This window comes from Enterococcus cecorum (assembly GCF_052119425.1).
GTDB lineage: Bacteria > Bacillota > Bacilli > Lactobacillales > Enterococcaceae > Enterococcus_E > Enterococcus_E cecorum_C.
On record NZ_JBQKFH010000019.1, the window covers coordinates 1 to 45,664 of the forward strand.

The 45,664-nt window shown below is 34.3% G+C and carries 52 protein-coding genes and 1 pseudogene; 3 read left to right on the forward strand and 50 right to left on the reverse strand.

Annotated elements, in window-relative coordinates:
* Positions 1-116 precede the first annotated feature (116 nt).
* The 9 genes from ACTQZM_RS06200 to ACTQZM_RS06240 form a co-directional block, all read right to left on the reverse strand.
* Positions 117-509, reverse strand: coding sequence for an arsenate reductase ArsC (locus ACTQZM_RS06200; RefSeq protein WP_441653221.1), 393 nt, complete (start codon positions 507-509; stop codon positions 117-119).
* Positions 506-1,552, reverse strand: a complete 1,047-nt coding sequence (gene arsB / locus ACTQZM_RS06205) for an ACR3 family arsenite efflux transporter (protein ID WP_441653222.1) — start codon at positions 1,550-1,552, stop codon at positions 506-508. Before arsB ends, ACTQZM_RS06200 begins: the two co-directional genes overlap by 4 nt.
* Entirely contained in the window at positions 1,552-1,947 is a 396-nt protein-coding gene (locus ACTQZM_RS06210; protein ID WP_441653223.1) for a thioredoxin family protein, read from the reverse strand. The genes arsB and ACTQZM_RS06210 overlap by 1 nt, the downstream gene beginning before the upstream one ends.
* A 14-nt stretch (positions 1,948-1,961) precedes the next feature.
* On the reverse strand, positions 1,962-2,975 hold the full coding sequence (locus ACTQZM_RS06215; protein ID WP_441653224.1) for a permease: 1,014 nt from the start codon (positions 2,973-2,975) through the stop codon (positions 1,962-1,964).
* An 88-nt stretch (positions 2,976-3,063) separates the two neighbouring features.
* Entirely contained in the window at positions 3,064-3,375 is a 312-nt protein-coding gene (locus tag ACTQZM_RS06220; protein WP_040344333.1) for an ArsR/SmtB family transcription factor, read from the reverse strand.
* 181 nt (positions 3,376-3,556) lie between these two features.
* Complete coding sequence (locus tag ACTQZM_RS06225; protein ID WP_441653225.1) at positions 3,557-5,059, reverse strand: tetratricopeptide repeat protein; 1,503 nt, start codon at positions 5,057-5,059, stop codon at positions 3,557-3,559.
* 92 nt (positions 5,060-5,151) lie between these two features.
* Positions 5,152-7,140, reverse strand: a complete 1,989-nt coding sequence (locus ACTQZM_RS06230) for a hypothetical protein (protein ID WP_441653226.1) — start codon at positions 7,138-7,140, stop codon at positions 5,152-5,154.
* Between the two features lies 1 nt (position 7,141).
* Positions 7,142-10,462 (reverse strand): hypothetical protein, encoded by a 3,321-nt coding sequence (locus tag ACTQZM_RS06235; protein WP_441653227.1) that lies wholly within the window; start codon positions 10,460-10,462, stop codon positions 7,142-7,144.
* 99 nt (positions 10,463-10,561) lie between these two features.
* Positions 10,562-10,873, reverse strand: coding sequence for a hypothetical protein (locus tag ACTQZM_RS06240; protein WP_441653228.1), 312 nt, complete (start codon positions 10,871-10,873; stop codon positions 10,562-10,564).
* A 118-nt stretch (positions 10,874-10,991) separates the two neighbouring features.
* On the opposite strand from ACTQZM_RS06240, the gene ACTQZM_RS06245 reads away from it, so the two are divergent.
* Positions 10,992-12,212 (forward strand): hypothetical protein, encoded by a 1,221-nt coding sequence (locus ACTQZM_RS06245; protein ID WP_441653229.1) that lies wholly within the window; start codon positions 10,992-10,994, stop codon positions 12,210-12,212.
* Between the two features lie 70 nt (positions 12,213-12,282).
* Here ACTQZM_RS06245 and ACTQZM_RS06250 read toward each other — a convergent pair whose 3' ends face one another.
* From ACTQZM_RS06250 to ACTQZM_RS06295, 10 genes are all read right to left on the reverse strand, one after another.
* A complete protein-coding gene (locus tag ACTQZM_RS06250; protein WP_087213783.1) occupies positions 12,283-12,738 on the reverse strand; it encodes an 8-oxo-dGTP diphosphatase in 456 nt (151 codons plus the stop codon).
* A complete protein-coding gene (locus tag ACTQZM_RS06255) occupies positions 12,731-12,943 on the reverse strand; it encodes a hypothetical protein (RefSeq protein WP_441653230.1) in 213 nt (70 codons plus the stop codon). Before ACTQZM_RS06255 ends, ACTQZM_RS06250 begins: the two co-directional genes overlap by 8 nt.
* A gap of 1 nt (position 12,944) precedes the next feature.
* Positions 12,945-13,571, reverse strand: coding sequence for a DUF3267 domain-containing protein (locus ACTQZM_RS06260; protein ID WP_441653231.1), 627 nt, complete (start codon positions 13,569-13,571; stop codon positions 12,945-12,947).
* Positions 13,572-13,667: 96 nt separating this feature from the next.
* A complete protein-coding gene (locus tag ACTQZM_RS06265; protein ID WP_441653232.1) occupies positions 13,668-14,408 on the reverse strand; it encodes an arginase family protein in 741 nt (246 codons plus the stop codon).
* 60 nt (positions 14,409-14,468) lie between these two features.
* Complete coding sequence (mmuM, locus tag ACTQZM_RS06270; protein ID WP_441653233.1) at positions 14,469-15,428, reverse strand: homocysteine S-methyltransferase; 960 nt, start codon at positions 15,426-15,428, stop codon at positions 14,469-14,471.
* A gap of 11 nt (positions 15,429-15,439) precedes the next feature.
* The gene (locus ACTQZM_RS06275; protein WP_441653234.1) at positions 15,440-16,816 is read right to left on the reverse strand and encodes an amino acid permease; all 1,377 of its coding nucleotides are present in this window, start codon (positions 16,814-16,816) and stop codon (positions 15,440-15,442) included.
* 111 nt (positions 16,817-16,927) lie between these two features.
* Positions 16,928-17,554, reverse strand: coding sequence for a hypothetical protein (locus ACTQZM_RS06280; RefSeq protein WP_441653235.1), 627 nt, complete (start codon positions 17,552-17,554; stop codon positions 16,928-16,930).
* A complete protein-coding gene (locus ACTQZM_RS06285) occupies positions 17,547-17,900 on the reverse strand; it encodes an HIRAN domain-containing protein (protein WP_441653236.1) in 354 nt (117 codons plus the stop codon). The genes ACTQZM_RS06280 and ACTQZM_RS06285 overlap by 8 nt, the downstream gene beginning before the upstream one ends.
* A 10-nt stretch (positions 17,901-17,910) precedes the next feature.
* Positions 17,911-18,039 carry a hypothetical protein gene (locus ACTQZM_RS06290; protein WP_441653237.1) on the reverse strand — a complete coding sequence of 43 codons (129 nt, stop codon included), beginning with the start codon at positions 18,037-18,039 and terminating at the stop codon, positions 17,911-17,913.
* An 8-nt stretch (positions 18,040-18,047) separates the two neighbouring features.
* Positions 18,048-18,203, reverse strand: a complete 156-nt coding sequence (locus ACTQZM_RS06295; RefSeq protein ID WP_441653238.1) for a hypothetical protein — start codon at positions 18,201-18,203, stop codon at positions 18,048-18,050.
* 179 nt (positions 18,204-18,382) lie between these two features.
* Between ACTQZM_RS06295 and ACTQZM_RS06300 the strand changes: the two genes are divergently transcribed.
* Complete coding sequence (locus ACTQZM_RS06300) at positions 18,383-18,778, forward strand: MerR family transcriptional regulator (RefSeq protein WP_060470376.1); 396 nt, start codon at positions 18,383-18,385, stop codon at positions 18,776-18,778.
* A gap of 64 nt (positions 18,779-18,842) precedes the next feature.
* On the opposite strand, the gene arr is transcribed toward ACTQZM_RS06300, so the two are convergent.
* The 9 genes from arr to ACTQZM_RS06345 all read right to left on the reverse strand — a co-directional run bounded on the left by arr (position 18,843) and on the right by ACTQZM_RS06345 (position 26,000).
* Entirely contained in the window at positions 18,843-19,586 is a 744-nt protein-coding gene (gene arr, locus ACTQZM_RS06305; RefSeq protein WP_441653239.1) for an NAD(+)--rifampin ADP-ribosyltransferase, read from the reverse strand.
* Between the two features lie 511 nt (positions 19,587-20,097).
* Positions 20,098-20,901 carry a Cof-type HAD-IIB family hydrolase gene (locus ACTQZM_RS06310; protein ID WP_441653240.1) on the reverse strand — a complete coding sequence of 268 codons (804 nt, stop codon included), beginning with the start codon at positions 20,899-20,901 and terminating at the stop codon, positions 20,098-20,100.
* Positions 20,902-20,915: 14 nt separating this feature from the next.
* On the reverse strand, positions 20,916-21,695 hold the full coding sequence (locus tag ACTQZM_RS06315; protein WP_441653241.1) for a Cof-type HAD-IIB family hydrolase: 780 nt from the start codon (positions 21,693-21,695) through the stop codon (positions 20,916-20,918).
* A gap of 123 nt (positions 21,696-21,818) precedes the next feature.
* A complete protein-coding gene (locus ACTQZM_RS06320) occupies positions 21,819-22,397 on the reverse strand; it encodes a DUF4230 domain-containing protein (protein WP_087401315.1) in 579 nt (192 codons plus the stop codon).
* A 289-nt stretch (positions 22,398-22,686) separates the two neighbouring features.
* On the reverse strand, positions 22,687-23,055 hold the full coding sequence (locus ACTQZM_RS06325) for a YkvA family protein (RefSeq protein ID WP_441653242.1): 369 nt from the start codon (positions 23,053-23,055) through the stop codon (positions 22,687-22,689).
* 7 nt (positions 23,056-23,062) lie between these two features.
* Complete coding sequence (locus ACTQZM_RS06330) at positions 23,063-23,698, reverse strand: GyrI-like domain-containing protein (protein ID WP_441653243.1); 636 nt, start codon at positions 23,696-23,698, stop codon at positions 23,063-23,065.
* Between the two features lie 6 nt (positions 23,699-23,704).
* Positions 23,705-23,956: a hypothetical protein gene (locus ACTQZM_RS06335; RefSeq protein ID WP_322391075.1), complete on the reverse strand. Its 252-nt coding sequence runs from the start codon at positions 23,954-23,956 to the stop codon at positions 23,705-23,707.
* Between the two features lie 217 nt (positions 23,957-24,173).
* Positions 24,174-24,524, reverse strand: coding sequence for a hypothetical protein (locus ACTQZM_RS06340; RefSeq protein ID WP_441653244.1), 351 nt, complete (start codon positions 24,522-24,524; stop codon positions 24,174-24,176).
* A gap of 12 nt (positions 24,525-24,536) precedes the next feature.
* Positions 24,537-26,000: a hypothetical protein gene (locus ACTQZM_RS06345; RefSeq protein WP_441653245.1), complete on the reverse strand. Its 1,464-nt coding sequence runs from the start codon at positions 25,998-26,000 to the stop codon at positions 24,537-24,539.
* 195 nt (positions 26,001-26,195) lie between these two features.
* On the opposite strand from ACTQZM_RS06345, the gene ACTQZM_RS06350 reads away from it, so the two are divergent.
* The gene (locus ACTQZM_RS06350) at positions 26,196-26,822 is read left to right on the forward strand and encodes a ribonuclease H1 domain-containing protein (RefSeq protein WP_441653246.1); all 627 of its coding nucleotides are present in this window, start codon (positions 26,196-26,198) and stop codon (positions 26,820-26,822) included.
* 50 nt (positions 26,823-26,872) lie between these two features.
* On the opposite strand, the gene ACTQZM_RS06355 is transcribed toward ACTQZM_RS06350, so the two are convergent.
* The 22 genes and pseudogenes from ACTQZM_RS06355 to ACTQZM_RS06460 all read right to left on the reverse strand — a co-directional run bounded on the left by ACTQZM_RS06355 (position 26,873) and on the right by ACTQZM_RS06460 (position 45,622).
* Positions 26,873-27,313, reverse strand: coding sequence for an OsmC family protein (locus tag ACTQZM_RS06355; protein WP_171309614.1), 441 nt, complete (start codon positions 27,311-27,313; stop codon positions 26,873-26,875).
* 367 nt (positions 27,314-27,680) lie between these two features.
* Positions 27,681-28,127, reverse strand: coding sequence for a GNAT family N-acetyltransferase (locus tag ACTQZM_RS06360; RefSeq protein WP_441653247.1), 447 nt, complete (start codon positions 28,125-28,127; stop codon positions 27,681-27,683).
* Positions 28,128-28,161: 34 nt separating this feature from the next.
* Entirely contained in the window at positions 28,162-28,575 is a 414-nt protein-coding gene (locus tag ACTQZM_RS06365; RefSeq protein WP_047241993.1) for an acyl-CoA thioesterase, read from the reverse strand.
* Complete coding sequence (locus ACTQZM_RS06370) at positions 28,572-29,480, reverse strand: YunG family protein (RefSeq protein ID WP_441653248.1); 909 nt, start codon at positions 29,478-29,480, stop codon at positions 28,572-28,574. The genes ACTQZM_RS06365 and ACTQZM_RS06370 overlap by 4 nt, the downstream gene beginning before the upstream one ends.
* An 8-nt stretch (positions 29,481-29,488) precedes the next feature.
* A complete protein-coding gene (locus ACTQZM_RS06375; protein ID WP_441653249.1) occupies positions 29,489-29,992 on the reverse strand; it encodes a kinase in 504 nt (167 codons plus the stop codon).
* Between the two features lie 102 nt (positions 29,993-30,094).
* Complete coding sequence (locus ACTQZM_RS06380; protein WP_441653250.1) at positions 30,095-30,319, reverse strand: VOC family protein; 225 nt, start codon at positions 30,317-30,319, stop codon at positions 30,095-30,097.
* 24 nt (positions 30,320-30,343) lie between these two features.
* A complete protein-coding gene (locus tag ACTQZM_RS06385; RefSeq protein WP_289537955.1) occupies positions 30,344-30,466 on the reverse strand; it encodes a hypothetical protein in 123 nt (40 codons plus the stop codon).
* Between the two features lie 416 nt (positions 30,467-30,882).
* Positions 30,883-31,726, reverse strand: a pseudogene (locus ACTQZM_RS06390) (nucleotidyl transferase AbiEii/AbiGii toxin family protein).
* On the reverse strand, positions 31,726-32,334 hold the full coding sequence (locus ACTQZM_RS06395) for a type IV toxin-antitoxin system AbiEi family antitoxin domain-containing protein (protein ID WP_423740848.1): 609 nt from the start codon (positions 32,332-32,334) through the stop codon (positions 31,726-31,728). The pseudogene ACTQZM_RS06390 and the gene ACTQZM_RS06395 overlap by 1 nt, the downstream one beginning before the upstream one ends.
* 133 nt (positions 32,335-32,467) lie before the next feature.
* A complete protein-coding gene (locus ACTQZM_RS06400; RefSeq protein ID WP_441653251.1) occupies positions 32,468-32,953 on the reverse strand; it encodes an NUDIX hydrolase in 486 nt (161 codons plus the stop codon).
* A gap of 22 nt (positions 32,954-32,975) precedes the next feature.
* The gene (locus ACTQZM_RS06405) at positions 32,976-33,638 is read right to left on the reverse strand and encodes a DNA alkylation repair protein (protein WP_441653252.1); all 663 of its coding nucleotides are present in this window, start codon (positions 33,636-33,638) and stop codon (positions 32,976-32,978) included.
* Entirely contained in the window at positions 33,638-34,099 is a 462-nt protein-coding gene (locus ACTQZM_RS06410; RefSeq protein ID WP_441653253.1) for a GNAT family N-acetyltransferase, read from the reverse strand. Before ACTQZM_RS06410 ends, ACTQZM_RS06405 begins: the two co-directional genes overlap by 1 nt.
* Before the next feature lie 237 nt (positions 34,100-34,336).
* Positions 34,337-34,723: a hypothetical protein gene (locus ACTQZM_RS06415; protein WP_441653254.1), complete on the reverse strand. Its 387-nt coding sequence runs from the start codon at positions 34,721-34,723 to the stop codon at positions 34,337-34,339.
* Positions 34,724-34,812: 89 nt separating this feature from the next.
* Positions 34,813-35,604 carry a nucleotidyltransferase domain-containing protein gene (locus ACTQZM_RS06420; RefSeq protein WP_441653255.1) on the reverse strand — a complete coding sequence of 264 codons (792 nt, stop codon included), beginning with the start codon at positions 35,602-35,604 and terminating at the stop codon, positions 34,813-34,815.
* Between the two features lie 82 nt (positions 35,605-35,686).
* Positions 35,687-36,295, reverse strand: coding sequence for a DUF1349 domain-containing protein (locus ACTQZM_RS06425; protein ID WP_441653256.1), 609 nt, complete (start codon positions 36,293-36,295; stop codon positions 35,687-35,689).
* Positions 36,296-36,333: 38 nt separating this feature from the next.
* The gene (locus tag ACTQZM_RS06430) at positions 36,334-36,519 is read right to left on the reverse strand and encodes a hypothetical protein (protein WP_441653257.1); all 186 of its coding nucleotides are present in this window, start codon (positions 36,517-36,519) and stop codon (positions 36,334-36,336) included.
* 462 nt (positions 36,520-36,981) lie between these two features.
* The gene (locus ACTQZM_RS06435; RefSeq protein ID WP_441653258.1) at positions 36,982-37,761 is read right to left on the reverse strand and encodes a nucleotidyltransferase domain-containing protein; all 780 of its coding nucleotides are present in this window, start codon (positions 37,759-37,761) and stop codon (positions 36,982-36,984) included.
* Positions 37,762-38,192: 431 nt separating this feature from the next.
* Complete coding sequence (locus ACTQZM_RS06440) at positions 38,193-41,846, reverse strand: YobI family P-loop NTPase (RefSeq protein ID WP_441653259.1); 3,654 nt, start codon at positions 41,844-41,846, stop codon at positions 38,193-38,195.
* Between the two features lie 741 nt (positions 41,847-42,587).
* A complete protein-coding gene (locus ACTQZM_RS06445) occupies positions 42,588-43,772 on the reverse strand; it encodes a hypothetical protein (protein ID WP_243188183.1) in 1,185 nt (394 codons plus the stop codon).
* Positions 43,773-43,812: 40 nt separating this feature from the next.
* The gene (locus ACTQZM_RS06450) at positions 43,813-44,655 is read right to left on the reverse strand and encodes a hypothetical protein (protein WP_441653260.1); all 843 of its coding nucleotides are present in this window, start codon (positions 44,653-44,655) and stop codon (positions 43,813-43,815) included.
* Positions 44,656-44,920: 265 nt separating this feature from the next.
* Positions 44,921-45,106: a hypothetical protein gene (locus ACTQZM_RS06455; protein WP_441653261.1), complete on the reverse strand. Its 186-nt coding sequence runs from the start codon at positions 45,104-45,106 to the stop codon at positions 44,921-44,923.
* A 183-nt stretch (positions 45,107-45,289) separates the two neighbouring features.
* Positions 45,290-45,622 (reverse strand): LEM-3-like GIY-YIG domain-containing protein, encoded by a 333-nt coding sequence (locus ACTQZM_RS06460; RefSeq protein ID WP_441653262.1) that lies wholly within the window; start codon positions 45,620-45,622, stop codon positions 45,290-45,292.
* Positions 45,623-45,664 lie beyond the last annotated feature (42 nt).

Here is a 45,664-nt window from a genome sequence, read left to right on the forward strand (position 1 = left end):
TGTGCTTTATTTTTGTATTCACTTTCAAAAGATAAATAGAGATCTTTCCACTACTATCTAAATGGAAAGACCTCTATTTTTTCACATAGGGGCTACTTTTGGGTCAGCCCCACTATTTATAGACTATTCTTCAATTGAATGATTTTATCCTCTATTTCTTTGATTACTGCTATGAAATCTTCGTCAGATTTTCCTGTCGGATCCATGAGTCCCCAGTCATCATCAAACGGTCTGCCGATAAAAGGACATCCAACATCGCATCCCATTGAAATGGCAATATCAGGATCAGGTATTTCATCAATAAGCTTGCTATGATGACCCTTTGCATTCATATCTATTCCATATAGTTCTTTTACAATTCTGACTGCATGCTGGTTAATTTGATCCTTTAATTCTGTTCCAGCTGAATAGCACTCTAGATAATCACCGTACAAATGATTCCCTATAGCCTCTGCCATCTGACTTCTGCATGAGTTATGAACACAAATAAATGCCACCTTCTTTTTCATGACTTAAACCATCCTTTCGTGTTGTTTGCTACTTTCACAAGTGCAAGCATAACAGGGACTTCTGTCAGCACTCCTACTGTTGTTGCAAGGGCTGCCGGACTGGTGGTTCCAAACAGTGCAATTGCTACCGCAACAGCAAGTTCAAAGAAGTTTGATGCACCTATCATTCCTGCCGGAGCTGCTATATCATGTGACATTCCAAATATCTTTGAAGCTATATAAGCAACGAAGAATATAAATACAGTCTGAATTGTAAGAGGTACTGCTATCAGCACTATGTGTAATGGGTTTGATAAGATGACCTCCGTTTGGGATGCAAATATCAAAACCAAAGTAAGGAGCAAACCAACTGTGGTTGCGTTATCAAACTTATGAACAAAAGTGTTTTCAAAATACTCTATTCCTTTATTTTTAACTACAACTATTCTTGTTAATACACCCCCAACAAGTGGAATCACCACAAACAGAATCACACTGAAAAACAATGTTCCGTAGGGTACTGATACATTTGATACTCCAAGTAAAAACTTTACAATTGGCACAAATGCAATCAGTATGATTAAGTCGTTTGTTGCCACCTGTACCACAGTATATGCAGGATTTCCTTTTGTAAGAGTACTCCATACAAATACCATTGCTGTACATGGCGCTGCTCCAAGAAGCACTGCTCCTGCAAGATACTGAGTAGCAAGTTCTGGTGCAATAAAACCTTTAAATACTGTAAACAAGAACAACGATGCAATTCCATACATGGTAAATGGCTTGATAAGCCAATTCGTAATCCATGTAATGAAAAGCCCTTTAGGATTCCTTCCCACTTGTTTAATACTCTGAAAATCCACTTTAAGCATCATAGGATAAATCATAATCCAGATAAGTATTGCAATTGGAATCGAAATCCCAGATATTTCAAGATTACCAAGTGCGTTTGGTATGGCCGGTAATAACTTACCAATGATTACTCCGACTACCATACATATAAATACCCAGATTGTCAGATACTTTTGGAAAAAATTAATTCCTTCATTCTTTTTCTCTGCCATTAAAATCCCAGCTTTCCAAGCAGCTTAATTACTTCAGTGCTCTTTAATACTTTACCCATTGATACAACATTCTCATTGACTACAATTGCAGGCATACTCATAACACCATAAGACATTACCTTTTCCATATCCGTGATATATTCTACTTCTACAGAAAGACCAAGCTCCTCTACTGCTTTCTTTGCATATTCAAACTGTTCACGACAACTTTTACAGCCTACGCCTAAAACCTTAATGCTTGTCACTGTATTTCCGCCACAGCAATTTTCTGTTTGAGTATTACTTCCTCCACAGCAACATGAACTTTCTGCCTCATACTCATAAGTAGGTAGATCTCCATTGCAAGCGCACATTGGCTTTTCATTAACTTCTTTTTTCTTTCCAAATAAGCTCATACTTTTAATCTCCTTTACACTAATAAATATTGAATTGCGTTAAATAAGTATCCAACAACAATAATTCCGATTGTACAGATACCTATAAATACACCGAGTAGTTTTGGTTTTATAGCCTTTTTTAACATAATAATGGATGGAAGAGATAATGTGGTTACTCCCATCATGAATGACAACACAACACCCAACCTTGCACCTTTAGCAAGCAGCGCTTCTGCAATAGGAATGCATCCAAAGATATCTGCATACATCGGAACCCCTGCAATTGTGGCAATAATAACGCCAAATGGATTACCAGTCCCAAGGAATTTCACTATAAGATCTTCCGGTATCCAGTTATGAATAAACGCTCCAATTCCAACACCAACAAGGATATATGGAAAAACCTTTTTTAATGTTTCGACAACTTGTTCCCACGCATATTTAATTCTGTCTTTTACTGTTAGTTCTTCCTGTGGAATATCTATTTGTTTTGCTTTTCTTATAAACTCTTCTACCTGATTTTCAAGGTGTAGCTTTTCAATAAGTGTGCCTCCAGCAACTGCAATCACTAAACCAAGCACCACATAAATCACTGCTACTTTTGCTCCAAAGATACTCATCAATAAGACTAATGACCCAAGGTCAACCATTGGAGAAGAAATCAAGAAACTGAATGTAACACCTAATGGTAATCCGGCACTCGTAAATCCAATGAATAGAGGGATGGATGAACAAGAGCAAAACGGTGTAACGGTTCCTAATAATGCAGCTATGATGTTTGCACCGATTCCATGAAATCTTCCAAGTATCTTCTTAGTTCTTTCTGGCGGAAAGAAGCTCTGGATGTAACTGATGATAAAAATCAGTACACAAAGCAAAAAAACAATTTTTATCACATCATAGATGAAAAACTGAACACTCCCACCAATCTTCCCAGATGTATCAAAGCCAAAAGAGTTTAAGAACTGTCCAATCAATGTACTAAGCCACTTCATTCCTAGAACTTGATCTTGAATAAACATCCAAAACTTACTTAAGAATTGCATATCTGACCTCCTTATAGTTTTATGGATTTACATATATCAATGTATTATTTTAAGAGAAAGGCAATCTTAAATGATTGCCTAATATGTATTATTCACACTTATCGCAGCTGCATCCACCATCTGAATCAGTGGTTTCAAGATAATGAGAAAACATATCCTTAAAACGTTTTTTCCCTTCCTCTGAAATTGAGTAGTGCATCCATCGTCCATCTTTTCTAGAATCGACAAGCCCGCAGTCGCACAGCAATTTCATATGATGAGAAAGAGTCGATTGGGTAATGGATAACTCTTCAAGTATAACGCAAGCGCATTTTTCTCCATGATGTAGACATTCCAAAATACGAAGTCTATTTTCATCAGCAAGTGCTTTAATCATTCTCACGTCTTCTTTATAACTCATAGTTTCCACTCCTTCCTGTAAATCTACACTAATTCTATCAGATACATTCATACTTGTAAATATATCAAACTAATTATTGATGTAAATTTTCTATGGAGGTAGTTTAATATCTCTTGATTTAATTGGTCTTCTTGATTCATAAATAATTCGGTACGCACCGACCCCCTCATTTCGCAACATGTTAATAACTGTCCCAAAAACGCTCAAGCAAACAATAATAGTGTACATCTTTTCGGTCATCCACAAAGGGCAATTTTTCAGAAGGCTCTAGTTTAAAACCGTTTTTACGTAAAAATTCAAGCCTCGTTTTATCATCCTTTAAAGTACCCATCCAAACCTTTTTCGCATCTAATCGATAAAAGGCATAACTCAGCATTTTCTCAAAGATTTCTTCAGTGTAACTTCGAGCAATCTCTTCATTTTCAAAATAATAATGTAGACGGTATTCTTTATTTTTCGTTTTCATCAAGGGTTCAAAATGCACAAAACCAATCGTATTGAGAACATCGGACGTAAACTCGCGATTTTTTATATAGTGAGTGATTTTATTTTCATCAAAAACTAAAGGTACTTCAACAAACGGGAATTGGCGCATATCGTCATCTTTTGGAGAATTGAACTGTCTATCTCTCACACGAATCGCAAATATATTTTGGTCAAGCAGTTTGGTTTGAATCAAATTTAATGCTTCCCACTGATTGCTTGGGCATTGAAATGGCACTGCTTTTTGGAAGTATTCACTCTTGGATAGTCGCAATAAATCTTCAATATCGCCTTCGTGCCACAGACTGGCTTCTAATTCATGTAGCGAAGTGTGCACATAGATCCCTCGTGAGCCAGAAATTCCTCTTCTTTGCTTGATGGCTTGTTTCACAATGGCTAATTCTTGATTGATTTCCTCTTCTAGACTTTCATCGATGCCGGCTGTTTGTTGCCCTAACTCGAAATATATTTGCTCAGCCTTGTGCAACAATCTAATATTATCCAAAAATCTTTCCTCAGCCTCTGCCACCATCCGCTTATACTGAGAAAGGCGAATCATCGCACGCACCTTTGCTTCACTATCCTCTATTTGCTTTTGGACTTCTTGATAAAGTTTATTAGCCAAAAATAAATCTTGTTTTACCCCTTCACCACGCCAATAGAGTTCAGCTAATTGATATTTTGCCTCAGAATCACCTAGCATACTAGCCTTCAACAAAAATGGATAAGCCTTTTTTAAGCGATGTTGTCGATAGTATAGGATACCTAAACGCGCCATCGCATTTGATAGTCCTTCTTTTGCTGCAACGGTGTAGTACTTAATGGCTTTTTTCTCATTCATATGTCGAAATCTTGGCAAATAGAATAAATCCCCGAGAAAATCCGCCGCTAACGGATCTGAAAGCAAATAGAGTTGATCACGAAATGCTTTTTCCATGAATATAAATATTTCTTTAGGACAATACTGATTTTCATCCGCCCAGTACAAACGGCACGCTACCTCATACGGATTGGGATAATATAAGGTGTCATTGTCGTGATCTAGTGCGTTTTGTAATATCTGATAGGTTTTGGGATAATCCTTTTCATTCACAAAGCAACGAAACAACCACTGATAGGCCAATTCATTATCCATCCGTTCTCGATATTTTAGCTTAGGCATTCGATTGATTTCTTCTGCAGTCATATCTTCAATGTACATTACGTTTACCTGACTTCCGTTTTTTCTTTATTTTATCAAGTTTATAGCGGTTACACAATGTAAAATATCCTTGTTTTTTAGGTGGAGATGGTTTATTTATATTTCTTTGCATATTCACGTAAATATTTGAATGGAAACGGCAGCACGGTTAATGAACCTAAACGCACAAAATCCACATCCATTAAAGGTAAGAGTTCATCGAAAAAGACTGGAGCATCACCTATTGCTTGTACTTCACGAATAATCACACCTTTGTCCATCTTCTGCTTAGGATTTTTACTTTTTTCCCCTACACAGTATTGGGCCCGCTTCTCATCAATCTGCCAATAATGAATATCTAAGCTGCCTCTATATATTTCTGATTTGATTTGCTGATTTCTAAAATAAGGAAACAGGTGCTTTTGATAATTCATCACAAAATAATCATTCACTTTCTGTTTCAATGTTTTGTGGTGTAATTTTTGGATAAAATATTGTTGGCTAATTTCCGGTGTATTAAGATTCCGTAAATAGTCCTCTACACTCAATATTTCTGTTATCAGTGCCTCAGTTTTTGCTGTTTTTTTCACCTTGGTTAGAATCTCAAGCAAGTCATTAATCGGATATTTGGGGTTTGATTCAATCTCTTTATAAATTTTGCGTATTTTCGGAAATGCTTGTAACGAATATTGATCCGTCTTCTTTATCACATTAATTTGATCATACTGATTTATAATTAAGCCCTCAACATCATTTGGACTTAAAATTTCAGCATATTGATGATACTCCTGATAAACAAGCAAATCATAAGTAAATTCAGACATTTCAAACGACCCATTTGGCCAAATTTTCATTACAAAATACTTTTCACTGTTCTTAGATTCCTTGATAAAAAATATCCAGGGATTAGCATACGCAAGCTGTTGCCAATTAAATAATGAAAGCCTTTGATTTTCGATATCTTTTTTAATTAACAATTCCTTTACTATATTTTTTAATATCACTTCTTTACTTTCATCAAAATCTTCTACCGTCAAGTGCTGGATTAAGTATGAAGGATTATGAACATATGAATCGTCTTGGAAACGAGCCGCATAATATTTTTTCTGATGAATATAGACTATGTTCATTCCTTTTTTATTTAGATGCTTCACTTTTTTGCATTTAATTCCATATTTGGAGAGCAACTCATTCTTTATGGATTCTATCCGAAGTTCAGATTGCTCATCATTTACTAAATTAATCAAGTATATAGGAACACTCAAATCCTCAAGATGGTTTTCTACCTGAAAGCAGTGCGTCTGAACAGGATATTGATAGTCTGACTCAACCTCAATCAAATCAAATTGCACATAATCTTGAAAATTGAAGGTTAGGTTCTCAAATACTTCTGCGATAATCCCCAGCTTAGAAGCATTAAAATTTTCAAAACTACTAATATCAATAAATGGAATTGAGGGTTTTTCCCTATTGATACTCTTTTTTACAAAGCAATCTGAAAAATCACCTTTTCGTTTTCTTTTCAATGTACCGTTTGATAATAATTCAAATTTGGTCATTATCATTAAGTCTTTTTCTGATAGTTTCATCAAATGTTTGTTTTTCACAGAATTAAATCGTCGAGCTACAAAAGATAATACACCATTTTCCGTTACAGACACTTCTACTGCATCAAATTGATTGACTTCTTTTTGATATTTTTTTACAACTAATTTATGGTTAGTTATATATAATTTACCAGTTACATTGTTATACTTTAATGATTTTGTATGATAATTACTTAGCGCATTTAAAAAAAGTTGAAATAAACGATGCTTTTCAACCAGTACATCACAAGATACACAGACCGCTCGAAAATCCTGCGCATCGTATCCACTTTCGATATTATTTAAATCATATTTTGACAGACTATTTTTTTGACACATGATATAAAAAGTCGTTTCGTCTTCAAATACAATTGATTCAATCTTATCCGTTCCAAATTCACTTCGATCCACGACATCAAGAGAATTAGAATCGCAAATAATTTGAAAAAAATCAAAATCTCGGTCAATTTTCTTTAAATCATAATGAATCTTCAGCTTATTTGTTAATATTTTCATCTTATTTAAGCACCTCCGAAATCGACCATTTTAAATTTTTTATCATATCGTAGTCTAAATTATTTTGTAAATACAGATATGGAATTTCAACGATATTGCCTTGGCATGAAATACTACGAGAATAAGTTTGATCAGCAAAAATATTGATAATAATAGCACGTTTTCCATTTACTGAAAGCAGTTTTTCTTGAATTTTTGATACATAATCAACGGCAACTTGTTTATTCGATTCTTTCCAATATTTAAAATCAATATAAACCTGATGTTGAATATGGCAGTCAAATTTTTCGTAGTGTTCAGCGGGTAATTCTTCAATGGGAAACTCTAAATAATTTTTCAGCATCCATTTACCAATCACTTCACCAAGCGCGCCTTTGTAAATATTTTGGAACGCAACTGGCGAAAGGATATAATCATTGTTTTTAAAATCCAAAGCGTATTGATGTTTCTCAAAGTATGTAGCAAGTTCTAAGTTTTTCTGAATCCTATTTAATTTGACTTCTTGTGACGATACTTGACTCTTTCCTTTACCATCAAATACAATTTTTAATGTTTTAAAATCATTTTCTTGCGTAAACCAATAATGATTCATCGGCCTAGGCAGTTTGATATATAGCGATTGAAAGTTTCCTTGTAACTGACTATATTGTTTTTCAGAAAGAGTTGGATATTTTAATACTTGTTGTCTCATCTGCTGCCATATTTCTATATGCTTTACTTCCCAATTTTCCTTTGTATAAAGAAACTTATGAAGACTATCATTCAAACGAAGGCTAAAAGATTCTGCTTGATTTTGCAAATATTCATTTTTAGATTTTTTTAGTTTATTTGGATTTCGATTCGCATTAAGTATCACTTGAAACTCTGGATTATTCAATTTCTGACTAAAATCGGAGAAGTCAAATTTTTGAAAAATCTCATCATCTACAAACAACTTTATAACCTGATTTTTATTACTGGTTCGGCAAATTCGCCCAACAGCTTGTTGTAATATCGAAATGACTTGATTATTCATCGACCTTAATTCATTGTTTTCTAAATAAATTTTGCCGTTCCCAAAATACTCAGAAATATATTTTTGTGCTTGACGATGAGATATTTCCCCGGTCATCGCTAAATATTCCATTTGAAAAATACCACGATATATTGATTCTGTAGAAATAGTTTCTTCTAACTTACGTACAATAATATTCCTTGGACAATCAAGATACATACAGTCGAAATCTTTGTTGTCACTTACACGTTTATTTACTTGAATAACCTTTTTATTTTTAGGAATTTCATACTGCAAATTTTGTCCAATGCCAATCGTTTTGTAAGAAGAAAAGACAACGATTTTTTCCCCAGCTGCTAATTTCTTAATTAATTCTTGCTTATTTTGGTTAAAGTTTTGACTATCTATCGAGACAAAAAGTTCTTCAATTTTGATATCTTTGAAGTACCCATAATCGTTAAATAATTGTATTACCTTCTTAAACATAGAAATCTGTATTTCTTTTGAGTCGTTGATTAATTGGTTCGATAAGACTAGCATCGATTGTAGTTTCTTATCCTGTAAAAACAATATAATTGCTTCCAACATTTTGATAAACCGATCCACTTGATATTGTTTTAGTGGATATTTGTTTTCTTTTGCAAAATCTTGTGCAATTTTTTCATCAAGATATTTTTTTAACATGTTTTCTAATGACTGTTTCTCAATGGGAATGCACTCAATTTGTACTTGATTATATCCGAAAGTAAGTTGGTTAAATTTTTCATCTAAATAAGCTTGTTGTTTATCAGTTAAAATATAAAACTTTTCCTGTAGGTACAAACGTAAATATTCTAAATCATAATTGCCTAATACACTTGGAACAGTTGCAGTTGCAGAAATACCATATACTAAATTTTTAGATGCTAATTCATAAAGATAATATTCCGGAAAATAAGGCACTTGAAAAAACACTATATTGGTATTCAATGCATTGTCATCACCGTCAAGTAAAGAAAATAGTTTGAAGCCTTTTCCATAAAGGTTTTTAACATCCAAATTTTGATTATTGAAAAATTTTTGGTTTTTTCCTTCTGTTTGAATTTCTAATATTCGTGTATATAAATAATCATAACATCCTTCACTCAGTTTCATCACTTTCAAAATGGAGCTTAAGCAGTTGCTGTATGTTAATCCACGCTTGAGACTTGATTCGGAATTCTTGTAGACATTAACAATATGCGTCATACCATTAATAAAATAATTGATTGCGCCCATTAATTTTCCAAAAGCATTTTTTAAATAAATATACTGACTATCTTTTTTGTTGGTAATCCAGTTAACTTTTGCTTTATTATCTATAAAATAAAACAATTCTTTTTCTTTCACTTGAAGATATTGACCATCATTAAATAAAAAAGAACGATATTGATGACCATCCAATGATTGAACTGTCTTATAGCTATACTTACCATAATCCTGATAAATATTTTCAAATATCCGTCTGAATTCAGTAATCATCTCGCTCCCTTTTCCATCCAATGTAACCGTTTGAAACTCTTCATTAACTAAAAAATGGTGAATATTTGTAAACAATTCAATTAAGTTTACCTCATTTTGTGCACACTTCTTGATAATCTGGTTCATCAGGCTATCTTTGGTTGCATCAAACTCATCCATAAAGATAATCGCATTTTCCCATTCTTTCTTATTAATAAATTGATAGTTCGGTTCAATCAGAGTAGCATTTCCCAGAAAATACTTATCAATTGAAAGAAAAAATATTTTACGCTTTCTTGTAAAAACACACGGATATAGCTTTCCCACCCATTCCCAACTCGGATCATTTTCTAGTATCTCCAATTTAGTTTTTACACTACCTAATTCATCAAGCTTTTGGATGATAAGTTTACGAAATTCGAATTCAAAGCTTCTAATTTGTTGATCAACAGTCCTATTATCTGTGGTAGCTACTTTAATTGTATCTAGTAATTCTAAAAAGTTAGATAAATTTTTATACGCTGCCTGTTGTTTAATATCATTTGGGATCTTGTCCTGTAAATTCATAAACTCTTTCTTGACCATATCATTCATCGACTCTAATTGAATAACATACTTATCAAACTTCTTAGATAAACCTCTTTTTTCTGCCCTATGTCTAAATTCTAATACGGGTAAATTCTTCTTTAAGTTAGTAATAAAAAACACTGGGCGACTCGTGTCATCCATCTTTTCAAGTAAATTCAGCATTACTTCTAGCACATCATACGTTTTTCCCATGCCGGTGGGGATATCCAATAATAAAAGCCCCGATTTTTCCTCCAAATAATCTTGAATAATTTTCTTCATTTAATCACGTCCTATCTTTTTTTCATATTGACAAACAAATTTATAATAAAGTGGTAGAAAAAACAAAAAAAGTCAGAAAAACTCCTGACTTTCATCGCTTTATTTCTTTATTTTTTTCACTAAACCGACTACACCTAAAACTTTGGGTGCAAGATCGATTGCTTGTTCACCAATATTTTTGGCTTGTATCCCAGCGTTTTTAATTTGGGCTTTACGTTGGTCCTTTTTACTTTGACAACTATGGCAAAATTCACCCTCAGCATCAGTTAGCGGATGATTGCATTTTTTCGTCTTACATACTTCAACCAATTTTTGACCACACTTTGGACAATAATTATCACTCATTGAAAATTTGCGAAAAGTATCATATGAAGTACATAACGAATTTGGACAACCTTTGACACGAGACATAGTAATCACCTCATTGAATTATTTACTTCATTTTATCAAGAAAACCCTTTCAATTCAATACAATCATTTCACTTGGTATGTTATAATTATGCTGTAATTTGTTAAAGAAGGTGATGGAATGTCAGATGCACTCCCTGTCATTAGAGACACCATTGATCAATACATGCATAAACAAGAATTTGCGCGTGCTTTACATATGTTAAAAAAGCAAATTGTGCTTCATCCTGATGATTTTTCGTTAAAATATCGATACTTACAAATCAGCACCATTTATCTGCAAAATTTTCTCAATCATCCTGAAGTTGTACTCCAAATCATGACCAGTTTACCCTATTATGCTGCATTAAAACGAGAAGATTTTGACCATCCAGAACTTAAGGATAACATCAATAAAATTTGTCACTTGCTGCTACTGGTTGATGCTGAGGATAAGCGTGAATTTTTGAAGCAATTATTTAAACCTTTTTCAAAGTGGATGAATAACGATGCTTTTTTACAAGTGAAAGATGTAGAGGAAGTCAGAAAATTTGCAGCTATTCGGCGTTTATTGAAAAATTTACTTTTGCGCACAACGATTGATGAGTCAGGAAAGTGGATGTACACACTAGGTTTAGACTGGTTGACAGAAAGTGATATCAAACGAAACGGAGCACAAAAACTCCCTCTTGCGCATCATTGTCTAAAAAAATACATTGGCTATATAAATCATGAGTATTATCGTTTAACCGAACTTGAAGATACCCAAACATTAAAAAGAATTGGCGAAGAATGTATTTCACTAACTGAACGGGTGCAGTCGTTTTATGATATCAATCCTATCACCCAATACGCGTCTCAATTGATAAATGTTCGCTATAATCTTATTCGCATGATTCCGGAACATTTTTCTAAAGAGGCGTTTGAACAATTGAATTGGGAGGTCATCGTGCAAACCAAAGAAGAGTTGCGGCCCGTGATAGAAAAACGAGGAAATTTGAACGCCTATGCCGCTAGTCGTCGATTGTTACGTTGTCTTGAAAATGTTGAAAAATATGATTTAGTGCTAGGGGCGCTTTGTTATGGAGTAATGGAAAATACAGATAGCTTCCGTCCGCTTGGATTTAAACCCTTACTGCGATTTGTCAGATGTTGTTTGGCAAGCCAACAGGAATCTTTGGCAAAAAGTGAAATGTCATATACGCTTGAAAATAAAGACTTGACGAGTGAACCTGAAGAAATCCAACAACAAATTCACGAGATTTTAAATGCTGAATGGTATCAAAACACAACAATCATCGATACGAATCAAATGAAGCTAGATAAGATGAACTCTTTTCTTGCTTTTATCAATCAAAAATAATAATAAGGGAAAGCAAAGTGCAGAGATGCTTTCCCTTATGTTTTATCTTACAAGCGTAATTTATTAAAAGTTATTTATTCTCTACCTGCCATTTGCCATCGATTTTTTGATGGAAATTTTCGGATAGGTTTGGATTTTCAAAGATTGGAATCATCGTATCAAAACCATGTGCCAATGTTTGCTTTTCTAATTCATCACGATCTAGCCAGTAAACCTCGCCTTCATTTGAAGATTGGATTTCCCCAGAAAAATCATCACTTCGATACAAAAAGACCAAATATCGCGTTTGTTTATCGGCCATATAGAATTGCTTCACACCACAAAGCGTGACACTATGCAAGGTCAATCCAGTTTCTTCTTTGATTTCGCGGATAACTGAATCAACCAAACTTTCCGCTTCCTCAACATGACCACCAGGAAACACGATGCCTGGCCAATTCGGATTCAAACGATTTTGCACCAAGACTTGATTGCCTTTTTGAATCATACACATATTTGTTAATGTACATTTTTCAACTCTACTCATGAATCGGTTCACCTGCCATTTCTCTTTCAATTAATTCATTCGCTATAGTAAAAGCTTGGATGCGGCGTTTGGCCAAAGTGATTTGCGATTGATAGCGTTTGGGATTTTCCTTTTGTTCAAAGGTTTTGACTACTTCTGCTAATTTATGTAAGGTCGAATCAATTTGACGTTTTGCTTCTTTTAATTCATCCATTGAATAATCCATGTTACTCCTCCTCAATCCAAAAACTGTGAAAACCATAGTTAAAAATTTTCGCCTGTTTAGGCACTTGACGGATGGCATGATACACATTGACAAAATCACCAACGGCACTAGCAGTCATCGTAAAGCTCATTAACGCCCAACATACCGATACTTCGACGCTGAGAAATGGAGCGACGACATACCAAATCAGAAATGGAAGGATGCCTAAAACAAGTGCCGGCGCCAGTGACATCAAGATAAAGCGTAACTTACCGACCTTTTCCTCACAATAAACAAACATCGCACCCTGGTCAAGATAATTCCAAATTTCTTTTCTCGCCTGAATTGGAAAACATAATGCGTGAATGACTTCGTGAATGATCATCAACGGGTACATCAGAAAAAAATACACTATCCCTGCCGTCAGCCAATGAAAATTCAAAATCCACTGGTAATCTATGGAAGAAATCCGGTAAATCCCTGCCGCAAACATAACAATAAATAACGGAAGGCCAATGAGTAACCCTTGCAGAAAGATTTTATTCAGATTGTCACTTTCCTTAAATTGCGTGGCTTGATAAGGATAGGGCTGATTTTTGATTAATTGCGATTCATCTTTATACTTTCCCATATAATGTATTTGAAACATGACCTCACCTCGTAATCTAATCATACTATGAAGTCCGTCATTTTACTAGCCATAGAAAAACAAAAAAGCTGCCCTAAAGACAACTTTTTGCATGAATTATGAAACCTTTAGATAAGGCTGAATCGTTTGGGCTATTTTTTTATCAGATTGACGATTGATTTGTTCCGCTTTTAATTGTTCGGCAAGTGAGGGACATTCTTCAGGCATCCCACAAATATCGGCTCCAATTAAACGTTGATGACTGAGGACCTGACGAAGACTTTGCTGCAAGGTAGATATATCTAGCTGTCCTTGATTCCAATTCGTCACTGCATCCTTTTTTGTTAAAATATCCTTATCCACGGACAAATACATAGGTAAATCTGATTGATAATCGGCAAGTTTATCCATTGCTTTGTGACTTATAAAATCTTCTTCGGTAATGGCTTTTAGTTTTTGGCTATGAAAGTCTACTTGTTGAAAAGCTTTTTGACTTGGACCAGCTACAATGACTTGATGGAGCTGCGGATTTTCCTCAATACAGTTTCTAACCCAATCGCCACAAGTTAACATCTCGCCAAAGACCGCATCTTTCATATCGGTATGATGATCAAATAAGACCAAATCAAACGGCTCATGGATCTGGTCGCACATTAATTTCGTAATATAGTGATAATCGCCAGAATCCAAGAAATGTACGCCAGAAATGCCATGATGTGCAATCAATTGGTTTAATCTTTCCTGCGCTTCATCCGAACAAATCAATCGACTACCTATAACTTGACTACAATTGAAATGAGTAAAATTTGGATAATCCTCATAGTCTCCATTAAAATCCAATATATAATTTTCACTCATTGTATCGCCTTCTTATATAAGATTACATCTATTATATCACTTTGAAAAAATCCGACAAGCTTACTCATTTTGTTTGCGAACTGCTTTAGCGAGTGCAGCAATCTCTGCAGGTCTTGTACGACAACAGCCCCCAACAATTTGTGCACCTAAATGAATCCAATGTAATGATTGCTCAACTAAAGAACCTTCCCCTTCATGACTGTGGTGCCAAGTTTGAGTCGCGCCATCATAGGTTTCACCAGAGTTTGGATAAGTAACCAGAGGCTTAGATGATAAAATGCGGGTTTCTTGTAATAAGTCATCATATAGTTGTGGTTGCGTACAATTAAATCCGACTGCCAGAATTTGCGGACAAGCTTCCACCAAAGCAATCACGTCTTTTAATGCTGTGCCATCTGATATCTTACCTACTTCTTGCGCGGTGAAACTCATGTACGCTTCTACTTGCGGAAATTCTTCGCTTAGTAATTCTGTTAACGCTTGGACTTCTAACCTATTCGGAATTGTTTCTAAAGCCAACATATCCACTTCTTGTTCTAAAAAGAGTTGGATGCGCGGACGATGGAAATCCTTCAATTCTTGTAAGGTCACTTTTCCATATTTACCGTTATACTCTGAACCATCGGCTAAGTAAGCGGCATAAGGTCCCACATCTCCTGAAATTAATGGATAAATGGTTTGGGTCTTTTGTTCATCTGACAAATTTTGCCAATAATTATCGCGAGCTTGATGCGCTAATTGAACTGTTAAGCGAATAATATCAGCCGCTTGTTCTGGATTTAGTCCTGCTGCTTCGAGTCCAGGAATCGTCGCTTGATAGGTTGAAGTGGTTAGGATATTGCTGCCATTATTAAGGTAAATTTCGTGTAATTCTTGAATCACTTCTGGCTTTTCTAACAGATATTTAGCCGACCAAAGTTTTCCTGAGACATCATAGCCCATCGCTTCTAACTCAGTGCCAAGCGGTCCGTGTAAAACCAATATTTGCTTTTGTGCTAATAATTCCTTTAATCGTCCCATCTCATTCACCTCTAAAACTTTTTAAACTTCCAATAGTGGTAAGCATAACACAAAATAATAAATGGAATGCCAAAATACAATCCTGCTCTTTGTGATGCATCCCAGGCAATCCCAATAATAGAAATACCAAGTAAAATAACCGTGATATAAGGTAAAACCGGGGTAAATTGTGTTTGGTAGCTCAATTCGCTTAGATCATGCGTTTTTAAAAATTCTTTGCGGAAACGAATCTGCGCAATTGGAATGGAAAGCCATACAGCGACTACAGCAAAACCAGCAATCGATACTAAAGCTAAAAAGACCGTATCCGCCGCATAAACGCTCGCAAATAATGCTAACAAGGCGCCAATCATTGATAGTAATAAAGCACGCATGGGTACACCATGTTCATTGATACGCACGATTTTTTTCGATAACATTCCTTCATTGGCTAGTGACCATAACATGCGGCTAGAGGCATATAATCCAGAATTTCCTGCGGATAATATCGCTGTTAAGATTACAAAATTCATGATATCAGCTGCAAAAGGTATCCCAATTTTATCAAAGACTAACACAAAAGGCGCATCCGTTACCCCTGCTTCTTTCATCGGCAATAAACTTGCTAAAACAACAATCGTTAATACAAAGAAAATCACCAAACGACCAATTGTGGTGTGAATCGCACGCGGCACGGCTTCTTTCGGATTTTCTGTCTCACCAGCGGCAATCCCAATTAATTCTGTCCCGGAGAAGGCATAGTTTACACTTAACATCACCGAAACAAGTGCAACCATCCCATTTGGAAATAAACCTTGAGCTGTTAGATTTTGAAAATATGGTGCCTGATGACTCCCCTCAAAAGGTAAGACACCAAAAATGGCTAATGTTCCTAAAACTATGAAAATAATGATTGTAATCACTTTAATACTTGAAAAATAAAATTCCGCTTCAGCAAATAAGCGCACGGATAAAGCATTTAATCCAAAGATAATCATCGCAAATATCGCAGCGAAAATCCAAGCGGGAATATGTGGAAACCAGCGTCCCATCAACATTCCTGCCCCCAAAAATTCCGTCCCAAGTGCCACCGTCCAACAAATCCAATATAACCACGCCACCGTAAAACCGGTACCAGGACTAATAAATTTTGTTGCATAGGTATGAAAGGAACCCGTGACAGGCATCGCAACCGCTAATTCGCCAAGTGATAACATCACCAAATAAACCACTACAGCCCCGACTAAATAAGACAGTATCGCACCAAATGGCCCTGCTTGTGAGATGGTATATCCTGAACTCAAAAATAAACCAGTCCCTATAACACCACCTAATGAAAGCATGAATAGATGTCGGCTGGTCATTTTGCGTTGAAATTGTCCTTCTTCTTCATAATGATGATTTTCCATTCAAACACCTCTTAAAAAGTTGATGTGATTATCATAACACGAGTTTATTTAAGAATGTAATAGAAAAAAACAGCTGATAGTTATAGCTAGAAACTATAACTACCAACTATACTAAACAATCATAAACTCACCATTTTCAAAGCGCATGATCCGTCCAATTCCTTCTTCTACTACTTGTCCTTTTGCATTTTTTACTACATAAGCATTACGACGTGAAAGTGATTCATCTGCTAACCACTTCGAGAAATAGTAATAATCTCCTTCCTGACATTCAAAACTTTCATCTTCTAACAGGGGCAAAGTCAAGCGTTTCGGATAATAGATTTCTAATTGCTCATTTAGAGAATCTTCTTTGGCCAAAAGCACTGGTGAGACAAAGAGGTGGAGACGTGCAAATGGCGCACTCTCAGCTGAAATTTGTGCCTCTTCTCTTACTTCCTGTGTAAGCAAAGTATAACTCATTAACAAAATTTGATTTACTACTTGATCCAAGACTAAAAAATATAGCTTTTCCCCATCAAATTCTGGTGTCGCAAAATTCGAAATGACTTGCTGCTCACTCGCTTCATACACCGTAAAAATTTCTTTTGTCTTGGCATGGAATAAGACTAATTTTTTTGCATAAGGCTCAGCTTTTGATTGATTGTCAAATATATTTACATCATAATCAAAGTACCAATTAGCCATTCCAGGTACATTGGGCAAATATTCATGGTAAAGGTCAGTTATTTTACGCATGTACGTTACCTCTAGCATCCGTTACTTTCACAACTACTCTAAATTGACGTTCGGGATGGGTTTCTAAATTAACCATTTGAATCCGCGCTTCCAAAATATCCCCATGGCCATAATATAATAACGTACTGAACAAACCGTTATATTGCGCTGGCACATAGCCGATTTTCGTATTTTTGTAAAGTACCGCCACAGCATCTGGATCATGTGGATTGCCTTCTTCGCGGACTAATTGCACAGATTGTCCTAATCTTAATTCTTCAATGACATCTAAGCCATCGCAGTAAGCAAAGCCCGCCAAATGAAAATCCATAATATGGCGGCTTGGTTGATATTGCATTGTATTCATGATACTCCTCCTAATCATTTTTATAAAAATAACGAACTACCTCTATTAATTCTTCACTAAAACCTTCTAAATCACTTTCTGTAATCGCACCTTCACGTAATAAATTTAATAGAATCAAATCCAAGTCTGAGGGCGACAATTCGACGATTACACCTGTTTTTTTCTATCTTCCTTGATTATTTTATCTAATTGCCAAAATCGCTCAGAAACCAATTTAGTCTCATCGCTCAAAAGCTTGGTATATTCCTTAATTCTGGACGCCATGAAAGCTTCTTGCCAACCAGGAAGACGTTTTTTTAACAACTGCCAATCCTGTTTGTTTCCAACTCTTTGCCTCTCCATCACCTTCAACTATTATTTTACCAAATCCGATAAGCGCTAACAATAACTAAACGTATCTATTTTTAAATACTTGCTAAATAGATAAAATTCCAGTAACATTAAAGCTGAATTTAAAGTTAGAATTTAGAAGGAATGGTATTATGTCAACTTATACAATCAAGGATGCAGCGAAATTAATGAATGTCCCACCTAGCACGATTCGTTACTATGATAAAGAAGGGCTGATTCCTTTTATTGAACGAAAAGAATCGGGGTATCGCATCTTCACAGAAGAAGCCATCGCCACATTGAAGATTATCGATTGTCTAAAGAAAACGGGCATGTCGATTAAAGATATTCGCCAATTTTGTCAATGGGTCAATGAAGGAGATGCCTCACTAGAAGAACGCTACGAAATGTTTCTCGAACGCAAAGCAGCCGTAGAAGCACAAATGGCAGAGTTACAACAAATTATGGATACGATTAATTACAAATGTTGGTACTATGAGACAGCACTGAAAGCTGGTACTGAAGCTATTCATAAAAAAAGAAAATAATCATAAAAACGCCTATTACACTCACTTTTGAGCATACTAGGCGTTTTTTTAGATAAAGTCAGGATTAATTAATAATCTCTCCTTCATTCTTTTGGACTTTGGCTTGCCATTCTTGTTTTTGTTGCTGAGATAAAGCTTGCCAGTTCTCAATTTCTGCGACAATCTTTAATGGTTGGGCTGAACGATATGAACGCGTTAAATTACCAGGAAATTTTTTATCAGTCACATTTGGATCATTTTCAAATTCTCCTGTTGGAACGATTTTATAAACTCGCTCTTTTCCTGTTCCTTTTGCTAAAGTCGCAGCTAAGCCAGCCCCATTTAAATAGGCCGTGAAATAGATATGATTCATCACCAAGTCATCCTGATAATTCGATAAGCCACCCGGTACAAGTAAATCACCTACTTTCAAATCTGCTTTGGTGCCATGATAAAACGGTCCTTGATCTGTAGGAGTCGTGGGTTCAGCCTCAGCCAATTCCAAATATTTCTTCTCGTAATCGTGATTGCCTAACGCTTTATAGGCTTCTGCTAAATCTCGGAATAACGTCACATAAGCACTTTTGACCTCTTCATCATCGATTTTTTGCGCGGACTCTAAGGAAACTGACAACCATTTCACTCGTTCAAAAATATCCGTAGTCACTTTTGCAAATTGATAAGCCAATAAAAATTTTTCATAATCGTCATTTGTTTGCCGATACATTTTATCTAAAGTTGTCGCTGCCTGAGCTAATTCACCTTGTTCAGTCTGAATAATGGCTTGCATTAGCTGCTGAATAAATGGACTCGTTGGATTAAACCTCATATCACTCAACCTTTCTATTTCAGATACTTTCACGAACTTTTATTGTACACGATACTAGAAAGAATGCAAGTAGCAACCCTTTTCAATTTTTTGTTTGTGAATATTGACAAAGTGACCATTTTATATTATTATAATGTTGTCAGTATGATTATTTCCCTACTTTTTTATCCATTTCATGTAGCGGAAATAAAAAAGATAAAGTGAAATATTCTTACGCTACTGGCAAACATCATTCTCACTTTATCCCCCTCCCAATTAAGTTGTAAGGGTAAGGCCATGAGTAAGAGGATTGCTCATGGTTTTACTTTTGTCATCATGAAGCTATTTTTGAATTTCGTGGTAGTTTCGCATTTATGGGAATCTGCCATCGATTATCAATCTTTTTGGCACCAAGAATTTGCCCATTTCTACAATATTTCTGCACGACACTCTTGGATAAACCATATTTCTCAGGGAATTAACTAACAGTAACATAATTGCTCATTTTTCTAGTAAGCCTTTCTTTATACGGTTAAAACAACTTATCCAAAACTTCAAGCACGCCATCTTCTTCATTGGATGGACAGACAAATTTAGCCGCTTCTTTTACATTTTCGGGCGCATTTTGCATGGCATAACTTCGTCCACAATATTGTAACATTTCAATATCATTGCCACCATCCCCAAATGACACACATTGCTCAGGAGTTATCCGCCATCTTTGGACCAATTTCGCTAACCCTGATGCTTTATGACAATCAGGCATAATCAAATCTACCCAGCCATGTCCACTAGTTGTTACGTCCACTATGCCATTCAATTGTTGACACAACAAGTTGTAAAAGTAACTTGTTTTTTCATCTGGGACTAAAAGCGAAACTTTCAAGAATTGATCGTCAATCTGTGATAAATCATCTACCCACTTTAAGCGATGATAGTAAACTTTAGCCAACTCAAAAAATTCTGATGAAACATTCGCTCTTTGACAGTAAGCACATTCTACCCCACTAATAATCGCTTGAACTTCAGGATAGTTATAGCAGAGTTCAGCAATTCTTTTCACGACTTCACGAGGCATATCAACAGCAAAAACCAAGCGCCCTTCGTCAACAATATAGGCTCCATTTTCAGCAACAAAAGCAAATTCATGATGTTGCTCTGGAAATAAATCACGTAACTGATAGTATTGATTCCCACTTGCGACAACAAAACGACATCCCGCCTCGTTCATTCTAGACAAAATCTTCTCAAAACGTGGACGATCAAAGCTATAATCCGCCCTTACAAACGTACCATCTACGTCCACTGCAACTAACTTTATCTCGTGCTGACTCATATGAATCCTCCCATTTAGATTAACCCTTTTTCTAAACAATAATGATAAATGCCATCTTCTGCCACATGACCACAAACATCATCGGCAATGGCTTTGACATGGTCTAGTGCATTCCCCATCGCTACCCCTGTTCCTACTGTCTGTAACATCTCAATATCGTTGCCACCATCACCAAAGGCCAGCGCTTCTTCTTTGCTAAAGCCATAAAAATCCAAAATGGACGCCACACCTACACCTTTGCCGCCAGTTTTTGGAATTAAATCAAAAGCCTTATCCCACCAAGCTGCAATCTTTGAATCATGAACACCGTCTAAAACAATTGGATAATCATCCTTAGTACCGCTCATCATTATTTGGTAAACGACATGATTTCGCACCAATTCATCAAAATTATCAGCAACATTCACTTTAAAACCACCCACATTAAAGTAGGCCACCAATTCTTCATCTGCATCATTAGCCACGATAAAATCCTTAGTCGCAATCGATAAGGCGCGATTGACTTTGGCACTATTTTTGATAACAGTATGTACATCTTCTTTACTCAATGGATTGCTGTGGATATCGCAATCTTTAGTATAACAATAAGAACCATTAAAAGTTAAAAAAGCATCAAAGTCTACACCCTCAAAATGTGGGATTTGAATTGGTGCACGACCACTTGCCAGACAGAGTTTAATCCCTTTTTCTTGCAAGCGAATTAAGGTTTCTAACATTTTTTCTGAAATTTTCTTTCTATTCATATCGATAAGCGTGCCATCAATATCGAAAAAAATAATTTTTGTCTGAGTCATATACAACATCCTAACTTTAAATTCATACACATCAAGTATAACATAACTGACATTTGAAAACAGTATCATTTTACAAATTCAAAAAATCCCAGGAATGCATGATACACTCCTGGGTTTGCTTTGCTATTTTTGTTGGATGACTAGCTTGCGGTCTTGAATATTATCTTCTAACATGCCTTTGAAAATGACCGCTGTTTGTTGATCTGCACGTTTTAATAATGATTTCACATCGCCTTTTTTCTGAACATCTTCCTTGGCTTTTGATATAGCATCTAATAAGCTTTGTTTTTGATTAGCCTTAAATAAAGCAAAGGATTGATCATAAAATTTGATTGATTTCTCATCGATATTGATGTTTTTAATTTTTGACTTTGGTATTGTCACGGTTACTTTATCATCGCTTACCTTGATTTTAACCTTTTTCATATCAATACCTGCTGTTAATTCTGCCCGATAAGTCATCGCAAACGAATCTTTATTGATAATCATAATCCCTTTTTTATCATCATAATGCAATAACCCATTGTAAATCATTTTGGCAGATACTAGATCACTGGCATTTTCCAATTTATTTGAGATAAATTGATTGGTAATCACAGGTTTTCTAAAATGCTTAAACACCAGAAACCCTCCGACAAGCACCATGATTAGAATGGCTGCGGTAATAAGTTTTTTCATACCAAACGCTGCTAATTTTTTCATAACATCCTCCAATTATCTAATATTGATAAATTCTGTCAATATTTCTTCCCTCGATTCGCGACTAATTGAATCTATCTTAAAAGACTGTGTAAATTTCGCGAATAAGCATTGAATAATCCTGGATATTGACATAAAAGAATATTATCGAAAAAATAGATAGATGTAAATAGGCTTTATCTTAATATTTATCATAAATAAAGATGACATTAGACAGATGGTAAAAGTAACTGCTCGACCTATGTAAAAATTCCTTCAGATTGGACAAGTTTCATCTTTACATCAACTCTTGTCATTTCAAAAAAATTCGAATCAATATTAAAACAACGATCAACCATATGATAAGAATCGGCAAGGCATAATACCACTTTTTCATTTGATTAGCTGCTATCAATTCTTGAGCCTCATTTTGCGCTTTTTGCCATACAGGTTTAGGAATACACTTGATGGTCAACACAATTAACATTGGTAAAATGACCAAATCATCTAAATACCCTAACACTGGGATAAAATCCGGAATCAAATTAATTGGTGATAAGGCATAAGCAATGGTTAAGAAAGCCAAGATTTTTGCTAAAATGGGCGTTTCACTAGACTTCATCACCAAATAAATCGCAGGAATATCTTGTTTTAGCTGTTTGGCTCGTTGCTTTAGATTCATCGCGTACCTACTTTTTTGGGCGAACCGGATGACGTAAGATTGTTTTCATCTTCTCGGGTGCACATCTTCTCGGATCAGATAGGTAAATTTCATGATGATGCCGTTGCGAGCTAAAATCTTCTTCATAGCCAACTTCTGCGAGATAACTAGTCATTTTTTCCACCGTTTGAATTTCCGTATCATATGGACCGATATGCATCATTTGTACGACTTCTCCTTCATCAATCGTCATTAGTTTAGCCTGCGCTTTAGTCAATTTCTTTTTAGCGATGGCTTGGTTTTTGGCCCACTCAAAATCTTTTTCCGTGATAAAATCAGGCACACGAATCACCGACAACCATTGAAACAAATCTTTACGTGTCCAATCGTAGCCGTCGATTCCAAGTTGCCACCAAAATCCCTCAAGCGGTGGTACAACATATTCAAAAAAGCCAGGAATCTGATAATTTGTTTTGTAACTCATTTTTAGCGTATAACTCAAGGTATATAATTCCTGTACCGCCTTTTGATAAGCACCATTTTCTTCATTTGGATTGCCTTGCCCAGATATGCCAATAAAGTTCATTTTAGGTATGGTTACTATCTCGGGGGTTTTTTTAGGTTGATAAAGTGATTTAAATTCCTTTTTATAATCAAATGCCATTTTTTGTTACCTCTTTTCTTGTTTTGAAATTTGTGAACCAATGACCGTGCCTATAAACTGACCAAAGCCTGCACCAATTCCAATCCATTGCCAATCGATAACAATACTAATCATCATCCCTACAAAAAAGCCAATTAATATGCCTTCTATCAGATAACTCGTTTGTGCTTTTGTTGGATTAGCTTTCATATATTGGATACCACCGATAACTGAGATTGCTAAAAATACGAAACCAGCAATGATTTTTGTCAATTGCATCACCCTACTATTGAACGAAAATTAATAAACTGTTCATAACTTTTCTCAGGATCTTGCCACCAATAGCTGTATTTTGGCAAACGATGCCGCTGAAATTGTAGCCATAATTTGGAAATATCATTTACTGAAATCAAAACACCTTGGTATATCTCTAATTCAAGTACGATATTATCTAATTTTTTAGAATAATTTATCGCATTTTCCTGAATCTCAATTACTAATTACCAGTAAAAAAGTATGGATAATCTAAATTTTTATATTGCCATGGAATCGGAATACGAAAATTGATTCTCTTTGATAAATCGTAGGCTTGTTTTTCGGGCATAGGATTAACTGAATGAATGGTTGGGTATTGACCACTTCTTGTATAGACGGTCATCGTGTGAATCGAAAATTTCTTATTCTCTATTTTATATTCACACCAAAACCCCCGGTAATTGGCGGTCCCCCACATCGTCAAATCTAAGCCAAATTCTTTTGTAGGTGAAAAATCTAAATCGCAGCTTAATGCTAAAATATTAAAGGATTTTCCATTAAAAATAATTGTATCTTGTATCTGTTTGGTCATACATTTTACCACCTACGTTAATGCAAAATCGATGGACAAATCTTCAATAGAAACAAACTTTTTCCAAGCAATCATAAAGCCATAATAATCAGGATTGCGATTATACATTTCTGTACGCCAATAATCATAAAAAGGTAGCCAACGTTCAGAACTACTAACTTCGCAACCATCGAAATTGGTTATTATGCCCGATGCGCCAAAAGTAAATCCATCTTTTTCCCATTGATAGCCTTCACCAAATTCATCGCTTACAACATCAACCTCATTCCATGTTGTTAAATCAATATTAGATAAGAGTTTTAATGTCTTGATTTTATCTGGCGTTACACCAATCGGCTGCATTTTAAGTACACAATCGACTGAATACTCGTCATCAACAAAGTGATATTGGGTAATTTTCATCGGAATTGGCTGCTGATTTAATTCAATCCAAAAATAGCCCATCGGTGTTTCTAACATATGATAAGTACCTTCTTTAAAGTTAGGATCTACTGTTGAAAAATCTAATACTTTTTTATCCATTAAAGTTAGCACTCGTTCAATCGCCCGTTCTTCATTAAATGTTGAATATAACTTCGCAACGGTTTTTAATTTTGTAAGTGGAAAATTTAGATGTAGCGTTTCAGGAAAGCTCTCATAAATATTGATGATTTGCGCTTCTTTTAGCACATTTTCTTTTCCAACTGGCACCATCACCCAATCGTCTTCTGTCATCGAGCGGTCAGGGCAAGCATAAGTATATAATTTGCCATACCCCTCAAAAGCAACTTCAGCTAAACGTAATTTACCCGACTGTTTGAACGGTACCACTTTATTTGATGGTAATAAGGGATCACACTTTGGCAAAACCCAAAAACTAATCTGATCAGCAGTAAACCATTGATGATATTCCGTTATTTGTGAACCATCAGCTAAATCCTCGTCCACCAAGTAATACCGATTATCTCGAATCAGCAAACTGCAATCTTTCCAGTAAAAATCATAATCGATATTTTGCGTATAATGAAAACTTGGATTGCCTGCAAAACTCAAAATAATTTTACAGCCCCAAACACCATCAAATGTAACCAATAATTTATTTTCTCGAAGCACTATTTTTTCAATATAAGCATCATGTAGGTGACGTGAAATAGTCAAAAAGTTTTGAATTTCTTGTTCATTTGAGATATGTCGATAATTTGTCTGCTTTAATTTACTATCCAAATCCACACATTTTAGAACAAGCGAATGCGGCACGCGATTATCTCTTAAATTTTCCAGTATCTCAGACGAAATCAATGGTTGAATGCCGCCTTCCCCAATTTCATTCACTTGCCAATCACTTTGATCTGCATCTAAAAATAATAGCATCGGTTCATAAGATTTATTATTAGGTAAAAATTCATGTTGTAGGATTAATTTTGTTTTCGTTTTGTCCAGTATGAGGTAAACATAATCATACCAAACATCATTGGCTAGTTGATGTTTTTCGTACAAATACAGCCAAAAACCATTGAATAATAAAAACTTTCATCTAGACATCGCACAATGGCCTGCACCTGGTTCACCTCAAATCTTTTTTCTTTTATTATAGCAAAATTCATCTTAAAAAGGCAGACAAGTTGTCATTTTAAGTCTAGCTTTTCTTCTTAATCAATGCTAGAATACTTTAAGTAAATTTTAGTGAAAGGAATGGATGATTTGGCAAAGACAAAATTTTACGCGGTAAAAAAAGGACGTCAAACAGGGATTTTTCTTACTTGGGCGCAATGTCAAGAACAAGTCAAAGGTTACCCAGGAGCCATTTTTAAAAGTTTTCCAACCAAAGAAGAAGCACTTGCCTATTTACGTGGCCAAGAAGTAAAGGTAGCAACGCCCCAATCAGCCACTTCAAATTTAAAAACACCTTATGCTTTTGTCGACGGTTCCTATAATATCACAACGAAAGATTATGGCTATGGAGGCTTTTTACAAATAGATGAACAAACGAGAATCACCCTACAAGGCAAAGGCAACGATGCTGAAAAAGCGAGCATGCGTAATGTTGCCGGTGAAATTGATGGGGCGATGGCTGCAGTAAAAGCCGCACTTGACCATGATTTAACACAATTGATCATTCTTTACGATTATCAAGGCATCGAAAGCTGGGCAACTGGTGATTGGCAAGCCAAAAATGTTTTCACTCAGCAATATCGTGATACCATGCAGACTTTGATGAGACATATTCAAATCAATTTCGTAAAAGTCAAGGGCCATAGTGGTATTCCAGGAAATGAGTTAGCCGATCAGTTAGCCAAAGAAGCCGTTGGAATCAAGTAAAATGCATGAAAAAGCTGCGAGTCCGAAACTAGATTCGCAGCTTTTTTGCTTTATTCCGTAATGATTTTACTTTCGAAGACGGGTGAATTAGTAATTGTATCATGTACAGGACATGTAGCTTCAACAAATTCGATAAAGTCTTTAATTTCTTGCTCCGTATTATCCGCTTTTACATGGAAAGTAACAGATATTTTTGAAAACCCTTTTTTCGCATTAGGATTGATATAGCGGAAACCATCTGGATCAAGTTCACCTTCCAAGTTTACCTTGAATGATTTCAAATTGATTTTCTTCACTCTAGCATAGGACTGCGCCACAATGACTAGACAAGCACCTAATGAATTTAATAATGCTTCTACAGGATTCATGCCAGTATTCGTACCACCTAGATTTTTCGGTTCATCTAAAGTAAATTCGAATTCTCGAGATTTACAATTCACCTTCAATCCACCTAATGCTGTTGTTTCTGCCGTAAATACTTCAATTGCCATCAAAATCTCCTCCTCATTGATTCTACTTCAAATCATTGTAAGTGGAGCAACAACAAAACTTGCAGCGCTTACATCACTAGTGTAACAGTTTTTATATAAACATGTTCAATTATGAGCAAAATCTTACGCATGTTTTACTAAGCTCTCATACAAAGTTAGATTCAAATAGTTCTCTTGTCAACTTATCAGAATCATTGCAAGGTTTTATTTAAATATGTTATCAAACTTTTATTTTGTTACACTTTCATTTATGATTGAAAATGGATTATGACTGCCCGCTATCTTCCGCGATAAAAGGACAAACTAAATATAAGGAGATTGTAATTTTATTTTAAAGAAAGAGCCACTACCGGTTGAAGATAGTGACTCATTTCTCATACTGTAATTTTAACTCAAACCACTCTTCAGATACTTGAACAAAGCCTAATTTAGTAAACATGTGCTGACTTTGGTGATTAAACGAATAGATTTGCGCTTTGACATTTGGTAACTTTTTCGCTATGGCCATTTGAATTAGGACCTTGACACAGTTTTGACCGATATGGCGATTTTGAAAAGGTTTGGCAATCACAATGGCTATTTCTCCGTCTGAAAGTAACGTACAATCACCTACTAACTGCTCTTCATATTGAATATAATAGCAATCTCCATGGGTAGATAAATATTGATACATCCTCTTTAGACGCGGCAAATCATAAACAAAATCGATATTATCTACCTGTTTACATAGTTCTAAATCTTGATACCATTCAAGCGCTACTTTTTCATTGGGATAATATGAGACAAGCGTAATATCTTCATTAATCTGATACATTGAATGACCTCCACTTTACTCAATAAACTTACTCTTACTCTTTCGCTTCCTCATCACATAAAGCTTGATAAAACGCAGGAAATTGCTTTGCCAGCCGTAGCATTTTGCCGTCCTTATCTAAAAAACAATGGGCTGATTCAGCAAGGGCCACGATTTTTCCTGCTTCATTTTTCATCTCGTATTGTAAGATGAGCTTTATGCCACTAAATTTTTTCACAGTGGTTTCAATCATGACTTTATCAGCAAAAGTCGTCGTATTTTTGTACTGACATTGAACATCGATAACCGGAGAAATAATCCCCATCTCTTCTAACTTCGCATAATCCCAACCAATGTCTTTTAAAAAAGCGACACGGGCTTCTTCCATCCAGCGAATGTAATTAGAATGATGTGTGATGCCCATACGATCTGTTTCATAATATTGGACTTCATGTTGATATAGACTCATTTATTTTCCTCCAAATGTTTTAGCACTTTGTTTTTTAACCGTTGATAACGATATTGCGTATTTTGATTTAATTTTTCAAAGTTGTCTGGCATGAATTCAGCATTTTTATAAGATACGTGTAGATTATATAAACGAAACTGGTCAATCGTAAAATCAACCAATGTATCCTCTATAAAATTAAAATAATGGGTCATCCCACTCTCTGTTCGAATCCGATAGACATCACCGCCAACTAGTTCTCTGACTAACATCGCAGTTACCGCACATTGTCCATAACTTGGATCTACTGCTAAATCAAACGAAGCATCTTCTCGACAAACAGGCAAAGTGGTCAATTCATCCCAAGCATTGAGACAAGCCGTGAACAGTTTATCTAACTTTTGATGTAATTCAGGATTATCTTGATGCTCTTTATTGTAATAGCGGTAAGAAATCGGTCTGCCTGACGCGGTATACCATGTTTTGTGGTCATCATTTGCATTGAGACAATAATCAAGAAAATAACGAAATTGTACTAACTTAGACGCCTCAATCATTAACGAGTAATATTCACCCGTATAATAAGATAAGTGCAAATATAAACGCATCTCGATATAAGGTTCTTCATTTTCTGCTAGCTCTGGATAAATAAATAATAAATCCGGTTCAGCAAAGCCTATGTATTGTCCTTCAGTTAGTTTGTCATTTATCGCTTGGTCCATCCAATCACGCAATTCTATAACATTTGGATATTCAAAAATCGCATGAGTGGATTCAATATGTACAAATCGGTTCTTAATCTTCACAAAAGAGCCTATAAATTGACTATCTTGTTGGTTTTGATATTTTTTCAATGGTTCTAAAAAGAAGGTTACCGTGGTTTCGCCTAACTTTATAGAACAATGTAGATAATTTTCCTCTGACATAGTTATCCCTACTTTCCATGAGTTTTGATATCTGACAAAATGAAATCAACTGCCTGCTGCAAGGAAATCTCTGCACGAAAAATCTTTTCATTTAAAACGTCAGAAATATCGCTATCCTTCCACCAACATGCCATTTTCTCTGCACCAAATTCTTGACTTTGACTTCTAGTCTGATGGCGTTTTAATGTTTCTTCAAAAGGCAAATCATAATAATATGCAAAAATAGCATCACCGAACAACTCTTTGACAAATTGAAAAACCGGCCGATACCAAGTTGCATTTAATATTCCTTCTAAAATGACGTAATTTTCATGTTGATGGGCATATTCTAGCAAATGAATAATGAATGGAATCGTCTGAGAATAAGGACCGTCTTTGGTATGAAGCATTTCACGACGTACAACATCTTGAGAAATTAGCATCGTCTCAGGTCTTAATTTTTCTTGCAATCTTTTAGCCACACTGGTTTTCCCACTGCCAGAATTCCCACGTAAAATAATCAAAAACGCCATTTTTCCTCAGCATCCTTGTCATTTTTCTATATTATACTACCTATTTTTGGATAAAAAAAGATAACGACACCGCCAAAATTGCAGCATCGTTAACCAATAGCGTTAGATTAGTTTTTCGATTTGAGCGATTTCGATTTTTTTCATTGTTAGGATTTTTTGATTGATTTTTTGATAGGTCACAGGTGAAAGCTTTGTTGCAAAATCGAGAAACATCCGTGGAACAATCTGCCAAGAAATGCCATATTTATCGACAATCCAACCACACTGTTCACTTTCAACCTCTGCAGAAAATCCCTGATAAAACGAGTCGATTTCTTTTTGTTTCATCTTGACCTTCACTTTTTATGTACCCTAAAAATTTTGAACGATTTGCGTCACTTCATCCACAAATCGTGTATGATTAATATCTGCACGAACTTCACACTGATTCAATAAATCTGATAAGTGCTCTTTTTTGACTAACCAACCTGCCATATCATTGATTCGATGGGGAAATTCTTTAGGTAAAGTTTCTGAAAAAGTAAGTTGCGTCTGTTGTTTATTTTCTCTGATTTCAAAAGTGAGCGAACCATCCGCCCATTCATAGCTAATTTTTTCAGTTGGTTAATAAGTGAGCAATTTCATTTTTTCCTCAAAATATGGTTCCTCACTATAGAAACGAATAGCCTCAAGATTTTCCATTAATTACAATTCTGGAAACCATTTGGCAAACCCTTCTGTTGTCGCAATCAAATTCCATGTCACATTAGTTGAAAGTGAGCCTTCTACCTGCCAAGATAATTGCCATTATGTGCCATCTTTTGTGATTTGATAGACCATTCTCATCGTCCCCCGATATATAGTAAATGCTAACAAACATAGTGAAAGTTAGTGGAGAAATTATACCAAAATCACCAAATTTCATCCATTATATCGCTTACAATTTGGACTGAAGAATCAAAAGTAATTTCTTTTGCGTATTTATAACTATTTTGATAATTTTTCCACAGTCTTTTCTGATAATCAGAATTTCTAATGTTATCAATTTGTATTGACCATTTATTAATTGCCTCAAGCGAACCTCTTTTATTAGCTGTATTATTTATTGCCCTAACTAATAAGCTTCGATTGATTTCAGTATTACGAATCTTCCATAATGTAAATAAATCATATCTATCTCTAGGTCTTGTTGAGGCTTCTCCCCGACTAATTACAGTTTCTATTTTTTCAGCGATAACTGTTTCAAGATTATATGACATAATATCGATTTCATCTTCAGAAAAAATTGAATACAATCTATACTCAACCTCGTGAGGAGTGATAGCATCACCAGTTGTAACATCAATAAAAACTATTTCTCTTAGCGTATCGTATATGGCGTTAATTCTAATTTGAAATCCACCATATATATCATCTTTTCGAATAGGCTTTACAGAATCAAGAACAAATCGAAAACCATCGCCATCATTTTGATTGAAAACTTCATTAAAAATGTTACATAAATTGGTTTGTGTTAATTCTTCGTTTTTAATTGATACATCCAGATCCATAGTGGTTCTTTTTTCAACACCTATCATATTTCCAATTAGATATCCACCCTTTACAATAAAATGATTTTTATAGACACTTTTTGAAATCATACGTAATACTTGTTCGATCAAATAGGATTGTTGAATTTGCTGAGGGGGAACATCTTTTTCTTTTGCAATATTTTTTTATTTTAGCTTTAAAACTATTTGCATTAGTAAAATTCATTATAGTACCTCCAAGTAAGCTTGAACTTTTTTAGTAACTCTAAACAATTTAGCATAATATAATAATTTAGAGTAATCTATTTTTCCCATCTCAATATATGCTCTAAATGACGGGCCAACAATTTGTGTATCAATACTATATATACCACGCAAACTTTCTGTTAAAGTACGTTCCACATCGTATACACGAACAAGTTGACCTGCAGGGGTGCGAGTTTCGACTACTCCTATATCATAATTCTTACGTAATACGACAGGTTTGATTCCTGCTTCCTTTAATATTTTCGTATTCGTTCCATATGGAAAACTCATAACTGGATTAAAAGGTACAGTTAATGATAACCCATGTAACCAAAGTGCTGTTTCTAGTGAATAGATACCTTTAGGAAACTTATATTGTAGGACGAACAAATCATCTATATACACATCAGGTTTACGATAAATTCCAGAAACATCTTTTTCTAACTCCCCTGTTTCAAGTTTATTACGTACTATAGAATATGGTACGCCCGCTTCTTTTACTTGGTTAAAAGTAATAAAACCTTTATTAGATTCCAATAACTGATTCAAATCTTTCACTTTTATCACCTCACAACAATATGCTAACATTTACATATAATGTTAGCATATTGTTTTCAAAAATACAAATATAATGCAAAAATAATCATGCAAAATAAAAAAAGACTATCCATTAACAGATAGCCCAAAATATCATACTCGTTGGAAATAATTATAAAATAGCTCAACAATTACTGTCTTTATCTATCCGGATTTCTAAACTATCCGGCAAATGATGTATTTCCGTCTTAATAAATTCAGGATAAAAATAAGTCTCTTTTAAGTCTTCAAAATTTAACCAAGAAAAATGATGGGTATGAACCCCTTCGATATGCGTGAATTCATTACCACGAGTGAATAAATCTGTCTGTGTAACATCTAATAAAAAATATAAACATAACTCATGATAATGCTTTTGATTCACATCTTCAGTAAAAAATGACTGATCTAACCATAATGGGCGAATAATCTTGGGTGAAATCTGCAACTCTTCTAGCATTTCTCTTTGAATAGATTCCTCGGCAGTTTCTCCTAATTTGACACGTCCACCCGGTAAATAATAATATGGTGAACACTCATCGCGCATCGCTAATATTTTTTGATTATCAATGATGATTCCGCATACCCGATAATTAAATTTCTGATTTGCAACTTCAAAAGTAACGTCCATTTTATCTCCTTTTATTGAATATTTATGAAAGATATTTACTCGCTTCTCGAATGCTCAAATTAGCCATTTGCTCTTGATATTTTTCCAAAAAATCTCGCACCCAGTCTGGATTCGTTTTAGAATATTCACGCAAGGCCCAACCAATTGCTTTATTGATGAAAAATTCATTTGTACCAAGACAATTTAAAAGAATTTGTTCAAGTTGTGTCGTATTGGTTTTCTCTTTGAATCGTAATTGATACAAAATTGCAATACGTTGAACCCAAATATTTTCCTCCCGGGACCAGGCTAACATCTCTTCATCTACGCGTGAATCTTTCAATGCAATATTACCGACTACTTGTGACAGAAAATCCACGGTATCCCACCAAGATTTTTTCATTACAAGGGCTTTAACGGACGAAATATCTTCAAAACTCAGCTGCTTTTTCATCGCCAAAAGATACTCATAAGCCAAATACTGAAATTCACGATGATCATCCGTATAACATTGTTCAATAAATCTCCAATCGATTGAATCTTGCTTTTTCTCATTTTTCAAAAAGTCTTTATAAAGATTCTTTCTATCCGCTGCAGCAATCCCATAAAAGCTAAACTGGTCTTTCATATACTTAGACATTGAAATGACACGTTCTGGATTGCTATGGGTTTCAAAAAGTTTTTTAATCGTTTCGTACTTGCTCATCACTTATCCATTCCATTCTGTTTTCTCATTATATAATTTGTCAAGAGTATTCCTTGACGCTCAACTTGTTGCATTTTAACAACCTGATAGCCTCTTTTTTCAAAAAATGGTTTGGCTGTGATTGAAGCATGGGTCGTAATGGGATGCTTAACTCGCTCTTCCAACAAATCACAAATTTGCGAGGCCACACCCATTCTTTGATAACTCGGAGAAACATATAAACGATCTAAGTAGCCTGTTTTATCCATATCTCCAAAACCAATTATCTGATTATCCATCACTGCTACGAGACAATCATTCTTCATTAAAGACGACTGCCATTTTTCTAAATCAGGATTTTTCGGTGCCCAAACAGCTAATTTTTCGGCTGAATAATCCTTGGCGTTGGACGTATGTACGGTATGAAAAAACAACTGAACTACCTGTCGTAAATCGTCTTTGTTATACTTCCTAATTTTCATGTGTGATTTACTCCCAAATTCTAAAAATATACTTTAAACATACATCAACAACTAGTGTCATGCAAATTATCACGAATGAATGAACAACCAAATTTCCATCTTCGCTTGTAGTTTCATTCCAACAATAATTTGCTAACATTTCAGCAATCATTCCAGTAAAAATTCATTAGGGACTCTTACTCTCCAACTCCCTATTATTTATCAATTCTTTGCTGATTATATTTCTCCAGTTTTATTTCATTTCTTTGAATTTATTTGCGCTATCTGTTTACTATCCACAAAATGTGTCGCATACTTTCGCTCAACTTCAAGTCTACCACTTTTACTAAATCGGAGTTCTTTCTCTTTTTTCTTCCCCCCTAGCTGATATCGACTAACGGAGGATTTCAGAGCATTTTTTTGTGCATATTTATAGATTTGCTTCAAAATTTTGGTCATCTTATTGAGATTACACGTACATGCTTTCTCTAGATAAGATACTTTGCCAAATCGCCAATCTTCATAATTTTGCTTAGTCAGTACACCAATTTCCATTAATACATCCACTGGGACAATATATCCTCGTCGCTGCCGTTGATTTTCAGCCGCTTCAATTATCTTTTTGATTAATTGTTGAGCATTCACTTTGCTCTCTTCCTTTGTCTATTATCAATGATTTAAGTTTCCATATTTTGGGAAAAGGCGTATTTATTAAATATGACCTTATATGAGATTTATTTATTATTATTCTCTGACATGCCAATTTCTTGCAAGAAGAACGTATTTAACGCTTGCCAATCGACCTTATGCGTGATGGTTTGATTGTTAAGATAAGCTTCAATTTCTGGGATGGACTCTTCGATATAGGTATGAATATCCACAATTGGGGCGATTTCAGCTAATTCTGGACTCGCCATTTTGACGCTTAACAAATTGTCCACTGAAGACTTGAATTCTGAGGGCAAGCAGGATTGGACTAATTCATCAAATAAAACTGGTGGTGCCGTATGGTATTTTTGCAGCCAGCGACACGCTAATATAGGACGCAACGCATAGAAATATTTTTTCGGTTGTACCATATCTCCACTTAAATACTTGGTAAGATGACCTTTAGCAATCGATAAATAGTGATACATCATGCGTTCTTCGGATAGGCACATCGTCAAAATAGGCGCGAATCTTGCTGCAAAATCCGTGTGAACATACACAATCGACGAATTCATCCATTCAAATAGCGTTGGATTGGACTTTGCTAGCAACTTCAAGGTCTTGTCCAAATCCCAGCCACTCACATCCCACGTCTCATCAATTGGCAACTCAATGACATCACAATCTGGCGTCAATTTAAGATAATCTTGGGCTTTGCGTTTGTAGATAAAGCGCACATCAAAATCACTATCCGGCGAGGCAAATCCCCAGGCACGACTACCGGACTCCACTGCCCATAGCACTTCAACACCATATGTTTCTTCAATTTCCTTTAACTTTTGCGGCACTAAAGCCATCATTTCCGCTTGTGTTTTCATAGGTGGTCCTTTCTGAGATTATTTTAAAATGGTAATGAGCAACTTTTCTTTAACATTTATTAGCAACATTTTCTATTTTTCATTACGCTTCATCTGGCGCCTGTCCATCATGTGCCTGCCACTTACATTCTGTGATTTCAATGTTAGTAAATATGGCTTTAAAAGACGAATTTTCAGGACTGCAAGCATAAATTCCAAACTGTATCTCATCTGTCGCCTTATGCATGTGGCAAATTCTCATCTGCTTATAATTGATACCATCCTCAGAACATTCAATACAATAATCATCTTCTCTTCTACTAAACCTATACCACATCATTCTGATATTTGCATCAATTTCTGTCGTAGCCCAATCTGAGTAACCATTATTCGTAGCTACACTACCAAGATGCTGAAATTTTTCATTTTCAAACTCAATAGACGCTTTCAACCAGTTTTCAGCATCAAGATACATAACCACGCCACACTGGTCAAAACGCACTTTACTATCAAATTCTGTTTTCACAATAAAAGAGAAGAACTTTTCTGAAGACTTAATCTGTAAAACAGGTGCATTATCATTTCTAAAATGATAATATGTTCGTTGCCATAAGTCAGTATATGGATTAGTTACAATTTCGATTCTATCATCGGTGATAATATATTCCTTAGGTTTTCTTGTCCAATTCCATTCATTTTTATTAATCTTCATATTATATTAACTCCTCCCCTAAAAATAAATATGTATATCTATTTTACTGGCTCTAAATAAGTAATTGGATTTTGAGCAGAGTGATTTACTTTGAGTCTAGCTATTGACTTTCCTAGATAAAACTGTTCATTATCATCCATTGATAATCCTTTTTCAAAATTATCATCCTCGAAAAACAATCTATTTTCAAGTTTCGGTGTAAAGACAATATCTTTTCGAGGCAACTTATCTGGCGCATCCTTACAAACATACCATCGCGACGGCTTAAATACGGCTATAATTAAAGAGTTTTAGACACCAAAAACATATTCGACGGTTTTCACTCTTTCTTTAGATGCCCGCCAAATCCATCTAACGCTGTTATGTTATATAGTAACTTTTCATCCTTTCCTCTACTCAGCAGCTTATAAGCACTGAATGAAAAAAATCCAGTGCTTTCTCTAGATAGGATACTTTGCCATATCGCCAAGCTTCATAATTTTGTTCAGTCAATACACCAATTTCCATTAATACATCCACTGGGACAATATATACTCGTTGCTGACGTTGATTTTCAACTGCTTCATTTATCTTTTTGATTAATTGTTAAGCATTCACTTTGCTCTCTTCCTTTGTCTATTATCAATGATTTGAGTTTCCATATTTTGGGAAAAGGCGTATTTTTTAAATATGACATTATATGAGATTTATTTATTCTTCTCTGACATGCCAATTTCTTGCAAGAAGAACGTATTTAACGCTTGCCAATCGACCTTGTGTGTGATGGTTTGATTGTTAAGATAAGTCTCAATTTTAGGGATTGTCTCTTCGATATAGGTATGAATATCCACAATTGGGGCTAATTCTGGACTCACCATTTTGATGCTTAACAAATTAGCCACTGAAGACTTTAGTTCTGAAGGCAAGCAAGCTTTGACTAATTCATCAAATAAAACTGGTGGTGCCGTATGATATTTTTGCAGCCAACGACACGCTAATATAGGACGCAACGCATAGAAATATTTTTTCGGTTGCACCATATCTCCACTTAAATACTTGCTAAGATGACCTTTAGCAATCGATAAATAATGATACATCATGCGTTCTTCGGATAGGCACATCGTCAAAAGTGGCGCGAATCTTGCTGCAAAATCAGTGCGAACGTAGACAATTGGTGAGCTCAGCCATTCAAATAGTGCTGGATTGGACTTTGCTAGCAACTTCAATGTCTTATCCAAATCCCAGCCACTTACATCCCACGTCTCATCAATTGGCAGCTCAATAACATCACGTTCTGGCTTCAACTTTAGATAATCTTCGGCCTTTCGTTTATAAATAAATCGCACGTCAAAATCACTATCCGGTGAGGCAAAACCCCATGCGCGACTACCAGACTCCACTGCCCATAGCACTTCAACACCATATGTTTCTTCAATTTCCTTTAACTTTTGCGGCACTAAAGCCATCATTTCCGCTTGTGTTTTCATTTACATTCTCTCCACCTAAACAAAATCAATCTCAAATAACGAATGCATGAATAGTAACTGTACTCATCAGATGAAATACGCAACCCATTAAAAATTTACTTAAAATCAATTGTAATGATTAGCTATTATCTTATAATGCATAGAATTATTCTTTTGTTCATGATAATTTTTAATTTGAACCATCCAGAAAGTTTTGAATAGACTTTTGGAGATTTTTGCTATACATTGTTATTGAATTAGTAAATTATAATAATAAAATAGCTCAAACAATGATTATTTTAGCATCAGTCATTGAATTTCTTTTTATTTACATGTAGAACTATTTTAAAAATATACCCATAATGAAGTTTTTATTTCACCTATAGATTGATTTTTTATTTGACAATACGAAATTTAAATGGGTTCTTATAATTTTATATTCGAAAAGTAGTCTACTCTACATTAAAGGATGTTTTATGATGGTTGTCTAACATAATTCGTTTTTCACTACCTTTTCTTACTTTTACAAAATGATGTTCTATTAATGCATTACAAATTGCTTCCTCAAATTCGTTAGTTATTTTTGGATATTTGTTTTCCCAAACTGTAGCAATATTTTTAATTTCTTCTACAAGAGTAATGTATTTAATCAATTCAGAAGTTGGAGAATTGTTATGGATTTTCGTAATTATCCATTGAACTTTTGCATCAGTAGAGAAATTACTTGTCAACAAATAGCTTAATACTTCATCATTTAAGAAATTTGAATTTAAGGTCATTAGTTCTCCTGAATCATTTAGCAATTCTACAAATTCTTTTTTATACTTAAACTCAGCAAAAGATTCACAAATAAATTCAATATTTTTTTGGGACAGATTATCCTCCATCACCTTTTTAATAACAACATCTTTCTCCGTACTAATGTGTCTCAAAGAAACTCTTTTTCCTAAAATTTCTAACAGTTTAAAAGCATTAGAATCTGATATGTTTGAATTTATCAACTCATACAATAAGTCTTCTTCTAGTTCGAGTTCTAATAACATTTCCAAAATATCATCTTCTTTTTCTTTATATGAAATAATTAATTGTAAAATTCTATCATCATATTTATTATCTATAAGAGTTTCTATATTGTTTTTGGAAACTGCAAATAGGTCTCTTTGTATTAGTAATTTTACCCTTGCTTCATCCATAGAAAAGTAGATGCTATTTATTTGTTTATCTGCATACAAAATTACAAATCTAAATAATATATCATTCACATCTGGATCATTAAGCAAAGAATTACAAACATCTACATTAGATTCCAAAATAGCCTTTGAATTGTCTTCTGATATATGTCTTTCCAAATAATGTATAAACTCATTATCATATTGTTCTGACATATTCCAATAAGCATTTATATTTTCACAACTGCATATAACCTTATCTGTTTCAAGCAACTTAATCATGATTTCTTCACGATTGCCAAGCGGCTGTAGAGCTTTTAAATTAGAGATATTTGTTTTGTTTTTATTTAAATACTTCACCTTATACTCTTCTTCAATTTCCGACAATAATATTTCAACTACTATTTCTTCTGAATTATTAAAGTCACATTCTGGCACGACATCATCTATATACATAGATATAAACCGAGAAAAATTACTTTCTACATACTCTTTTGTACAACGTAAACATTCTTTGTAGTAAACACAATCCAACAAACTACCATAATCAATGTTTGATGAAAGAAAACGATGCGCCAAAAGAGAAACATTATCAATATTTAGTTTATAGGCTTGGATTTTTTCTAATTCACTAAGTATTTCATCAGTCACATCCATTTCATTTAAATGTGTAAATTTGATTTCAGATAATTGAAGATTGTCAAAAAAAGCATTAAAATCCTTCGTATTTATGAGTTCTACAATTGGTTCATTTTCCTCAAAATATCTATTGAATAGTTTTAAGCTATCTTGTTTTACCTCCTTATTAGTAATAATTGAAATCAGTATATTTTTAAAGGCGTTTTCATATTTCTCAGTGCACAAATCCAAAAGTTGAAGTACCACATCTGAATCGTTATTTACAAATACTTCTACAAATTTTTTTGTCTTTTCTAAATCAAACGTATTTAATATCTCTAATAATTCTTTAAATAAATCATTGGCTTTTACCGAATTAACAAGTTTCTCAAGTCTATTATCATCATTAAATAAAAAATACTCGAGTAATTTCTTGTTTAAGATATTAAACCTACTGAAATCGGAATCATTTAAGCGATTCGCTATTTCGTCAGGTGTTTCTAAGTTAAGGAATATATCTAATTTTTTTCCTTCCAATAAACCTTTTAGGAATATAACATCATTTCTTTTTAATACTTTATTCGTATCAACATTAAAATTACCTTTGTAGTACCAATATGTTTCATCAAGTAAACCATCAACTATTAAAAACCTAATTAAAGGAAAATAATGATCTTCAACTATTCGATTCCCATATTCAAACACAGTATCCATTTGCTCCTGATTCATATTTTGTATCAATTTTGTATATGAATAAATTTCTACTTCTTCTATCTGTTTTTTTAAAAAGTCAACACGTTCGTATAATCGTTTAAGCGACTCATTGTTATCTTCAGGCATATTATTTACAGTTTCAATTTTGTCCTTGTTATTTAAAACGAAATGATTCAAAAAATCATCATATCCATAACTACTAGAGCCACTATTATAACTTATTAAATACCATTTATCCTTTTCCTTGCTCCAGTTTCGTAAGTGTTCTGACCAAGTAACATTTCCCATGTTTTGGATTCTTACATCTACTGGGATCATTAATGCCATAGCTTCGTATTTATCGTTTTCAAAACGATCGTTTAAAAAATCAATTCTCTGATTAAGTTCCTCTAACTCTAATTCAAAATTTTCAATCACATTTTTTCTGTGACTTTCTAATTTATCGAAAGCGCTTCGTATATAACCTTTATCTTCTTGTAGCAAATCAAATTCATTAGGAAAAATATTCTTAAGCGTAATAAGTGCAAAAAGCTTATTTTTATCTAATTCCAACGGTTCTAAAGGAATAATATTAGAATACACAATAAACTCATTAACAATATTCTTCAATAATCTCATATCATCAACATACAGTGATATATTCGACAACACTTTATTGTCTGGCGCTTTTGAAATGCCCAATAAAAGGTTTTTGAGTTCGCTCTCGCTTGTTTTAGAATCTACTACCGGAACAATAGGAATAATAAAATCAAAAAATTTCGTTCGATTCTTTGAGAAAAACAAACCATCTTTCAACATATAGACAAATTTAATTATTCTTTTATTGCCGTTAGTAGACACAAATGAGTTAAGCAGGAAATTCAATTCTCTTAGCTTTGTAAAAATATCAATATTTCCATATCTGTCTAAATCTTCAAAAACTATCACAGTTGATTCCGAACTATTTAATAAATAAACGATTTCTTTAATATCACGATCTAATATTGTTTCATCTTGTGCTTCGTCATTTACACTTGCTTCAGCACCCTTTAGATTAACTTTAGATACTTTTATTTTGCTTCCTTTAAATGCTGAGTACATAAAAAAGCTTACTGGCACAATGAAAAACAAAAAGCATAAAAGCCAATAACAGCTATTGCTAATTTTTAATGAATAAGAAAAAAATGGTAACAATATATCTTTTAAAAACCACATCAATAAAGAAACACTGAAAGCCGCAGATAAAAATACTTGCGAAAATAAATGAAATTCATTCTTGTTTCTTTTAAAATTGAATTTACTTAACGGTATCTTTTTTATTTCAATTTGAGAAAGCATTTGATTTATCAATTGTCTTTCTATTCTATTGGAATAATTTTCGTCCTTACTTTGATCTCCAGATTTCTCAGTATTATCTTCATATTTGCCCAAAGAAACTGTAATTATGTTTTCAATTTTTTTCTTTGCAGTATATGATTTCCATACAGTGCTCTTACCAGCTCCGTAGATACCGGTTATTGCAATATTTTTTATATCTTTGTTATCAAAAGCGTAATCAAGAGCTTCCGTATATACCGGTTCAATGTTTTCTAAAACATCAGGCGTTAGTGAATTAAATTTCTTCATAAATACACCATCTTTATTAAAAATTTTTTATTATTCCAGACCATAATATTGTTAAAATACTTCATCTTAAAACAGGCTTAATGAAAGTTTATGAGATAAAGCGTACTTTTAGTTTCCACATCATTTTTATATTTTTTGGTAAACAAACCCTGTATGATGTTATCTCCTCCTTCCGTTTTTCTAAACTCAAAATCTTATTTTTAAATTATTTTATCCAAATAGCTTATAATATGAGTTTTCATTATCTTGCTGCTGGAATACATCTTTTATTCATTACCTATAGCTATCACTATTTCCTTTCCTACTTTTGCTTTTGCATTAACGATATGTCTATTTTATTATCACCTTTTAGTTTTATAATCTGATATAAATCGGCTTCAATTCTAGGTAAGAAGTTCGAATAGTGGCGTGTAATACATCCAGAATAGCAGTGAACATTCCCAAGAAAAATACTTCTTTTACATTGTTGTTAATGATGTACTTAATGAAGCATTCTTTTTTAAGTACAAAGTCAAAATAATAAGTATCTTCATGGAAACATTTTGCAACCTGCTACCATGATATGGATGCTTATGATTTTGACGAAAGCACTTTCTATGGCGCACTTTTTATCATTTATACCATACACTCCATATGGAACGACACGACTGCATGAATGTCATATCAAACTGGTAGTTTGCAGAAATATATCTACATACAATTTAACGTTATTAACGTTAAATTGTGAACCCACTTTACTAATTAAAATGGTAGCATTGTTCTTTTCAAGAATTCTTCATCGTTAGAAACAGACTCCACATCGAAGTAAGGGTTACTGTGATAGAATACCTTATTCTTTTCTTGACTAAGATATGCCATACACACCTCTCCAATTACTGTCTTGTCTTTGACATATTTGCGATAATGCAACAGACAATCATCACCAATAATTTGATCTGCACAATATCTTCCTAACACATTAGTATTATCTTCACCAGTGATAAGAATTGTATCAAATGGGCATTCATGAGCGTATACACTTTCTTCTCGATCGCTAACTAAGAGGATATAGAATTCATCTGGCATGGAATCAAAATCCTTTTCAGTCGATATATACGCATAAGACAAATCTTGGTCTGGCTCTTCTTTTAATTTCTGTTGACGAACGCCAGATATACTATGTCTACGTTTTTCTATATATACATCTCTGACATACTCTTCTTTAAATAAAACTAAAAAATCACTCCATGTTTTATTCAAAAAATCCAATGTTGCTTGAAGTTGATCTGATAATTCCATCTTTTCATGTTGTACATCTTTACGGAAAAATGGACCTATTTCTGTTTTATTTGAACTTCCTAAAATACCCATTGAAAGCTTGTTTGCAATATCCGCAGTGTGTTTAGTTCGATTGTTTATTGCCTCAATATATTTAAACTCATCAGATTGAGATATATTATTGAGCCACGTCTGCATCTTTGGAAAAGCAGCACTATATGTCTGTTGATTAAATGTTCTAGTCATTATCTGGATATCCACTGAATCTACAGCTTTTCCCTTATTTGCTAACAAACCAGCATTTATTATCTGGCTCATAGAATCCAGCGCATTCATTGTGTACTGAAAAAAATCCCTAAGTAACTTATCAAATAAGAACAATGGATCTACTTTTTCACCAGCAACTCGTAACTCATAAGCGGGAGAATTCTCAGTTGTTATAGCTAATTTTTTTACTTTCTTACCATCTTCCGTCACGCAGTCTACGAAGTCGTCTACAATATCCTGCTGCCAACGTACGGTCTTCATTGTCATTTTACCAATTATATTATTCAATGTATCTGCACAATACTGTACTATAGATATATTTTTTTCAGTGTATTCAATAAATTGCCACGCAGAATATATCTTATGCGCAATTAAATCTTTTCTAAGCGAATCATCTGCCATTATTAATCACCTCTTAATACTTTTAATTCTACATAGAATTTTAATTTATCTCTCCAATACCATTCTTCATCGATTCAATAGCAGTATTCACTTTTTCAAGTTCTACCGGCACATATTCTCCACTAATTCTAATACCACCACCAAGCAAACCAAACAGTTGTTTCGAAGTATTAATATCTAACATCAACGTATCATCAGATAGTAATTTGTTGATCTTATTAGACACGTTTACTGCCAATAATCTTTCTGCTTCTTTCTTCTTTTCTATCTGAATTGTCTCATCTTCAATATTCTCTACTATTCGCGCATTGCTAATAATCTTTATTTCATAAGCTGTTCCTAGCATATGATAGATGAGTTTCATCATATGTTCCTTTGCTTCATCAGATGTCATATTTAATTGAACACTCTCAAATTCAGTGTCTAACATTTCGCCTATCTGCGTATTGTTGCCTAACTGTATTCCAGTCTCATTATTTTCTTTTTTCTCGATAATTGCTTGTGCTTTTGTCTTACCTGAGACAAAGCTCTTTACATCCACCCACTTATCTTTGATCCATGGTTTTGCTTTTGAATACCACCAAGGACTTATCACATATTCATGTAATTGAACCGTGCCATATATTACTGCTGCAGCAATTGCTTCTCCAACTGCTTGCGCAAGTTGCTGTTGTTCCGGAGTTAGTCCAACACTTTCTTGCTCATATCGTTCTATCAGATATTCATATTGAGGTTCATCAATCTCAACTTCCTCCCATTCTATGATATCAGTCGTTTTATTGTTCTCATCTTGGCTTACACCTCGAACCCTATTTTCATTATCCTTGGACCTAACAAGATGATCCCCCTCTCTCAGAATTGGTCTATATAACTTTTCGCTCATAAAATATCATCTCCTTAAACTGGTATTATTATTGCATACGTTAGTTCTATGTCATAACCCAGTGCTTCCATCATTCTAATAAAGGGCTTATTCACAACCCCATAAGGCTGTATTAATAATACAATTGACGTATTGGCTAGTAGTACCAATTTTCTCTCCCAACTGGTCCTGTGTCTTTCCCACTTCTAAGCATTTAATTTCACATCAACTTCAATATTATTTTTTATCATTTTACATTCTCGTAAAAATATCATTAATATCAAAGCTAACTTACTGGCTCTATATAAGTAATTGGATTTTGGGCGGATTGATTTACTTTGAGTCTGGTAATTGACTTTCCTAGATAAAACTGTTCATTATCATCCATTGCCAATCCTTTTTCAAAACCTTCATCCTCGAAAAACAATCTATTTTCAAGCCTCGGCGTGAGAACAATATCTTTTCGAGGCAACTTATATGGCGCATCCTTACAAACATACCATCGAGACGGCTTAAATACGGCTACAATTAAAGAGTTATAGACACCCAAAACATATTCGACGGTTTTCACTCTTTCTTTAGATGACCGCCAAATACCTCTACACTGTTATAAAGTATCTTTTCATCCATTCCTCTTTGATAAAGCTGATTGATTTTAATAACCATAAATATGATGTTTAATATCTTGTTCTGTTAATTCCACTGCACCATTGATTTGTTCAAATTCTTCAACAGTTAACGCCTCAGAAGAATGATGACCAGAAACAATATTGGTTAACTTGATATCGTTCACATAATTAAATGCATTAATTAACGAGGCTTCTGCTGCAAATGCCTGGTCTTCAGTTAAATTTGAATTGATAATGATTTTTTTAACTTCTAGCCCTGCAGCATGAATTTCTGAAATGATTTGTTGTTTTAATGTAAGCGTCCAATAACAAGGTGTATCGCATCTATCTAGTCCTCCAGTTATACTGTATTCAAACAGAAGATTGGAGGTTTTTTATGATGAAACAACCCATTGTCCATC

Bases quoted from the DNA above. Each gene is read 5' to 3' on its own strand.
- ACTQZM_RS06200 (WP_441653221.1), bottom strand. From the start codon at position 509: ATGAAAAAGAAGGTGGCATTTATTTGTGTTCATAACTCATGCAGAAGT.
- arsB (WP_441653222.1), bottom strand. From the start codon at position 1,552: ATGGCAGAGAAAAAGAATGAAGGAATTAATTTTTTCCAAAAGTATCTG.
- ACTQZM_RS06210 (WP_441653223.1), bottom strand. From the start codon at position 1,947: ATGAGCTTATTTGGAAAGAAAAAAGAAGTTAATGAAAAGCCAATGTGC.
- ACTQZM_RS06215 (WP_441653224.1), bottom strand. From the start codon at position 2,975: ATGCAATTCTTAAGTAAGTTTTGGATGTTTATTCAAGATCAAGTTCTA.
- ACTQZM_RS06220 (WP_040344333.1), bottom strand. From the start codon at position 3,375: ATGAGTTATAAAGAAGACGTGAGAATGATTAAAGCACTTGCTGATGAA.
- ACTQZM_RS06225 (WP_441653225.1), bottom strand. From the start codon at position 5,059: ATGTACATTGAAGATATGACTGCAGAAGAAATCAATCGAATGCCTAAG.
- ACTQZM_RS06230 (WP_441653226.1), bottom strand. From the start codon at position 7,140: ATGAAAATATTAACAAATAAGCTGAAGATTCATTATGATTTAAAGAAA.
- ACTQZM_RS06235 (WP_441653227.1), bottom strand. From the start codon at position 10,462: ATGAAGAAAATTATTCAAGATTATTTGGAGGAAAAATCGGGGCTTTTA.
- ACTQZM_RS06240 (WP_441653228.1), bottom strand. From the start codon at position 10,873: ATGTCTCGTGTCAAAGGTTGTCCAAATTCGTTATGTACTTCATATGAT.
- ACTQZM_RS06245 (WP_441653229.1), top strand. From the start codon at position 10,992: ATGTCAGATGCACTCCCTGTCATTAGAGACACCATTGATCAATACATG.
- ACTQZM_RS06250 (WP_087213783.1), bottom strand. From the start codon at position 12,738: ATGAGTAGAGTTGAAAAATGTACATTAACAAATATGTGTATGATTCAA.
- ACTQZM_RS06255 (WP_441653230.1), bottom strand. From the start codon at position 12,943: ATGGATTATTCAATGGATGAATTAAAAGAAGCAAAACGTCAAATTGAT.
- ACTQZM_RS06260 (WP_441653231.1), bottom strand. From the start codon at position 13,571: ATGTTTCAAATACATTATATGGGAAAGTATAAAGATGAATCGCAATTA.
- ACTQZM_RS06265 (WP_441653232.1), bottom strand. From the start codon at position 14,408: ATGAGTGAAAATTATATATTGGATTTTAATGGAGACTATGAGGATTAT.
- mmuM (WP_441653233.1), bottom strand. From the start codon at position 15,428: ATGGGACGATTAAAGGAATTATTAGCACAAAAGCAAATATTGGTTTTA.
- ACTQZM_RS06275 (WP_441653234.1), bottom strand. From the start codon at position 16,816: ATGGAAAATCATCATTATGAAGAAGAAGGACAATTTCAACGCAAAATG.
- ACTQZM_RS06280 (WP_441653235.1), bottom strand. From the start codon at position 17,554: ATGCGTAAAATAACTGACCTTTACCATGAATATTTGCCCAATGTACCT.
- ACTQZM_RS06285 (WP_441653236.1), bottom strand. From the start codon at position 17,900: ATGAATACAATGCAATATCAACCAAGCCGCCATATTATGGATTTTCAT.
- ACTQZM_RS06300 (WP_060470376.1), top strand. From the start codon at position 18,383: ATGTCAACTTATACAATCAAGGATGCAGCGAAATTAATGAATGTCCCA.
- arr (WP_441653239.1), bottom strand. From the start codon at position 19,586: ATGAGGTTTAATCCAACGAGTCCATTTATTCAGCAGCTAATGCAAGCC.
- ACTQZM_RS06310 (WP_441653240.1), bottom strand. From the start codon at position 20,901: ATGAGTCAGCACGAGATAAAGTTAGTTGCAGTGGACGTAGATGGTACG.
- ACTQZM_RS06315 (WP_441653241.1), bottom strand. From the start codon at position 21,695: ATGACTCAGACAAAAATTATTTTTTTCGATATTGATGGCACGCTTATC.
- ACTQZM_RS06320 (WP_087401315.1), bottom strand. From the start codon at position 22,397: ATGAAAAAATTAGCAGCGTTTGGTATGAAAAAACTTATTACCGCAGCC.
- ACTQZM_RS06325 (WP_441653242.1), bottom strand. From the start codon at position 23,055: ATGAATCTAAAGCAACGAGCCAAACAGCTAAAACAAGATATTCCTGCG.
- ACTQZM_RS06330 (WP_441653243.1), bottom strand. From the start codon at position 23,698: ATGGCATTTGATTATAAAAAGGAATTTAAATCACTTTATCAACCTAAA.
- ACTQZM_RS06335 (WP_322391075.1), bottom strand. From the start codon at position 23,956: ATGCAATTGACAAAAATCATTGCTGGTTTCGTATTTTTAGCAATCTCA.
- ACTQZM_RS06340 (WP_441653244.1), bottom strand. From the start codon at position 24,524: ATGACCAAACAGATACAAGATACAATTATTTTTAATGGAAAATCCTTT.
- ACTQZM_RS06350 (WP_441653246.1), top strand. From the start codon at position 26,196: ATGGATGATTTGGCAAAGACAAAATTTTACGCGGTAAAAAAAGGACGT.
- ACTQZM_RS06355 (WP_171309614.1), bottom strand. From the start codon at position 27,313: ATGGCAATTGAAGTATTTACGGCAGAAACAACAGCATTAGGTGGATTG.
- ACTQZM_RS06360 (WP_441653247.1), bottom strand. From the start codon at position 28,127: ATGTATCAGATTAATGAAGATATTACGCTTGTCTCATATTATCCCAAT.
- ACTQZM_RS06365 (WP_047241993.1), bottom strand. From the start codon at position 28,575: ATGAGTCTATATCAACATGAAGTCCAATATTATGAAACAGATCGTATG.
- ACTQZM_RS06370 (WP_441653248.1), bottom strand. From the start codon at position 29,480: ATGTCAGAGGAAAATTATCTACATTGTTCTATAAAGTTAGGCGAAACC.
- ACTQZM_RS06375 (WP_441653249.1), bottom strand. From the start codon at position 29,992: ATGGCGTTTTTGATTATTTTACGTGGGAATTCTGGCAGTGGGAAAACC.
- ACTQZM_RS06380 (WP_441653250.1), bottom strand. From the start codon at position 30,319: ATGAAACAAAAAGAAATCGACTCGTTTTATCAGGGATTTTCTGCAGAG.
- ACTQZM_RS06385 (WP_289537955.1), bottom strand. From the start codon at position 30,466: ATGGCAGGTTGGTTAGTCAAAAAAGAGCACTTATCAGATTTATTGAAT.
- ACTQZM_RS06395 (WP_423740848.1), bottom strand. From the start codon at position 32,334: ATGTTAGCATATTGTTGTGAGGTGATAAAAGTGAAAGATTTGAATCAG.
- ACTQZM_RS06400 (WP_441653251.1), bottom strand. From the start codon at position 32,953: ATGGACGTTACTTTTGAAGTTGCAAATCAGAAATTTAATTATCGGGTA.
- ACTQZM_RS06405 (WP_441653252.1), bottom strand. From the start codon at position 33,638: ATGAGCAAGTACGAAACGATTAAAAAACTTTTTGAAACCCATAGCAAT.
- ACTQZM_RS06410 (WP_441653253.1), bottom strand. From the start codon at position 34,099: ATGAAAATTAGGAAGTATAACAAAGACGATTTACGACAGGTAGTTCAG.
- ACTQZM_RS06420 (WP_441653255.1), bottom strand. From the start codon at position 35,604: ATGAAAACACAAGCGGAAATGATGGCTTTAGTGCCGCAAAAGTTAAAG.
- ACTQZM_RS06425 (WP_441653256.1), bottom strand. From the start codon at position 36,295: ATGAAGATTAATAAAAATGAATGGAATTGGACAAGAAAACCTAAGGAA.
- ACTQZM_RS06435 (WP_441653258.1), bottom strand. From the start codon at position 37,761: ATGAAAACACAAGCGGAAATGATGGCTTTAGTGCCGCAAAAGTTAAAG.
- ACTQZM_RS06440 (WP_441653259.1), bottom strand. From the start codon at position 41,846: ATGAAGAAATTTAATTCACTAACGCCTGATGTTTTAGAAAACATTGAA.
- ACTQZM_RS06445 (WP_243188183.1), bottom strand. From the start codon at position 43,772: ATGGCAGATGATTCGCTTAGAAAAGATTTAATTGCGCATAAGATATAT.
- ACTQZM_RS06450 (WP_441653260.1), bottom strand. From the start codon at position 44,655: ATGAGCGAAAAGTTATATAGACCAATTCTGAGAGAGGGGGATCATCTT.